The sequence below is a fragment of the Acidimicrobiales bacterium genome (assembly GCA_016716005.1).
Classification (GTDB): domain Bacteria; phylum Actinomycetota; class Acidimicrobiia; order Acidimicrobiales; family JADJXE01; genus JADJXE01.
Genome location: JADJXE010000001.1, coordinates 1,641,356 through 1,698,192, shown reverse-complemented (window position 1 = coordinate 1,698,192; position 56,837 = coordinate 1,641,356). Strand labels below are relative to the sequence as shown.

The 56,837-nt window shown below is 73.6% G+C and carries 53 protein-coding genes, 1 tRNA gene and 7 pseudogenes (2 of these 61 running past the window's edge); 42 read left to right on the top strand and 19 right to left on the bottom strand.

The genetic code is table 11. The annotated features are described in order from the left end of the window. Window positions 1–112, bottom strand: the 5' end (the start) of a protein-coding gene (locus tag IPM45_08215) for a hypothetical protein (GenBank protein ID MBK9179547.1). The gene continues 269 nt to the left of window position 1, outside the view; only the first 112 of its 381 coding nucleotides appear in the window; its start codon is at window positions 110–112; its stop codon lies off the left edge, out of view. 1,018 nt (window positions 113–1,130) lie between these two features. Here IPM45_08215 and IPM45_08210 point away from each other — a divergent pair. From IPM45_08210 to IPM45_08200, 3 genes and pseudogenes are all read left to right on the top strand, one after another. Continuing rightward, window positions 1,131–1,427 (top strand): isoamylase early set domain-containing protein, encoded by a 297-nt coding sequence (locus IPM45_08210; GenBank protein ID MBK9179546.1) that lies wholly within the window; start codon window positions 1,131–1,133, stop codon window positions 1,425–1,427. 126 nt (window positions 1,428–1,553) lie between these two features. Then, window positions 1,554–1,941, top strand: a pseudogene (locus tag IPM45_08205) (hypothetical protein). A gap of 1,385 nt (window positions 1,942–3,326) precedes the next feature. Continuing rightward, a pseudogene (locus IPM45_08200) lies at window positions 3,327–4,380 on the top strand (VTT domain-containing protein). Window positions 4,381–4,514: 134 nt separating this feature from the next. Here the strand turns inward: IPM45_08200 and IPM45_08195 are convergent. The 7 genes and pseudogenes from IPM45_08195 to IPM45_08165 all read right to left on the bottom strand — a co-directional run bounded on the left by IPM45_08195 (window position 4,515) and on the right by IPM45_08165 (window position 10,550). Next, complete coding sequence (locus tag IPM45_08195) at window positions 4,515–5,417, bottom strand: sodium/proton-translocating pyrophosphatase (protein MBK9179545.1); 903 nt, start codon at window positions 5,415–5,417, stop codon at window positions 4,515–4,517. A gap of 124 nt (window positions 5,418–5,541) precedes the next feature. Beyond that, window positions 5,542–5,847: a sodium/proton-translocating pyrophosphatase gene (locus tag IPM45_08190; GenBank protein MBK9179544.1), complete on the bottom strand. Its 306-nt coding sequence runs from the start codon at window positions 5,845–5,847 to the stop codon at window positions 5,542–5,544. 141 nt (window positions 5,848–5,988) lie between these two features. Beyond that, window positions 5,989–6,904: pseudogene (locus tag IPM45_08185) on the bottom strand (sodium/proton-translocating pyrophosphatase). A gap of 227 nt (window positions 6,905–7,131) precedes the next feature. Beyond that, window positions 7,132–7,883: pseudogene (locus IPM45_08180) on the bottom strand (succinate dehydrogenase iron-sulfur subunit). Beyond that, window positions 7,883–9,628: pseudogene (locus IPM45_08175) on the bottom strand (succinate dehydrogenase flavoprotein subunit). Before IPM45_08175 ends, IPM45_08180 begins: the two co-directional pseudogenes overlap by 1 nt. Next, window positions 9,625–9,891 carry a hypothetical protein gene (locus tag IPM45_08170; GenBank protein MBK9179543.1) on the bottom strand — a complete coding sequence of 89 codons (267 nt, stop codon included), beginning with the start codon at window positions 9,889–9,891 and terminating at the stop codon, window positions 9,625–9,627. The pseudogene IPM45_08175 and the gene IPM45_08170 overlap by 4 nt, the downstream one beginning before the upstream one ends. After that, window positions 9,888–10,550: a hypothetical protein gene (locus tag IPM45_08165; protein MBK9179542.1), complete on the bottom strand. Its 663-nt coding sequence runs from the start codon at window positions 10,548–10,550 to the stop codon at window positions 9,888–9,890. The genes IPM45_08170 and IPM45_08165 overlap by 4 nt, the downstream gene beginning before the upstream one ends. Before the next feature lie 590 nt (window positions 10,551–11,140). Between IPM45_08165 and IPM45_08160 the strand changes: the two genes are divergently transcribed. Next, window positions 11,141–11,830 carry a hypothetical protein gene (locus IPM45_08160; GenBank protein ID MBK9179541.1) on the top strand — a complete coding sequence of 230 codons (690 nt, stop codon included), beginning with the start codon at window positions 11,141–11,143 and terminating at the stop codon, window positions 11,828–11,830. A 9-nt stretch (window positions 11,831–11,839) separates the two neighbouring features. Beyond that, window positions 11,840–13,201, top strand: a pseudogene (locus IPM45_08155) (magnesium chelatase). Between the two features lie 41 nt (window positions 13,202–13,242). Here the strand turns inward: IPM45_08155 and IPM45_08150 are convergent. After that, complete coding sequence (locus IPM45_08150) at window positions 13,243–13,512, bottom strand: hypothetical protein (GenBank protein ID MBK9179540.1); 270 nt, start codon at window positions 13,510–13,512, stop codon at window positions 13,243–13,245. Between the two features lie 832 nt (window positions 13,513–14,344). Then, a complete protein-coding gene (locus IPM45_08145) occupies window positions 14,345–16,141 on the bottom strand; it encodes a family 1 glycosylhydrolase (protein ID MBK9179539.1) in 1,797 nt (598 codons plus the stop codon). Window positions 16,142–16,299: 158 nt separating this feature from the next. Between IPM45_08145 and IPM45_08140 the strand changes: the two are divergent. Continuing rightward, window positions 16,300–18,314 (top strand): annotated as a pseudogene (locus tag IPM45_08140) (hypothetical protein). Window positions 18,315–18,328: 14 nt separating this feature from the next. Here IPM45_08140 and IPM45_08135 read toward each other — a convergent pair. Continuing rightward, complete coding sequence (locus IPM45_08135; protein MBK9179538.1) at window positions 18,329–18,847, bottom strand: macro domain-containing protein; 519 nt, start codon at window positions 18,845–18,847, stop codon at window positions 18,329–18,331. Between the two features lie 203 nt (window positions 18,848–19,050). On the opposite strand from IPM45_08135, the gene IPM45_08130 reads away from it, so the two are divergent. Beyond that, window positions 19,051–19,326 (top strand): WhiB family transcriptional regulator, encoded by a 276-nt coding sequence (locus IPM45_08130; protein MBK9179537.1) that lies wholly within the window; start codon window positions 19,051–19,053, stop codon window positions 19,324–19,326. Between the two features lie 17 nt (window positions 19,327–19,343). On the opposite strand, the gene IPM45_08125 is transcribed toward IPM45_08130, so the two are convergent. Further along, on the bottom strand, window positions 19,344–20,252 hold the full coding sequence (locus IPM45_08125; protein MBK9179536.1) for a glutamate formiminotransferase: 909 nt from the start codon (window positions 20,250–20,252) through the stop codon (window positions 19,344–19,346). Between IPM45_08125 and tatA the strand changes: the two genes are divergently transcribed. From tatA to IPM45_08110, 3 genes are all read left to right on the top strand, one after another. Continuing rightward, window positions 20,224–20,391 carry a twin-arginine translocase TatA/TatE family subunit gene (tatA, locus tag IPM45_08120; GenBank protein ID MBK9179535.1) on the top strand — a complete coding sequence of 56 codons (168 nt, stop codon included), beginning with the start codon at window positions 20,224–20,226 and terminating at the stop codon, window positions 20,389–20,391. The two genes, IPM45_08125 and tatA, sit on opposite strands and share 29 nt — an antisense overlap. A gap of 190 nt (window positions 20,392–20,581) precedes the next feature. Then, a complete protein-coding gene (locus tag IPM45_08115; protein ID MBK9179534.1) occupies window positions 20,582–21,049 on the top strand; it encodes a sigma-70 family RNA polymerase sigma factor in 468 nt (155 codons plus the stop codon). Further along, a complete protein-coding gene (locus IPM45_08110; GenBank protein ID MBK9179533.1) occupies window positions 21,046–21,876 on the top strand; it encodes a zf-HC2 domain-containing protein in 831 nt (276 codons plus the stop codon). Before IPM45_08115 ends, IPM45_08110 begins: the two co-directional genes overlap by 4 nt. A gap of 121 nt (window positions 21,877–21,997) precedes the next feature. On the opposite strand, the gene IPM45_08105 is transcribed toward IPM45_08110, so the two are convergent. Next, window positions 21,998–22,222 (bottom strand): WhiB family transcriptional regulator, encoded by a 225-nt coding sequence (locus IPM45_08105; GenBank protein ID MBK9179532.1) that lies wholly within the window; start codon window positions 22,220–22,222, stop codon window positions 21,998–22,000. 244 nt (window positions 22,223–22,466) lie between these two features. On the opposite strand from IPM45_08105, the gene IPM45_08100 reads away from it, so the two are divergent. The 15 genes from IPM45_08100 to IPM45_08030 all read left to right on the top strand — a co-directional run bounded on the left by IPM45_08100 (window position 22,467) and on the right by IPM45_08030 (window position 38,494). Further along, complete coding sequence (locus tag IPM45_08100) at window positions 22,467–23,930, top strand: trypsin-like peptidase domain-containing protein (GenBank protein ID MBK9179531.1); 1,464 nt, start codon at window positions 22,467–22,469, stop codon at window positions 23,928–23,930. Between the two features lie 124 nt (window positions 23,931–24,054). Further along, entirely contained in the window at window positions 24,055–24,336 is a 282-nt protein-coding gene (locus tag IPM45_08095) for a hypothetical protein (protein ID MBK9179530.1), read from the top strand. A 53-nt stretch (window positions 24,337–24,389) separates the two neighbouring features. Next, window positions 24,390–26,495: an RNA degradosome polyphosphate kinase gene (locus tag IPM45_08090; protein ID MBK9179529.1), complete on the top strand. Its 2,106-nt coding sequence runs from the start codon at window positions 24,390–24,392 to the stop codon at window positions 26,493–26,495. A 43-nt stretch (window positions 26,496–26,538) separates the two neighbouring features. Further along, window positions 26,539–28,077 (top strand): CYTH and CHAD domain-containing protein, encoded by a 1,539-nt coding sequence (locus IPM45_08085; protein MBK9179528.1) that lies wholly within the window; start codon window positions 26,539–26,541, stop codon window positions 28,075–28,077. Window positions 28,078–28,154: 77 nt separating this feature from the next. After that, window positions 28,155–28,538, top strand: coding sequence for an NUDIX hydrolase (locus tag IPM45_08080; GenBank protein MBK9179527.1), 384 nt, complete (start codon window positions 28,155–28,157; stop codon window positions 28,536–28,538). Window positions 28,539–28,652: 114 nt separating this feature from the next. Next, window positions 28,653–29,738 carry a substrate-binding domain-containing protein gene (locus IPM45_08075; protein MBK9179526.1) on the top strand — a complete coding sequence of 362 codons (1,086 nt, stop codon included), beginning with the start codon at window positions 28,653–28,655 and terminating at the stop codon, window positions 29,736–29,738. 115 nt (window positions 29,739–29,853) lie between these two features. Continuing rightward, on the top strand, window positions 29,854–30,804 hold the full coding sequence (gene pstC, locus IPM45_08070) for a phosphate ABC transporter permease subunit PstC (protein MBK9179525.1): 951 nt from the start codon (window positions 29,854–29,856) through the stop codon (window positions 30,802–30,804). 7 nt (window positions 30,805–30,811) lie between these two features. Next, window positions 30,812–31,756, top strand: coding sequence for a phosphate ABC transporter permease PstA (gene pstA / locus IPM45_08065; GenBank protein MBK9179524.1), 945 nt, complete (start codon window positions 30,812–30,814; stop codon window positions 31,754–31,756). After that, the gene (gene pstB, locus IPM45_08060) at window positions 31,753–32,616 is read left to right on the top strand and encodes a phosphate ABC transporter ATP-binding protein (protein MBK9179523.1); all 864 of its coding nucleotides are present in this window, start codon (window positions 31,753–31,755) and stop codon (window positions 32,614–32,616) included. The genes pstA and pstB overlap by 4 nt, the downstream gene beginning before the upstream one ends. 7 nt (window positions 32,617–32,623) lie before the next feature. Then, a complete protein-coding gene (phoU, locus tag IPM45_08055; protein ID MBK9179522.1) occupies window positions 32,624–33,298 on the top strand; it encodes a phosphate signaling complex protein PhoU in 675 nt (224 codons plus the stop codon). Window positions 33,299–33,354: 56 nt separating this feature from the next. Next, a complete protein-coding gene (phoU, locus tag IPM45_08050; protein MBK9179521.1) occupies window positions 33,355–34,188 on the top strand; it encodes a phosphate signaling complex protein PhoU in 834 nt (277 codons plus the stop codon). A 5-nt stretch (window positions 34,189–34,193) separates the two neighbouring features. After that, window positions 34,194–34,967 (top strand): 5'/3'-nucleotidase SurE, encoded by a 774-nt coding sequence (locus IPM45_08045; protein MBK9179520.1) that lies wholly within the window; start codon window positions 34,194–34,196, stop codon window positions 34,965–34,967. A 4-nt stretch (window positions 34,968–34,971) separates the two neighbouring features. Then, window positions 34,972–36,162, top strand: coding sequence for a two-component sensor histidine kinase (locus IPM45_08040; protein ID MBK9179519.1), 1,191 nt, complete (start codon window positions 34,972–34,974; stop codon window positions 36,160–36,162). 36 nt (window positions 36,163–36,198) lie between these two features. Then, window positions 36,199–36,906 (top strand): response regulator transcription factor, encoded by a 708-nt coding sequence (locus tag IPM45_08035; protein ID MBK9179518.1) that lies wholly within the window; start codon window positions 36,199–36,201, stop codon window positions 36,904–36,906. A gap of 55 nt (window positions 36,907–36,961) precedes the next feature. After that, on the top strand, window positions 36,962–38,494 hold the full coding sequence (locus IPM45_08030; GenBank protein ID MBK9179517.1) for an MFS transporter: 1,533 nt from the start codon (window positions 36,962–36,964) through the stop codon (window positions 38,492–38,494). Window positions 38,495–38,518: 24 nt separating this feature from the next. Here IPM45_08030 and IPM45_08025 read toward each other — a convergent pair whose 3' ends face one another. Then, window positions 38,519–39,721 carry a zinc-dependent metalloprotease gene (locus tag IPM45_08025; GenBank protein MBK9179516.1) on the bottom strand — a complete coding sequence of 401 codons (1,203 nt, stop codon included), beginning with the start codon at window positions 39,719–39,721 and terminating at the stop codon, window positions 38,519–38,521. A 49-nt stretch (window positions 39,722–39,770) separates the two neighbouring features. Here IPM45_08025 and IPM45_08020 point away from each other — a divergent pair, with 49 nt between their 5' ends. Further along, window positions 39,771–40,829, top strand: coding sequence for an NAD-dependent epimerase/dehydratase family protein (locus IPM45_08020; protein MBK9179515.1), 1,059 nt, complete (start codon window positions 39,771–39,773; stop codon window positions 40,827–40,829). 34 nt (window positions 40,830–40,863) lie between these two features. Here the strand turns inward: IPM45_08020 and IPM45_08015 are convergent, their stop codons facing one another. Then, window positions 40,864–41,970 (bottom strand): trypsin-like peptidase domain-containing protein, encoded by a 1,107-nt coding sequence (locus tag IPM45_08015; GenBank protein ID MBK9179514.1) that lies wholly within the window; start codon window positions 41,968–41,970, stop codon window positions 40,864–40,866. A gap of 50 nt (window positions 41,971–42,020) precedes the next feature. Here IPM45_08015 and IPM45_08010 point away from each other — a divergent pair, with 50 nt between their 5' ends. Genes IPM45_08010 through IPM45_08000 form a run of 3 tightly spaced genes read left to right on the top strand, consistent with a single transcriptional unit; the run spans window position 42,021 to window position 43,972 of the window. After that, a complete protein-coding gene (locus IPM45_08010) occupies window positions 42,021–42,719 on the top strand; it encodes a molybdenum cofactor biosynthesis protein MoaE (GenBank protein ID MBK9179513.1) in 699 nt (232 codons plus the stop codon). Next, a complete protein-coding gene (locus IPM45_08005; GenBank protein ID MBK9179512.1) occupies window positions 42,716–42,964 on the top strand; it encodes a hypothetical protein in 249 nt (82 codons plus the stop codon). Before IPM45_08010 ends, IPM45_08005 begins: the two co-directional genes overlap by 4 nt. A gap of 3 nt (window positions 42,965–42,967) precedes the next feature. Continuing rightward, complete coding sequence (locus tag IPM45_08000) at window positions 42,968–43,972, top strand: rod shape-determining protein (GenBank protein ID MBK9179511.1); 1,005 nt, start codon at window positions 42,968–42,970, stop codon at window positions 43,970–43,972. 43 nt (window positions 43,973–44,015) lie between these two features. Here IPM45_08000 and IPM45_07995 read toward each other — a convergent pair whose 3' ends face one another. Continuing rightward, window positions 44,016–44,618: a HEAT repeat domain-containing protein gene (locus IPM45_07995; protein ID MBK9179510.1), complete on the bottom strand. Its 603-nt coding sequence runs from the start codon at window positions 44,616–44,618 to the stop codon at window positions 44,016–44,018. Between the two features lie 34 nt (window positions 44,619–44,652). Further along, complete coding sequence (locus IPM45_07990) at window positions 44,653–44,976, bottom strand: hypothetical protein (protein ID MBK9179509.1); 324 nt, start codon at window positions 44,974–44,976, stop codon at window positions 44,653–44,655. Between IPM45_07990 and IPM45_07985 the strand changes: the two genes are divergently transcribed. The 8 genes from IPM45_07985 (at window position 44,969) to IPM45_07950 (ending at window position 53,359) form a co-directional block, all read left to right on the top strand. Then, window positions 44,969–46,075 carry a PDZ domain-containing protein gene (locus IPM45_07985; GenBank protein ID MBK9179508.1) on the top strand — a complete coding sequence of 369 codons (1,107 nt, stop codon included), beginning with the start codon at window positions 44,969–44,971 and terminating at the stop codon, window positions 46,073–46,075. The two genes, IPM45_07990 and IPM45_07985, sit on opposite strands and share 8 nt — an antisense overlap. An 88-nt stretch (window positions 46,076–46,163) precedes the next feature. Continuing rightward, window positions 46,164–47,162 carry a DivIVA domain-containing protein gene (locus IPM45_07980; GenBank protein MBK9179507.1) on the top strand — a complete coding sequence of 333 codons (999 nt, stop codon included), beginning with the start codon at window positions 46,164–46,166 and terminating at the stop codon, window positions 47,160–47,162. Beyond that, window positions 47,120–48,352, top strand: a complete 1,233-nt coding sequence (locus tag IPM45_07975) for a hypothetical protein (protein ID MBK9179506.1) — start codon at window positions 47,120–47,122, stop codon at window positions 48,350–48,352. The genes IPM45_07980 and IPM45_07975 overlap by 43 nt, the downstream gene beginning before the upstream one ends. Before the next feature lie 83 nt (window positions 48,353–48,435). Further along, window positions 48,436–51,543 carry a UPF0182 family protein gene (locus tag IPM45_07970; protein MBK9179505.1) on the top strand — a complete coding sequence of 1,036 codons (3,108 nt, stop codon included), beginning with the start codon at window positions 48,436–48,438 and terminating at the stop codon, window positions 51,541–51,543. Between the two features lie 317 nt (window positions 51,544–51,860). Next, window positions 51,861–52,451 (top strand): TIGR03086 family protein, encoded by a 591-nt coding sequence (locus tag IPM45_07965; protein ID MBK9179504.1) that lies wholly within the window; start codon window positions 51,861–51,863, stop codon window positions 52,449–52,451. A 20-nt stretch (window positions 52,452–52,471) separates the two neighbouring features. Further along, the gene (locus IPM45_07960) at window positions 52,472–52,756 is read left to right on the top strand and encodes a hypothetical protein (protein ID MBK9179503.1); all 285 of its coding nucleotides are present in this window, start codon (window positions 52,472–52,474) and stop codon (window positions 52,754–52,756) included. Continuing rightward, complete coding sequence (locus tag IPM45_07955) at window positions 52,753–53,235, top strand: 4-phosphopantetheinyl transferase family protein (GenBank protein MBK9179502.1); 483 nt, start codon at window positions 52,753–52,755, stop codon at window positions 53,233–53,235. The genes IPM45_07960 and IPM45_07955 overlap by 4 nt, the downstream gene beginning before the upstream one ends. Window positions 53,236–53,285: 50 nt before the next feature. Next, window positions 53,286–53,359 (top strand) — tRNA-Met (locus tag IPM45_07950). 131 nt (window positions 53,360–53,490) lie between these two features. Here the strand turns inward: IPM45_07950 and IPM45_07945 are convergent. Continuing rightward, window positions 53,491–53,940: a site-specific integrase gene (locus IPM45_07945; protein ID MBK9179501.1), complete on the bottom strand. Its 450-nt coding sequence runs from the start codon at window positions 53,938–53,940 to the stop codon at window positions 53,491–53,493. 37 nt (window positions 53,941–53,977) lie between these two features. On the opposite strand from IPM45_07945, the gene IPM45_07940 reads away from it, so the two are divergent. The 3 genes from IPM45_07940 to IPM45_07930 all read left to right on the top strand — a co-directional run bounded on the left by IPM45_07940 (window position 53,978) and on the right by IPM45_07930 (window position 55,377). Further along, a complete protein-coding gene (locus IPM45_07940; GenBank protein ID MBK9179500.1) occupies window positions 53,978–54,379 on the top strand; it encodes a transposase in 402 nt (133 codons plus the stop codon). A 360-nt stretch (window positions 54,380–54,739) separates the two neighbouring features. Further along, window positions 54,740–55,036 carry a DUF433 domain-containing protein gene (locus IPM45_07935; GenBank protein ID MBK9179499.1) on the top strand — a complete coding sequence of 99 codons (297 nt, stop codon included), beginning with the start codon at window positions 54,740–54,742 and terminating at the stop codon, window positions 55,034–55,036. Continuing rightward, window positions 55,033–55,377 (top strand): DUF5615 family PIN-like protein, encoded by a 345-nt coding sequence (locus IPM45_07930; protein MBK9179498.1) that lies wholly within the window; start codon window positions 55,033–55,035, stop codon window positions 55,375–55,377. Before IPM45_07935 ends, IPM45_07930 begins: the two co-directional genes overlap by 4 nt. A 123-nt stretch (window positions 55,378–55,500) precedes the next feature. Here the strand turns inward: IPM45_07930 and IPM45_07925 are convergent, their stop codons facing one another. Further along, window positions 55,501–55,683, bottom strand: coding sequence for a hypothetical protein (locus IPM45_07925; GenBank protein MBK9179497.1), 183 nt, complete (start codon window positions 55,681–55,683; stop codon window positions 55,501–55,503). A 217-nt stretch (window positions 55,684–55,900) separates the two neighbouring features. Between IPM45_07925 and IPM45_07920 the strand changes: the two genes are divergently transcribed. Together IPM45_07920 and IPM45_07915 are read left to right on the top strand one after the other, a co-directional pair. Beyond that, a complete protein-coding gene (locus IPM45_07920) occupies window positions 55,901–56,434 on the top strand; it encodes a hypothetical protein (protein MBK9179496.1) in 534 nt (177 codons plus the stop codon). 107 nt (window positions 56,435–56,541) lie between these two features. Then, a protein-coding gene (locus IPM45_07915) for a hypothetical protein (GenBank protein MBK9179495.1) crosses the window boundary here: on the top strand, window positions 56,542–56,837 show its beginning. It continues 1,657 nt past the right edge of the window; 296 of the gene's 1,953 nt are visible here — the first part of the coding sequence; its start codon is at window positions 56,542–56,544; its stop codon lies beyond the right edge, outside the window.

Here is a 56,837-nt window from a genome sequence, read left to right as displayed (position 1 = left end):
TGGCCGTCGGGGCGAACGGCGACAGGCGTGCCCGCCAGCACACCTCGTTGGCCAGGCGGCGCCCCAGCCCGGCGAGGATCCGCTGGTCGCGCAGCCAGCCGTGCAGGCGCATGGGGTGGGCGCGGAGCAGCCCCAGCAGCTCGTCGGGGCCGACGGCGTCGGCCTCGGGGCCGAAAACCCGTCGAGGGGCGGTTGGCCCGACGGATCGCCGGCGAGCACCCACACCCCGGCCCGGTGCTCGGTGCCGGCCTCGGTGAGGAGGAGGGCCCGGCCGTCGGCGAACGTCCAGCGGGCCAGCCCGCCCCGCGGTCGGCGGGACCGGCCGGGGTCGGGGCGGAGACGCCCGCCCTGCATGAGGTGCACGACGAAGGTCAGGTCGTCGAAGGCGAGCAGCAGGTGCTTCCCCGCCGGGACACCCGGTCGAGGGCGCCCGACGGCGGCCGACGGAGGCGGGACCGCCGTCTTGAGTGCCGTGATCGACAGCGGGGTGAAGGCCGCCAGCACCGCCCCGGCGTCGGCGTCGGTGAGGCGCTCGGCGTGGGCCTGCAGCTCCGGCAGCTCGGGCACGGGTGCTCAGGCGGCGCCGGGCGCGCCGCGCCGCGCTCGTCGGGCCGGGGGAAGGTGGTGCGGGCCGCACCCCGCGAGGGCCTCGTCGATGTCGGCGAGGATCTCCGGGCGGCCAGGATCCGCTTCAGGTCGCCGCCGACGCGGAGCCGGCCGGAGCACGGCCATGGTCGCCCCGAGCCGGCCGAGGCCACGCCGACGGCGGTGTCGTGGTCCTCGGAGAACCACACGTCGGCCGACGGGGCCGGACCGGCGTGCAGCCTGGCCCCAGGTCCCCGATCTCGAGGTGCCACACGCGGTCGCCGTCGGGCCCCCGGTGACGGTGTGCTGGATGACCAGGCGATCGCCGGGCCCGAGCCCCGGGGCCGCGGCGCCGCGGCCAGCGCCTCGTCCACGTCGGCCAGCCACGCATCGGTGAGGAACGGCGCCACGTGGCCAGGCTACGGTTCGTGGCGCCGTTCCGAGAGCCTGGTGGGTGCACCCGGCCGCGACGGCCGGCCGGGTGCCTCACCCGCAGGCGGGGCCTGACCTATCCTCGGCACGGCACGGCGCCCGGGAGGCGATCCATGATCGAACGGCAGCGGGAGGGCGACGTCGTGCGGGTGACGTTCGCCCTGCCGGCCGACGAGGTCCACGAGCAGGTCTTCGTCGTCGGGGACTTCAACGGCTGGGATCGTGGCTCGCACCCGCTCGCGCCCGACGAGCACGGGCGGGTGTCGGTGTCGGTCGCGCTGGCCCCCGATCGGGAGTGGGCCTTCCGGTACTGCACCGCCGGCGGCACCTGGTTCAACGACCCGGGTGCCGACACCTACGAGCCCAACGAGTACGGCGGTTTCAACGGGGTCGTGTCGACCGGGTCCTGAGGGGCGGCGCCCCGCCTAGGCTGCGCCGCCGTGCGTGAGATCGGACAGGGTACGAAGGTGTTCGACGCCGAGCCCGTGCGGGGGCGCTTCGTGGCGGTCGAGGGGCCCGACGAGGTGCTCGCCCTGATGGACACCGGGGCCGGGGGGGTGGTCGCGCTGGTGCGCGACGCCGGGGCGACGTTCCTGGCGCCGATCTACCCACGAGCTCACCGCCGTGCTGTGCACCAGCGGCACGCCCCGGAGCCACATCGGCATCGTGAGCCGAGAGTTCCGGGTGCCCTGCGTGATGGGCTGCACCTTCGCCGGGGCGAGCCTGCCGACGGGACCGAGGTCGAGGTCGACTGCTCGGGCGCGCAGGGTGTGGTGCGCGGGGTCGAGGCCGGCTGATGCCCGGTGGTGCGGGCCGGCCGGGACCGGACGCGATGAGGCCCGAGGCCAACCGGATCATCGCCTACCACTCACCCATCTCACGTGCGCTCACCGACGAGCGCACCGCTTTGGAGTCCAAAGCTGATCCCGGTGTCGGCCTACGTGATCGTGTCGTGCATCGAGGCCTTCTACCGGTACCCGGAGATGATGGCCGTGATCGACGCGTCGTGCCGGCCGAGGGAGATCGGCCGGGCCGGCCGCCGGCCCGGCAGCCGGTCAACAGCGTGCACCTGTGGTCGATCGCCAACCTCTACCTGCTCGGTCGCAAGGCGATGACGGCCTTCGACCTCGCTCGACCTGGTGGAGCCCACCTGGCGGGTGCTCGACTTCTGGGAGCGGGCGGCGAAGGGGCTTCCGTGCCGACGGCACCCGCCAGGCGTGGGACACGGGCACCGCGACCCCGTACGCACCCGAGGTGATCGACACGCTGGTCGGTGGCGTCACCCCCGTCGACGATCCCGACCTCCGGGCCGCGGTCGTGCGCTTCAACGCCACGCTGGTGAGCTACCTGTTCCTGCTCTACTTCGACACCCGCGTCGGCACCGGCGACACCGGTCCGTACCTGCTGCCCGACGGCCGGGTGCTGCTCGTGCGCGACTTACTACCGCCTCGGCCGGACCGACTTCTGGTGGTCCGACGTGGCCCGCGACGTCCCCTACCAGAACCTCACCGCTGCGCTGGTGCTCGACGGCGTGGGCTTCCGCGTCACCGACTTCGGGAGCAGCTACCACGAGCCCGAGGACTACCTCGACCACCTCGTGGGTTCTCGCTGTTCACCACCGACACCCCGGACGGCTCGCTGCGGCCCGTGCCGCTCGACGGCTCGACGGCATCGTGGGCGCCGTGCGGACGGCCCAGTCCGCGCACTACCGGAACATCGCGACCATGAGCCGCGACGAGAAGATCCGCTGCGGCGCGTACGTGTACTTCACGTTCCTGCGGCCCTTCGCCGACGTCGCCGGCGTGGCCGACCGCCTGGACTGGACGGTGCCGGACACCCCACCTGCGCTCTACGACCTCTTCTCCCCAGTACGAGGGGGGCCAACGCGGCGTCGAGGGCGACGAGGACTACTACGCGCCCATCCCCTGACGCCGAGCGGGCCCACCGTCCGGGTCCGACCCGGGCTGGGAGGAGTGGTGGGGCTTCGAGCTGGTCGCCGCGGGTGACGGCGGCGCTGGTCGGTGCCTACGCCCGCGTCGCCCTCCGGCCCGGCCGAGCGCACGGCCTGGTACTGGGCCGCGCTGGTCGGTGACGGCCGCCCCCTCGTGACGGTGGTGGAGACGCAGATCCAGCTCCCCAGGCCGGGCAGCCTCGAGATCCGGGCCGAGGGGCTCTGGGCCGACCACATCTGCGAGGCGCCCTTCGAGCACTGGACGGTCGGCCTCGAGGCCATGGGCCTCGGCCTCGAGGATCCGCAGGACGCGCTGGGCTCCCGGCGGGCGACATCGTCCCCTCGGCTTCGATCTCGAATGGGAGGACGCCGGCCCGCCCCGGCCGCAGCCGCCCCTGCGCCCAGCGGTCACGGCGCGCTGGCGGGAGCCGTGTGTCCCGACCCGGCCCGCGAGGCCGCGGCGGCGTGTGCGGGCTACCACGTGGACTGCCGGGTGCACGGCGAGGTGCTCGTGGGCGCCGACCGGATCCACATCGACGGTCGGGGCGCGGAGCAGCACGGCTGGGGACCGCTGCCCTGGTGGGACGCTGCCTGGGAGCGGGGTCCGACGGCGACGTGCTCGTCCGGGCGCCCGTGCTGGTCGAGTCGCGCGACGGCCGCCGGGCCCACTGCGAGCGGGCGCTGGTGCGGCCGCCCACCGGCGACGTGGCCTGGTGCGAGCGCCACCGGCCCGATCGCGCCCCGACGGGCCGGTGAGGGGCCGGTGAGGGGCCGCCGGTACTGTGGGTCCCCGTGCTGGCTGCTCGTCCCTGTGCTCGGGGCCCTGTCGCTCGACCCCGAGGAGCTGATCGCCACCTTCGGCACGATCGGCCTCTTCGCCATCATCTTCGCCGAGTCGGGGTTGCTGTTCGGCTTCTTCCTGCCCGGCGACTCGCTGCTGTTCACGGCCGGGCTGCTGGCCTCGCAGGGCAAGCTCAACTTCCCGGTGATCGTGGTCGGCTGCTTCGTGGCCGCAGTCGTCGGCGACCAGGTGGGCTACGTGTTCGGGCGCAAAGGTGGGGCCCGCGCTGTTCCGCAAGCCCGACTCGCGCCTGTTCAAGCACGAGAACGTGGAGAGGGCGCAGCACTTCTTCGACCGCCACGGCTCCAAGACCATCGTGCTGGCGCGCTTCGTCCCCGTCGTGCGGACCTTCGCACCGATCGTGGCGGGCGTGAGCCACATGCACTACCGCACGTTCGTGGCGTTCAACGTGCTGGGCGGGCTGCTGTGGGCCGTCGGCGTCATCACCCTCGGCTACGTGCTCGGCGAGACGATCCCGAGCATCGACAAGTACCTGCTCCCGGTCATCGGCGTGATCATCCTGGTCTCGGTGCTCCCGGTGGCGTTCGAGGTGCTCCGCTCGCGGCGCCGCCAGGACGCGGTCGCGGTGCCGGCGGAGGATGCTGACACCCCAGTCCTGACGGCCGGCCAGGCCCGCCGGTGCCGGACGCGCCGGGGCCCGCCCCTCGCAGGGCGGGCCCGTGCACGGCCGGTGGGGGAGCGGGCTCAGCCGGTGTCGGAGGTGGTCCCGGCGTCGAGGGAGTCCCGGACCTCGAGGAGCTTCGACTTGACCTCCTGGTCGGCCTCGTCGTGGCCGAGGTCGAACATCCAGCGGTCGATGGCCGCCTTGAGGGTCGCCTTGGGGTCGTCGAAGTCGGGAGCGGCGCCGGAGGTGGCCGCCAGCGCCGCCTCGGTCTCGTTCTCGGCCATCGACTGGGCCTTGCGCTTCGAGAAGGCGATCGCCCCGAGCACCACCACCAGGGCGGCGCCGGCGATGCTGAATCGGGCCACGTCGTTGTCGCCCAGCTCGATCACCACGGGGAGCAGGAGCAGCGACACCAGGTTCATGACCTTGATGAGCGGGTTGAGGGCCGGGCCGGCGGTGTCCTTGAACGGGTCGCCCACGGTGTCGCCGATGACCGCGGCCTTGTGGGCGTCCGAGCCCTTGCCGCCCTCGTGGCCGTCCTCGATGTACTTCTTGGCGTTGTCCCAGGCGCCGCCGGCGTTGTCGACAGGTAGTTGGCCATGAGCTGGCCCGCCAGGATCACCGCTGGCGAGGAACGCCCCAGGGCGTACTCGTTGAGGCCGAAGCCGATGATGACCGGGGCGAGCACGGCGATGATGGCCGGGGTGGCCAGCTCGCGCAGCGAGGCGGCGGTGCAGATGTCGATGGCGGGGCCGTAGTCGGGCTTCTTCTCGCCGCTCATGATCTTGCCGTCGGCGAACTGGCGACGGACCTCCTGCACCACCACGCCGGCGGTGCGCCCCACCGCCTTGATGGCCGAGACCGGAGAAGAGGAAGGCACGGCGCCGCCGATGAGCAGGCCGATGAACACCTTGGGGTCGGCCACGTTGATGAAGATGCCTCGAAGACGGAGCCGCCGCCCGCGAGCCGGTCGAGGCTTCGATGCCGACGTCTCGGGCCGATGATCTCGATGAAGCTGGCGAACAGGGCGACGGGCCGCGATCACGGCCGAGCCGATGGCGAAGCCCTTGGTGACGGCCTTGGTGGTGTTGCCCACCGCGTCGAGGCTCACCATGATGCGCTCGGGCTCGCCCTCGAAGTTGCCCGACATCTCGGCGATGCCGGCCGCGTTGTCGGCCACGGGCCCGAAGGTGTCCTCGGACACGACCACGCCGGTGGTGCTGAGCATGCCCATGCCGGCGAGGGCCACCAGGTAGACGAGAGCTGGATGTTGCCGCCCCCGAGGCCGATCGCCGCGCCGATGGCGACGGCGATGGCGATGATGGCCCACACCGTGCTCTCCAGGCCGATCGACGTGCCCGACAGCACGGTGGTGGCCGGGCCGGTGCGGGCCGACTCGGCGATCTCCTTCACCGGTGAGGTGGGGTCGAGGTGAAGTAGTCGGTGATCTCGGGCCGCGACCTGGCGAGCACCAGGCCCACCACCACCGCGCCGAACATCGCGCCAGCCGACCGTCGTCGACGCTGCCGACGGGGTTCCCCACGTAGCCGAGGGTCAGGGCGAGGGTGCCGGCACGGTGAGGAACCCGGCGATGGCGATGCCGCGGTTGATGTGGCGTCGTGGCCGAGCGGTCGCCCTCGCGGGCCCGCACGGCGAAGACGCCCACGATGGAGGCGAAGCAGGCCGATGGCCAGGGCGGCCAGCGGGAAGACCAGGCGCCGATGGCCCCCAGCTCGGGTTGTCGGGGAAGATCGACCGGAAGGCGGGCACGCCCAGGATGATCGAGGCGACGAGCGTGACCTCGTAGCTCTCGAACAGGTCGGACGCCATGCCGGCGCAGTCGCCCACGTTGTCGCCCACGTTGTCGGCGATGGTGGCCGGGTTGCGAGGGTCGTCCTCGGGGATGCCGGCCTCCACCTTGCCCACCAGGTCGGCGCCCACGTCGGCCGCCTTGGTGAAGATGCCGCCGCCGACGCGGAGGAACAGGGCGAGAGCGAACCGCCGAAGCCGAACCCGATGAGGATCGCCGAGGCGGAGTTCTGGAAGATCAGCATGATCACGGTGGCGCCGAACAGGCCGAGGCCCACGCAGAACATGCCGGCGATGCCACCGGTCTGGAACGCCACCTGCAGGGCCGGTGGCATGCCCCCGTCCTCGCGGCGCGGCCGTGCGCACGTTGCCCCGGGTCGCGAGGGTCATGCCGACGAACCCGGTGAGGCCCGACATGAGGCAGCCGGCGAGAAGGCCAGCGTCCGGAACAGCCCGGACTGGGCGAAGCTCAGTACCTCGTCGCCGTTCGGCTTCACCACGGCCACGGAGGTGATGAACACGATGACCGCCACCGGGATGAGGATGAAGCCGATCGTGCGGAACTGCTGCCGTTTGAGGTACGCCGAGGCGCCCTCCTGGATCGCCTTGGCGATCTCGATCATCTTCGAGTGCCCTGGTCCTTCGCCAGGACGATCCGCATGAGGAGGAATCCGACGCCGAGGGCGACGAGAGCGGTGATGGCCGATCCGATCAGGATGAACCACTCGCCGCCGGCCAGTGTGAACTGCTGGTAGCCGCCTTCGGCGGCCAGTACCTGGGTCACCACTCCGGTCCTGTGGGACGCGCCACGCTGAGCGTGACGGCGGGCACGTAGGTCGGCCGGATTCTGGGAAGCCTCGGCGGGGTCGTGCGAAACGGCCCCGCGGCTCAGACCCGATCGAACAGGATGGCCCGCTTCACCTCTTCGATCGCCTGGGTGACCTTGATGTCCCGGGGGCAGGCCTCCGGTGCAGTTGAAGGCCGTGCGGCAGCGGAACACGCCCGACTTGGCGTTGAGGATGTCCATGCGCTGCTCGGCGGCCTGGTCGCGGCTGTCGAAGATGAAGCGATGGGCGTTCACGATCGCCGCAGGCCCCACGTACGACGACGAGCCCCAGTACACGGGGCAGCTGGTGGAGCAGCAGGCGCACAGGGATGCACTTGGTCGTGTCGTCGAACCGCTCGCGGTCCTCGCTCGACTGGTACCGCTCCTTGTAGCCCGGGTCGTCGTGGTTGACCAGGTACGGCACCACCGAGCGGTACTGGGCGAAGAACGGCTCCATGTCGACCACGAGGTCGCGGATCACCGGCAGCCCCCGGATGGGCTCCAGGGTGATGTCGGTGCCGGTCCGCTCGATCAGCTGGCCGCAGGCCAGGCCGTTGATGCCGTTGATCACCATGGCGTCGGACCCGCACACGCCGTGCGCGCAGGAGCGCCGGAACGTGAGGGTGCCGTCCTGGTGCCACTTGATCTCGTGCAGCGCGTCGAGGAGCCGGTCGGTCTCGAAGACCTCGACCTCGTACTCCTGCCACCACGGCTTGCGGTCGGTCGCCGGGTCGTAGCGCTTGATGGTGAGGTGGACCGTGACCTTCGCGGCCGCCTCGGGCTGGTCGATCGGCGTCGCCTCGGTGACGGCCATCAGTACTTGCGCTCCATCGGGATGTGCTTGCCTCCCTCGACCGGCCTGTAGTCGAGACGGATCGAACCGTCGTCCTCCAGCCAGGCGAACGTGTGCTTCATCCAGTTGGCATCGTCGCGGAGCGGGTGGTCCTCCCGCCAGTGGGCGCCGCGGCTCTCGGTCCGGGCCCGGCCGGACACCACCAGGCACTCGGCCAGCTCGATCAGGTAGCCGAGCTCCAAGGCCTCGGTGAGGTCGTAGTTGAACACCTCGCCCTTGTCCTGGATCGACACCTGCCGGTAGCGGGCCTTCAGCTCGTCGAGGGTCCCGAGCACGGCGGACAGGCTCTCCTCGGTGCGGAACACGGAGGCCTTGTCCATCATCTCCTCCTGCAGCTCGGTGCGGATCGTCGCGACCGACTCGGTGCCGCTGGACTCCTTCATCCGCTCGATCCGCTCGCGGGTGTCGGCCTCGGCGCCCACCGGCGGCTCTCGGCATGTCGGCGGTCTTCACGAACTCGGCCATGGCCTTGCCGCCCCGCCGGCCGAACACCACGATGTCGAGCAGCGAGTTGGTGCCGAGCCGGTTGGCGCCGTGCACCGACACGCAGGCGCACTCGCCGGCGGCGTACAGGCCCGGGATCACGGTGCCCTCGGTGTCGCACACCACCTCGCCGTCGACGTTGGTGGGGATCCCGCCCATGGCGTAGTGGGCGGTCGGCTGGATCGGGATCGGCTCCTTCTTGGGCTCGATGCCCAGGTAGGTGCGCACGAACTCGGTGATGTCGGGGAGCTTGGCGTCGATCTGCTCGGGCGGCAGGTGGGTGAGGTCGAGGAGGATGTAGTCCTTGTGCGGCCCGGCGCCCCGGCCCTCGCGGATCTCGAGCAGCTCGGCCCGGCTCACCATGTCGCGGGGCCAGGTCCTTCACGGTGGGGCGTAGCGCTCCATGAACCGCTCGCCGTCGGCGTTGCGGAGGATGCCGCCTCGCCCCGGGCCGCCTCCGACAGCAGGATCCCATCTTGTAGATGCCGGTGGGGTGGAACTGGAAGAACTCCATGTCTTCCATGGGGATGCCCCGCCGGTAGAGCAGGCCGGGCCGTCGCCGGTGAGCGAGTGGGCGTTGGAGCTCACCTTGAACATCTTCCCGAAGCCGCCCGGAGGCGAACAGGGCGGCCTTGGTGTGGAACACGTGCAGGTCGCCGGTGGCCACGTCGTAGGCGACCACGCCCGACACCCGCCGGTCGGCGCCCCTCGCCCTCGAAGGTGATGTCGAGCACCTGGTACTCGTTGAAGAAGTTGACGTTGCGGGCCACGCACTGCTGATACAGCGTCTGCAGGATCATGTGGCCGGTGCGGTCGGCCGAGTAGCAGGCCCGCGGACCGGCGCCTCGCCGTGGTTGCGGGTGTGGCCACCGAAGCGGCGCTGGTCGATCATGCCCTCGGGCGTGCGGTTGAACGGCCGCCCGAAGTGCTCCAGCTCGATCACGGCGTCGATGGCCTCGCGGCACATGATCTCGGCGGCCGACTGGTCGACGAGGTAGTCGCCACCCTTGACGGTGTCGAAGGTGTGCCACTCCCACGAGTCCTCCTCGACGTTGGCGAGGGCCGCGCACATGCCGCCCTGGGCCGCGCCGGTGTGGGACCGCGTCGGGTACAGCTTGGTGATGACGGCCGTGCGGCACTTGCCGGCGACCTCGATGGCCGCGGAGGCCGGCGCCACCGGCACCGACGATCACCGCGTCGTAGCTGTGCTGGATGACGTTCACGGTCGAATCCTCCCATCGGGCCGTGGGCTGGACGAAATCATGGCCCGGTAGCCGTTGGTCGCGGCGAGCCCGCCCGGCCCGCGCAGCTCGAGGAGGAGCTCGAGCGGGCCCTCGGTGTGGGGCACCAGCGCCTGGAGCGTGCCGGCCCGGACGCAGGCGTCGGCGGGGACGTCGCCACCCAACCGCCACGTGTGGGCGCCCCCCGGCCAGGCCAGCCGGGCCACCACGACGCACCCGTCGAGCGGCTCCCGCAGGTCGCTCACCACGTGCACGTCGAGGGCGAGGGGTCGCCGGGCCGCACCACCGGCGGCAGCCAGTCGGCCACGACGATCACCGGGCGGCACGCGGCCGCCAGGGCGTGGTAGCCGAGCTTCGGGGCCCGCTCGTGGTCGAGCACCGACCAGGTCACGCCGGGGTGGCCGTCGGCGAAGCAGAACTGGGCGAACCCGCCCGTCGGGCGGTACTTGAGGCGGCGCAGGGTCTCGACGTGGAGCTTGATCACCTCGGCCTGGTAGCGCTGGGTGGCGTGGCGCCACGCCTCGAAGGTCGCGTGCTCGGCCGGCGGCACGTAGCGGTCGAAGCGATCCTTCTGCAGGGCGTGGTGGCGGCCGAGCCGCTCCCAGTCGAGGTCGGGCCAGCGGTCGGGGTCGCAGAAGGCGGCGTGCTCGGGCACGGCCTGCGCGCCGAACTCGCTCACGAACCGGGCCAGCCGGGGGATGGTGGCGAGGAGGCGGGGGAACCCCGACGTCTCCCCGTGGTACCAGCCGAAGTACACGTGCGTGTCGGTGCCGTCGAGCTGGGGGAGGTGGGGCAGCACGCCGCTGTGGGCGATGACCGGTCGGGACGTGTCGGCCTTCTCGAGGGCTCGCTTGATGGAGCGGTCGAGCACCGTCCTGTTCCAGGTCGGCAGCTCCTGACCCATCGCGAACCGGGTGGCCAGCCGGGCCGAGTGGACGGTGCCGGGCTCCGCCTCGAGGGCGATGGGCTCGTTGTGGGCCGCACCAGACGGCGATCGACGGGTGGTGACCGAGCACGTCGACGGCCCGCGCCGCCTGGCGGATCGCCTGCTTGCGCACGCTGCGCGTAGCCCCACTGCAGGGAGGTCCTGCCAGAGCAGGAGCCCGGCGTCGTCGGCGGCCTCGTACAGCTCCGGCCGGCTGACGTGGCCGTGGAGCGCGCAGCAGGTCGAGGCCGGCCGCCGTGGCCAGGGCCACGTCGCCGGCGAGCTCCTCCGGGGCGGCCTCGCCCAGCGCCATGCGGGTCGGGCCCTGGTTCGAGCCCTTCACGAACAGCCGCTCGCCGTTCACCGACAGGATCCAGTTCCGCAGCGACAGCCGGCGGAGCTTGGTGCGCCGTTCCAGGCGGTGGCTCACGGCGCCGCCGGTCACGACCTCGACGCCGACGTCGTGGCGCGGCTGGTCGCCGAGGGTGTGCGGCCACCAGAGCTCCGGCTCGTCCGCGGACGGTCCAGCGCACCTTGTTGGTCCCTGCGGCGAGCGTGCGCTCCTCGTGGTGCTCGGCCGCGAGGGATCCGTGGCGCGACACGGTGGTGCGGAGCTCGACGGCGTCCGGCGCCGCCGCGTCGAGGTCGACGTCGAGGGCGAGCAGGGCTCGCTCCTCGTCGGCCTCACGGCAGAGAAGTCGGAGGCGGGTGATCCGCACCGGGCCGGTGCGCTCGACTCGGACCGGCCGCCACAGGCCGCCCGGGTTCCAGTCGGGGTCGAGGCAGTCCCAGTGCTGGAACACGCCGGTCAGCGAGCGCTTCGCGGTGAGGTCGGTGGGCCGGGGGCACGCCACCTCGACCGCGAGCACGTGCTCGTCACGGGCACGGGCGGCGTCGGTCACGTCGAGCTCGTGGGCGCAGTAGCCCTCGGTGTCGCCCACGTACTCGCCGTCCAGCCACACGTCGCCCTGGTAGAACAGCCCGTCGAGCACCAGCCAGTCGCGCTCGTCGTCGGCCGGCGGGTCGGCCCGGAACCGCCGCCGGTACAGCAGCGGGCCGTCGCTCTCGGCGAACGCCGGCGTGGAGCGCCAGTGGCCCGGCACCGGCAGTTGCTCCCACCCGGTGTCGTCGAACCCGGGCTCGAGCGCGGCCCGGCGGAGGGCGTCGTCGGCCTCGGCGGCGAGCCACGTGCCCGAGAGGTCCATCGGGCGGGCGACGCTAGCCGGTCTTCCCCCACCGAACGCTGGTGGCCCAGGTAGGTTGGCCGCATGTCTCGCCCTGCCACCCTCGGCCAGCTCCGCGAATCGGGCTGGGTGTCCGTGCCGGTCAAGGAGGAGATCCGCCGCAACGCCATCGCCCGGATCGCCGGCGGGGAGCGGCTGTTCCCGGGGTGATGGGCTACGACGACACGGTGCTCCCGCAGCTCGAGAACGCCCTCCTCGCCGGGCACGACATCATCTTCCTGGGCGAGCGGGGGCAGGCCAAGACCCGCATGATCCGCTCGCTGCTGGGCCTGCTCGACGAGTGGATGCCGACCGTGGCCGGGTCGGAGATCAACGACGATCCCTACCACCCGGTGTCGAAGCACGCCCGCGACCTCATCCACGAGCGGGGCGAGGACACCCCGATCGAGTGGGTCCATCGCGACGCCCGCTACGGCGAGAAGCTGGCGACGCCCGACACGTCGATCGCCGACCTGATCGGCGAGGTCGACCCGATCAAGGTGGCCGAGGGCGCTACCTGTCGGACGAGCTCACGCTCCACTACGGCCTCGTCCGCGCACGAACCGCAGGGTGTTCGCCATCAACGAGCTCCCCGATCTCGCCGAGCGCATCCAGGTGGGCCTGCTCAACGTGCTCGAGGAGCGCGACGTGCAGATCCGCGGCTTCAAGGTGCGCCTGCCGCTCGACGTGCTCCTCTTCGCATCGGCCAACCCCGAGGACTACACCAATCGCAGCCGCATCATCACCCCGCTGAAGGACCGCTTCGGCAGTCAGATCCGGACGCACTACCCGCTCGAGGTGGCGACCGAGATGGCGATCGCCGTCCAGGAGGCCCGTCCGCTCGACGGTGACGGCATCACCGTGACGATGCCCGACTACATGGCCGAGATCGTCACCCAGCTGAGCCACCTGGCCCGCCAGAGCCCGCACATCAACCAGCGCTCGGGGTGTCGGTGCGCCTCACGGTCGCCAACTACGAGACGCTGGTCGCCAACGCCACCCGCCGGGCGCTGCGCCACGGCGAGCGCGAGGTGGTCCCCGGGTGAGCGATCTGTCCGCGCTGGCGGCCAGCACCGCCGGCAAGGTCGAGATCGAGACCCTCGAGGAGGGCCGCGACGAGGCGATCGTCGAGGGCCTGGTGAAGGCGGCGGTGCTCACGGTGTTCAGGAGCGCCAGGCCGCCGACCGGCTGCGCGGGGTGATCAGCGCGTTCGACGAGGGGCTCGTCGCGCACGTGGGCGAAGACGTCTCGTCGGCCGACGAGGCCGCCCTGGTGGGCCAGATCCCCGGGCTCCCGGAGGCGGTCCGGTCCCTGGCTGCGTGCGAGGGCCCAGCCGCCGAGGCCAGCGCCGTCGAGTTCGTGCTCGAGGGGCTCCACCTGTCGAAGCGGCTCAACAAGGACGCGGTCGGCTCCCGAGGCGACGTATCGCGGCCGCTCCTAGCGTCCGGTCAGCCGGGGCTGGCCGCACCCACGTTCGGGAGCACCGCCAGCCGGCCCACCAGCGCCCGCGTCACCGCGTCGCGGTCGGCGGCCACCACCGGCACGACGGGGCTGGCGAAAACGAAGGCGAGCACCGCCCGGTCGAGCCGCACCACGGCCGCGTCCATCACGATCTCCCGCTCGCCCTCGCCCTCGTCGTGGATCGCACGCACCCGGAAGGCGTGGAGGGCGTCGCCCAGCGGGGGCTGGTCGAGCGGCTCGGTGCCGAGCACCCGCACGGGCGTGCCCTCGTCGCTGTCGGCGGTGCGGCGGCCGATGCAGTCCGCAGGCGGGGGTCGAGGCCCGTTGCACCAGGCCGTCGGCGGCGGCCGGCGACGTGGTGACGAGGGTGGCGGACAGCGCGAACGCGCCGTCGAAGCGCACGAAGCGGGGCGAGACGGCCTCCGTGCTCACCACTTCCGGGGGCATCGGGCCGCCCACCTCCTCGAAGCAGGCCCGCAGGGGCAGCGCGCGTACGGCGGTTCGGCGGCGATCGGCCCGTCCGGCAGGAGGTGGTGGCCCCCGCATCGCGGGCGGCTGCCGCTGCCTCGTCGACCGGGCCGCGGTGCTCCACCCACTCGTCGCCCAGGTCCACCCGGTAGAAGATGGCCCGCAGCGCCCACGCGGTGTCCTCCAGGTCCTGCTGGGCGCCGGCCAGGTCTGACGCCAGCGCCGGGATCCCACCGGGGCTGTTCGAGGCGCAGGTTCGACACGGCCGCGGCGACCATCGCCGCTGCCGCGGTGGCTGCGAGGGCCAGGCGGAGCACCCGGAGGGCCGGCATCCCCATGCCTCCCTGATCGGCACGCGCGGGCCCCGCCTTCACCCCTCCGAGGGTCTTCGTCGCGCTGGGCGACGCTGGGGCGGTGTCGGCGCGATCGAGACGGGTGGGGCGCCGTCCTGGTCGGCACGCGGGCCCCGCCTTCACCCCTCCGAGGGTCTTCTTCGCTGGGCGACGCTGGGGCGGTGTCGGCGCGATCGGGACGGGTGGGGTGCTGTCTTCGTCGCGCTGGGCGACGCTGGGGCGGTGTCGGCGCGATCGAGACGGGTGGGCGTCGCCGGGCTCAGGTGGGCTACGCGCCCCTGATCGTGTCGGCGACGAGCTCGGCGCTCTCGCGTGGGCGCCGAGCCCGGTCGAACAGGCCGAACGGCACGTCGAAGCCGTGGCGCCACTCGTAGCTGTCGACGCCCGTCCAGAAGAACACCCGCGGACGTCGATCCCGTCGGCGAGGGCCCGCTGGACCTCCGTGAGGGTCGCGGAGCACGTCGACGCGCCAGGCGTCGTCGGTGGTGCCGACGCCGAGCTCGGCCACGACCAGCGGCAGGTCGGGCAGCTCCTCGGCCAGGCGGTGGAGCACGACCCCGAGGCCCTCGGCCCAGGGGCGTAGCCGAGCGGGCCCACGCGGGCGCCGGCCGGGTAGGTCCCCCGGCTCCCGTCCGGGCCGACGGCGATCGCGTGGTAGTACGAGAACCCCACCAGGTCGCACGAGCCCGCCAGGTCGGGGACCTCCTCCTCGGCCCGGCCGGGCACGGCCAGGATCCCCTCCCGCAGCGCCCGCAGCACGACCTGCCAGACGACCTCGTCGACCTCGTCGGCGGCTCGCCGGGCCCTCGGGGGAGCGGTCGGCCGCATGCACCGGCGACAGGTTGAGCACGGTGCACACCGGGAGCCCCCCGCCGCGCAGCTCCCGCCACGCGTCCCGCCAGGCCAGGTGGACGGCGCGGAGAGCGTCGCCGAAGAGCCGGGGATCCTCCCGCCACGGGGGGAGCTCGCCGGTCAGGTGGCTGCCCGCCGCCCAGGCGACGGGCTCGTTGATCGGCGTCCAGCCGGCGACCAGGTCGCCGAAGGTCTGGGCGCACACGTCGACGAACCGCGGCCAGTAGTACGAGCGGGCCCGGTCGTCGAGCAGCCCGCCCTCGTCGACGAACCACCCGGGCAGCGTGAAGTGGTGGAGGCAGGCCCACACTGCCACGCCGGCCGCGCCGGCAGCTTCCAGCACCCGGCGGTCGTGCTCCACGCGCTGGCCGTCGATCTTCCCGGGTCGGGGCTCGATCCGGGCCCAGTCGAGCGAGAGGCGATGGTGGCGGAGCCCGTACGACGCCAGCAGCGCGAAGTCGTCGGCGTAGGCGCTGGCGAAGCCGTTGCCGTCGCCCGAGGGCGGCACCCGCCCGCGCTCCTCCCACAACCGCCAGTCGCTGCCGGGAGCGGCCCCCTCGGCCTGGGTGGCCGAGGCCGCGGTGCCCCACCAGAAGCCGTCCGGGTACGTCACGGTCGATCGCCCGTCCGGTCGGCGGTGGGCCCAGCCGCCGGTGCCGCCGGCCCGGGCGTACCGCTGCCCCACTGCTGGGCGCAGCTCCTCGAGCAGAACGGCATGGGGCCGTTCGGGCCGGGCCGGGTGGCCACCACGGCGCCGGGGGCCAGGGCCAGGCCGCACACGGGGTCGACGACCGCGTCGGGCCCCGGCGGGGGCGATCCAGAGGTCGACCAGCTCGATCGGAGCGGGTGAGCCCTTCGGCTGGCGGTGCTGGACGGGACCCACGTGGACCCAGGGGGGTGCGCCGGCGGCCACCTCGGTGGTGGCCAGCACCTCGCTGGGCCGGGCCTCCTCGCACAGGCGGGCGGCCAGGTTGACGGCGGTCCCCACGTAGTCGTCGCCCTCGAACAGCAGGGCCTCCCCGGAGGCGATCCCCACCCGCAGGCCGAGCGGCGCGCAGGCGTCGCCCACCCGCCAGGCCAGCTCGACGGCTGTGGCCACGGCATCCTCCGGCTCGACCGCCACGAGCATGGCGCCGTCGCCGAGCCACTTGTCGACGCGCACCCCCCGGCGGGAGGCGACCCACCGGACGATCGAGCGGAACACGTGCAGCACGCCGGCGGCCGCGGCGTCGCCCTCGACGGCGGTGAAGGCGGTGAACCCCGACAGGTCGACGAAGACGAAGGCGCGGGGCGCGCACGCACGTCGACTTTAGTCCCCGGGCGGACGGGGCACGCCGGGCCCGGGCCAGCGCAGGCCGGTAGCCTTCCCCCATGGGGACGGGCTTCCGCTACTCGCGCTGGGACGGCACGCAGACGGGGTTCGATCTCGACGCCGAGGGGATCCTGTCGGAGATCACCGACGACCTCCTCTACCACGGGGACCTCAACGCGGCGCTGCGCCGCATGCTCCAGTCGGGCTTCCGCGACAACAACGGCGAGCGCCTCCAGGGTCTGCGCGACATCCTCGAGCAGCTCCGTCGCCGCCGGCGCGACGAGCTCGAGCGCCACGACCTCGGCGGGGTCTACGACGACATCGCCGAGCAGCTGCGCGAGGTGGTCGACGAGGAGCGAGAGGCGCTCGACGAGCTCGCCCGGCAGGCTCGCGAGTCGGGGGACCAGCGCCGTCAGGAGCTCACCGAGCAGGCCGCCGCCGAGCGTCGGACGCGGCTCGATCTCCTGCCTCCCGACCTTGCCGGCCAGGTGCGCGAGCTGCAGCAGTACGACTTCACGTCGGCCGAGGCCCAGCAGCGGTTCGAGGAGCTCCTCGACCGGCTCCGCCAGCAGCTGATGCAGCGCTACGTCGACCAGATGGCCGGGGCCATGAGCAACGTGGGCCCCGAGCAGATGCAGCGCATGAAGGACATGCTCGCCGAGCTCAACCGCATGCTCGACCAGCGGGCCGAGGGCGAGGAGCCCGACTTCGAGTCCTTCATGGAGCGCTTCGGCGACTTCTTCCCGGAGAACCCCCAGACCCTCGACGAGCTGCTCGAGGTGATGGCCCAGCGCATGGCGGCCATGCAGGCGATGCTCAACTCGATGACGCCCGAGCAGCGCGCCCAGCTGCAGGGGCTGGCCGAGCAGCTCCTGGACGACATGGATCTGCGGTGGCAGGTCGACCAGCTGTCGTCGCACCTGCAGCAGCTGTTCCCCCAGGCCGGCTGGGACCGCTCGTACCAGTTCCGGGGCCAGGACCCGCTCGGGTTCGCGGACGCCGCCCAGCTCATGGAGCAGCTCGGCGACCTCGACCAGCTCGAGAACCTCCTGCGGTCGGCGACGAGCCCGGGTGCGCTGGCCGAGGTCGACCTCGACCGGGCCCGCGAGCTGCTGGGCGACGACGCCGCCCGCAGCCTGGAGAAGCTGGCCGAGCTGTCCCGGCTCCTCGAGCAGGCGGGCCTCATCGAGCAGAAGGAGGGGCGCTACGAGCTGACCCCTCGTGGCATCCGGCGGATCGGCAACAACGCGCTCTCCGACCTGTTCCGCAAGCTGCAGCGGGACAAGATCGGCAAGCACGAGATCGAGCGGGTGGGCGCCGGCCACGAGCGGTCCTACGAGACCAAGCCCTACGAGTTCGGCGATCCGTTCAACCTCGACATCGAGCGCACGATCCGCAACGCCATCCGCCGCACCGGCGGCGGCACGCCGGTCACCCTGTCGCCCGACGACTTCGAGGTGGAGCGCACCGAGCACCTGGTCCGGTCGAGCACCGTGCTGATGCTCGACCTGTCGTTGTCGATGCCGATGCGCGACAACTTCCTCGCGGCGAAGAAGGTCGCGATGGCGCTCCACGCCCTCATCTCCAGCCAGTTCCCCCGCGACTTCCTGGGGATCGTGGGCTTCAGCGAGGGTGGCGCGAGCTCAGGCCCGAGCAGCTGCCCGAGGTGTCGTGGGACTTCGTCTACGGCACGAACATGCAGCACGCGCTCCTGCTGAGCCGACGCATGCTGGCCCGCCAGGCCGGGACGAAGCAGATCATCATGATCACCGACGGCGAGCCCACCGCCCATCTCCTCCCCGACGGCGAGGTGTTCTTCAACTACCCGCCGGTGCGTGAGACGGTCGACGCCACGCTGCGCGAGGTGGCGCGGTGCACCCGGGAGGGCATCAGGATCAACACCTTCATGCTCGACGCCAACGGGTACCTGCGCGCCTTCGTGGAGAAGCTCACCCAGCTGAACCAGGGCCGCGCCTTCTTCACGACGCCCGAGACCCTGGGCGACTACGTGCTCGTCGACTTCATCGAGCAGAAGCGGGCGCTGCGCTCGGGGCGGGCCCGCCGGGGCGCCTGACGGCTTCGACGCCCTCAGCCGCCCTCGGCGAGCAGGCGCACGTAGCGGTCGTAGGTGGCGCGGTCGAAGGCGCACAGCACCACTCGGGAGACGACCTCGGTGGGCGTCGACCGGATGGCCTCCACGGCGATGCCGGCCGCCCGGTCGGGCGGGAAGGCGAACACGCCGGTGCTGACGGCCGGGAAGGCCACGGACCGGGCGCCGGCGGCGTCGGCGACCTCGAGGGCGCGGCGGTACGTGGATGCGAGCAGCGCGTCCTCGTCGCTCGCTCCGCCGCGCCAGACCGGGCCGACGGCGTGGATCACGAGCCTGGCCGGGAGGGCGAAGCCCGGTGTCGCCACGGCGTCGCCGGTCGCGACCCGCCCGTGCGCGGCGACCAGCTCGTCGCAGGCGTCCTGCAGGGGGCGGTGGCCGGCGGCCGCGAAGATCGCCCCGCACACCCCGGACCCGGCCTGCAGCGCGCCGTTGGCCGCGTTGACGATGGCGTCGACCGGCAGCGTCGTGATGTCGGCCTGCACCGCTTCGATGAGCATGCCGGCAGTGTGCCGCAGCCCTCCGCCGGACGGGCGCGCGATACCTCAGTCCCGCGCCCGAGTGGTGGATTCCCTCTTGCGTTTGTCCCTCGGAGAGGCGAAGATCACACCCATGTAATTACAGGGCTGTGCCGCGCTGGTCGGATGGCTGGCGGGCCAGCCTCCGAGCGCCCGGCCATCGCCCTGGCGGAGGGGGGACATCGATGCGGATGCCAGTGGGGAACGACGATCCGGACGACCGTGGCTGGCAGGACTACGCCAACTGCCTCGGCGTCGATCCCGACCTGTTCTTCCCCGAGCGCGGGGCGTCCACCCGGGAGGCCAAGGAGGTGTGCCGGGGCTGCGTGGTGCGGGAGGACTGCCTCGAGTACGCGCTGGCCAACGGCGAGAAGTTCGGGATCTGGGGGGGCATGAGCGAGCGGGAGCGCCGTCGCGTCCGCCGCCAGCGAGCCCTCGCCCGCCGGTCGGCGTCGGCCTGACGTTCGGCGGGCGTCCCTCACCGGGGCGTGCGCCGGGCCGCGATCCTGGCTTCGATGGTGCGGCTGGGGTCGAGGTCGAGCTGGTCCCAGCGCCGGCGGGGGATCGCGGCCAGCACCGCCGCGGGCACCAGGCCCACCAGCTCGGCCCGGGCCACCGGGGCCCGCGCCGCCACCGCGTCGTAGACCGCCGCCGGCCCAACCTCGAGCGGGGCCACGAGGTTGCACGACACCTGCACCTCGCGGCCCACCACCAGGCCGAGGGCCCGCACCGCCGGGCCCCGCAGGTCGCGGGCGATGGCACGGGCTCTCGACGCGTCCGGTTCGGCCAGCCACAGGTTGTAGGCCACGAGGACGGCCCGGGCGCCCACGGCGCAGGCCCCGGCGGTGGGGTGCGGGTGCGCCGGCCCCGTGTCCGGAGCCAGCTCCGCGAAGGCGTGCCGGCGCACGTCGGGCAGGCTCCGCTCGGGGCCGTAGAGGAAGCAGGGGAGCTGCAGCTCGCTCCCGGCCCACCGGGCGAAGCGATCGCGCGCCGACAGGGCCTCGGCGAGGTCGTCGGGGCCGAGGGGCACGAAGGGGACCACGTCGAGCACGCCGATGCGCGGGTGGGCGCCCTGGTGCTCGCCCAGATCGAGCAGGTCGAGGCTGGCCCGGGCCACGGAGCGAACGGCGCCCTCGCCGAGGAGGGTGAGCACCGTCCGGTGGTGGTCGGGGTCGGTGTGCACGTCGAGCAGGTCGCGCCCGGCGGCGCCGGCGATGGCCCGTACCACCTGCGGGCGGCGGCCCTCGCTCACGTTCACGACGCACTCGAGCACGCGGGCCAGCCTGGCACGGCGAGGCGAGCGCGCCGACCGGGTGACGCGACCGGTGCCCGCCGGGGGGCGCTGGTACGCTCGCACCGTGAACCTCGGTGCTCCCGAACTGCTCATCGTCTTGCTCATCATCCTCCTGGTGTTCGGCGGGACGAAGCTCCCCAAGCTGGCCCGCTCGCTCGGCCAGGCCCAGAAGGAGTTCAAGCAGGGCGTGTCCGAGGGAGCGAAGGCCGACGAGGAGCGCAAGGACGCCTGACCGGCGTCGCTGAGGCGGGCGGGAACCATCTCGCCCGCTGCGTCGTTCTCATGGCGAGTCGCTCCCGACGCTCGCTCCGCCACCCGTCCGGCTCATGAGCCGGAGGAGGCGTCGCGAGGCTGGGGCCTCCGCTGTTGTCGAACCGCCTGGTGCGGCCGACGACCGGGGCGGGGTTCCCACGTGGGAGGAGGTGGCCCGGGATCACGGGCGCTTCCTCTACACGGTGTCGTACCGGCTCACCGGCAACCACGACGACGCGGAGGATCTGGTGCAGGAGGTGCTGGTGCGGGTGCAGCGCGGGCTGGACACGTACCGTCCCGGCACCTTGCACGGCTGGTTGAGCCGCATCGCCACCAACGCCTTCCTCGACGAGGCGAGGCGCAAGAAGCGCCGGCCTCTCCACGTGGTGCCCGACGTGCCCGAGCGGTTGCTGCCCGGCGCGGCCGAGCCCGAGGCGGAGCTGGCCGCGTCGACCCTGCCCGACGACGTGCAGGCCGCGCTGCTCGCCCTCCCCGGCGACTACCGGGCGGCGGTGGTGCTCTGCGACGTGGTGGGGATGGGCTACCAGGAGATCGCCGATGCCCTCGAGGTGCCGGTCGGCACGGTGCGCAGCCGCATCCATCGTGGGCGGGCCCTGCTGCGGGAGTCGCTGTCGTGACCGTCGATCGCTCCGGCGCCGGTGACGCGCATCCGGGCGACGAGCTCAGCGCCCTGCTCGACGGCGAGCTCACAGCCGATCGTGCCGTCGAGGTCCGCCAGCACCTCGAGGCCTGCCCGTCGTGTCGGGCCGAGCTGGCGCACGTCGAGGGGGCCCGCTCGGTGGTCCGGGCCCTGGCGATGGTCGAGCCGCCCGAGGGGCTGTTCGACCGTCTGACCCGGGGCCGAGCCCGGCTGACCCGATCGGTGCGTGGCTGGGGCGTCGCCGCCAACCTGGTGGCCACCGCCGCAGCGTGGCTGCTGGTGCTCGCGGTCACCAGCGGGGTCACCCCGCTGTCGGCCCAGCCGCCCGTGAGCCGCTTCGTCGACGAGCACGCGGCCGCCGGTCTGCCCCTCCCCACCGGGTCCCCACCCGAGCCGGCCGCGCCGCCGGCCGAGGCGGGGGGCCGCTTCCGGGTGCCGGTGCGCCTCGGCGGCCACGTCCTCGGCTCGGCATCGGTCGACGGCGACCTGCTGCAGGCCCGGTACACCGACGGGCTCACGGTCGTGTCGCTGTTCGAGCAGCCGGGCCGGCTCGACTGGAGCACCCTCCCTCCCGGCCAGCGGGTGAGCGTCGACGGTCACGACTCGTGGGTCGCCCGTGTCGGCCAGTCGTTCGTGGTGATCACCGAGCGCGGCGACCTCACGTTGGCGCTCGTCGGGCCGGGCCCGGCCGAGCGGCTGCTGGCCCTGGTGCCGGCCCTGCCCGAGCCCCCGCCACCGTCGCTCGGCGACCGCCTGCGGGCCGTGGGACACGACCTGGTCGACACGTTCTCGTTCGGCGGCTGAGGCGCTCGTTCGGCGGCTGACGCGCTCGGTCGGGGCTGCGCCGCGCGAGACCGACCGGCCCCGGAGCGCGCTGCGGGCCGCACCCGTGGGTGCGGCCCGCAGGGCTGGGTCTCGTCGAGGATCAGGCGGAGGCGGCCGCCAGCCGTCGCCGCTTGAGGATGCGGCGGCGCTCCCGTTCGGACGCACCGCCCCACACCCCGTGGTCGATGCGCTGGGTGAGCGCGAACTCGAGGCACGGACCCTGGACCGGGCAGGTCGCGCAGATCCTGCGGGCCACCTCGACGCCAACACCGTCGCTCGGGAAGAAGACCGAGGGGTGGTGCTCGCGGCAGTTGCCCCTGTCCATCCAGTCGCTGTCCATCACGCCTCCTGCTCTGTTCAAGTATGTACGGCGTCCGGCTCGATTTGGTTCCCGGACGGGCGTGAACGTGACGAACGTCATGCTCGCCACCGGGTCGACCAGCCGTTCCTGAGAGCCCGCCGAGATCTGCCGATCCGGGAACCACAGGGCGAGGCGCGTCGTTGGCACGACTGAGACCGACCGACCGCCCGTGGTCGGATGCACCCGAGCGGATCCACCGGAGGCGACGATGAGCGACACCACACCGACCGAGCGACGCGACGAGGCCGAGGCCACCGGCGCGGTCGCCACCGAGGGCCGGGTCGAGCCCCCCGAGGGCGATCCGCCCCGCTGGGAGTGGGTGCTCGACCACCCGGCCACCCCCACCGAGGGCGGTGACGCCGTCCCACGCGCCGATGACACCGCCCACCTCGCCACCGAGGCGCCGCTGGCCGAGCCCTCGGGCCGGGCGCCCGCGCAACCGCCGGGCTTCCCGCCGGGCCGGCCCGAGGCGGCCGACGTGCCGCCGGCCCCGCCTGCCGCCCCGCCGCCCCTTCCCCCCGCCCCACCCGCCGGCCCCCAGGCGCAGCCGGGCCCGTCGAGGCCCTCCGGCTGGCGCCCGGGGCTGATCGGCGGGCTCGCGGGTGCGCTGGTCGGGGCGCTGGTGGCCGGCGGGCTGGTGGCCGTGGCCGAGCGGGACACCACCGACCCGTCACCCCGGCCGGTCGAGGTGTCGGCCGGCCAGCCCGACCCCGCCGCGAGCCAGCTGGCCGGTGAGCCGCTCGACATCCGGGGTGTCCTCGAGAGGGTGCAGCCCTCGGTGGTGTCGATCGAGACCGGCCAGGCCCGCGGCGGCGGCCTGTACGGCGCCGGCGCCGGATCGGGCGTGATCATCTCCGCCGACGGCCTGGTGCTCACCAACGCCCACGTCATCGAAGGGGCCGATGCCATCCAGGTGAAGCTGTTCGACGGCACGAGCCTCCAGGCCGACCTCGTGGGCAGCTCGCCAGCCGACGACGTGGCCCTGATCCGGGTGCGGGGCGGCGAGAGCCTCCAGCCCGCCGATCTGGGCAGCTCCGACGCGCTGCAGGTGGGTGACGAGGTCGTCGCCATCGGCAACGCCCTCAACCTGGAGGGCACGCCCACGGTGACGACCGGCATCGTGTCGGCCACCGGCCGCAGCATCGGCACCGACGGCGCCTCGCTGCAGAACCTCATCCAGACCGACGCCGCCATCAACCCGGGCAACTCGGGCGGCGCGCTGGTGAACGTCGCCGGCGAGGTGGTCGGCATCAACACCGCCATCATCGGCGACGCCCAGAACATCGGGTTCGCCATCGCCATCGACCCGATCCGCTCGCTCATCGAGGAGCTGCGCCAGGGCAGCGGCCAGACGCGCGCCTCGGCGTTCCTCGGCGTGTCGACGGTGCCGCTCGACTCGGTCGATCCCTCGGTGCTCGACAACTTCGGGATCACCACCGACCAGGGCGCGCTGGTGGCCGAGGTGGTGCCGAACAGCGCCGCCGACGAGGCCGGTCTGCAGCCCGGCGACGTCATCACGGCGGTCGACGGCGAGGAGATCACCGCGAACTCCCAGGTCGGCGACATCGTCCGGGCCAAGGAGCCGGGTGAGTCGATCACCATCGAGTTCGAGCGCCAGGGCGACACCCAGACCACCACGGCCGAGCTCGGGTCGCGCCAGACGGCCAACTGAGCCCGCCTTCGCGCACCTCCCCCGACAACACGGCGAACGAGGCCCGGGCCGGCCGGTCCGGGCCTCGTCGCGCCCGGTAGGCTCGCGGTTCGTCCCCGACGCCCCGAGGAGCATCCCGATGTCGATGGCACCCGACGAGACCGAGGCCCCGCAGCCGCCCCGCGGCCACGTGCGGGTCGTCTACCTCGGCCCGGTGGCGCCCCACTGGGAGGTGCAGTCCGACTTCGGTGACCGCTCCGTGATCGACGACTTCCGCTCGCGCGTGATGGCCCGGTTGCTCCTCCTGCCACCCCACGACCCCCAGTTCCGGCGCAACCGGGAGCGGGTGGTGCGTGACGCCGAGCGGGAGAACCTGCTGCTCGACTGGGATCTCGGCCTCCCCGAGACCGACGAGGCCACCGCCTGACCGGAGCCGCTCGTCCCGCTGGCCACCTGTAGGCTGCGGCGGTGGCGTCGGGGCTGGGGGGAACGGCGGGCGGGTTGGCGATCACCGACACCCCGGCCAGCCGGTTCCTCAACCGGGAGCTGAGCTGGCTCGACTTCAACGCCCGCGTGCTCGCCCTGGCCGAGGATCCGGCCGTCCCCCTGCTGGAGCGGGCCAAGTTCCTCGCCATCTTCAGCTCGAACCTCGACGAGTTCTTCCAGGTCCGGGTGGCCGCCCTCAAGGACCAGCAGGCGGCGCACCTGGGGTCCACCACGCCCGACGGCCGCACCCCCGGGGAGCAGCTGCGGGAGATCGCCGACGAGGTGGCCGAGCTCGTCGGGCGCCAGGAGCGCATCTTCCTCGACCAGGTCGCGCCGGCCCTCGCCGACCAGGGCATCCACTTCTCGGCGTGGGACACCCTGGACGACGACGACCGCAAGTACCTCGTCGATGTGTTCGAGCACCGGATCTTCCCCGTGCTCACGCCCCTGGCGGTCGATCCCGGGCACCCGTTCCCCTACATCTCCAACCTGTCGCTCAACCTGGCCGTGCTGGTGCGGGATCCGTCGGGTCCCGGCATGCGGTTCGCCCGGGTGAAGGTGCCACCGCTGCTGCCGCGCTTCGTGGTGATGCCCGACGGCGAGCGCTTCGTGCCGCTGGAGCAGGTGATCGCCGCGCACCTGCCCACGCTGTTCCCGGGCATGGAGGTCGTCGACCACGTGCCCTTCCGGGTCACCCGCAACGCCGACCTCACCCTCGAGGAGGAGGAGGCCGACGACCTGCTGGCGGCGGTCGAGATGGAGCTGCGCCGCCGGCGTTTCGGCCGCGCCGTGCGCCTCGAGGTGGACCGCAAGATGTCCCCGGAGATCTGCGAGCTGCTCGTGCGCGAGCTCGACCTCGACGACGACGACGTCTTCGAGCACGACGCGCCGCTCGACCTCTCGGGCCTGTGGGCGCTGCACGCCCTCGGCCGCGCGGACCTGAAGGACGAGCCGTGGGCACCCGTGGTCCCGGCCCGGTTCGCCACCGCGCTCGACCGCGGCCGCAGCCTGTTCTCGGTGATCCGCGAGCACGACGTGCTCGTGCACCACCCCTACGACTCGTTCACGGACACCGTGGGCGAGTTCATCCGGCAGGCTTCGCTCGACCCCGGCGTCCTCGCCATCAAGATGACGCTCTACCGCACGTCGGGCGACAGCCCCATCGTGAAGTCGCTCATCCGGGCGGCCGAGCGGGGCAAGCAGGTGGCTGCCCTGGTGGAGCTGAAGGCCCGCTTCGACGAGCAGGCCAACATCGCCTGGGCCCGAGCGCTCGAAGAGGCGGGCGTGCACGTGGTGTACGGCCTGGTCGGGCTCAAGACCCACACCAAGACGGCGCTGGTGATCCGCGAAGAGGACGACGGCATCCGCCGCTACTGCCACATCGGCACGGGCAACTACCACCCCAAGACCGCCGGCCTCTACGAGGACCTCGGTCTGCTCACCGCCGACCCCGAGATCGGCACCGACCTCACGAACCTCTTCAACTACCTCACCGGGTACAGCCGCGAGGTGCGGTTCCGCAAGCTGCTGGTGGCCCCGCGCACCCTGCGGCCCCGCATGCAGGACCTGATCCGAAACGAGGCGGCCGCCGGGCCCGACGGCCGGATCATCATGAAGATGAACAGCCTGGTCGACGCCGCGCTGATCGGTGAGCTGTACGGGGCCTCGCAGGCCGGCGTCGACGTCGACCTGATCGTACGGGGCATCTGCTGCCTCCGGCCGGGCGTCCCCGGTCTCTCCGACCGGATCCGCGTGCGGTCGATCGTGGGGCGCTTCCTCGAGCACTCCCGCATCTACCACTTCGCCAACGGCGCCGGCCCGGGACGGCCCGCCTACTACATCGGCTCGGCCGACCTGATGCCCCGCAACCTCGACAAGCGCGTCGAGGCGGTCACCCCGATCGACCACCCCGACCTGCAGGCCGAGCTGTGGGAGATCCTCCAGGTCAACCTGGCCGACGACGCCCTGTCGTGGGAGCTCGACGCCGCCGGGCACTGGCACAAGGTGACGCCCCGGGGCGACCTCGACACGCACCAGCAGCTGCAGGCGCTGGCCCTGGCGCGAGCGCCGCGCAGCCTCAAGATCCCCCGCCGGGCGTGACGGGCGGGGCCGCCGTGCCGCCCGGCGGCGCGACACTGACGACGTGACCGCACCCCGACCCACCCGCCCGGCACCCGCGCTCGAGCGCGAGACGAAGCTGGCGGCCTGGGTGGGCTTCGCCCTGCCCGACCTGAACGGCGTGGCCGACGAGGTGGTGGCCCGGCCGTTGGAGCCGCTGGAGCTCGACGCCACCTACTGGGACACGACCGACCTGCGGCTGGCCCGGTCGGGGGTCACCGTGCGGCACCGCACCGGCGACGGCGAGCCCAGGTGGACGGTGAAGTTGCCGGCCGGCGAGGGAACCCACACCCTGGTGCGCACCGAGCACGACGTCGCCGGGCCGGCCGAGGCCCCGCCGGCCCCGGCGGTCGGACTGGTGCGCGCCCTCGCCCGCACCGCGCCGCTGGTGCCGGTGGCCCGGCTGCGGACGCACCGGGGCCGGGTGATGCTCGTCGCGCCGTCCGGGGACGTGCTGGCCGAGGTCGACGACGACGAGGTGTCGGTGCTCGACGGCGAGCGCGTGGCCGCCCGCTTCCGCGAGGTGGAGGTCGAGCTGGCCCCCGGCGACGTCGACGGCTTGGCCGAGGCCGTCATCGACCGGCTCCGGGCGGCCGGCGCGGGCGACCCCGACCCCACCCCCAAGCTCGTGCGCTCGCTCGGCCCCCGGGCGTCGGCGCCCCCCGACCTCGACGAGGTCGTGCTGCCGGACGCGCCCAGCGCGGCCGAGGTGATCCGGGCCGGTGTCACCGCAGCCGTGCTGCGGGTGATCCGCCACGACCCGGTGGTGCGCCTCGACGCCGACATCGAGGGCGTCCACCAGGCCCGGGTGGGCACCCGCCGCCTCCGCTCCGACCTTCGGACGTTCCGGCCGCTGCTCGACACCGCCTGGTCGGAGCCGCTGCGCGACGAGCTCTCGTGGCTGGCCGGCGCCCTCGGCGCGGTGCGCGATGCCGACGTGCTGCTCGCCCGCCTGCGCCGGGACGCCGGGGCGCTCCCCGAGCCCGACCGACCGCACGCGGCCACCCTGCTGCGCCGGTTGGAGCGCGAGCGGGGTTCGGCCCTGTCGGACCTGCTCGTGGCGCTCGACTCCGACCGCTACGCCGAGCTCCTCGACCGCCTCGTCGACGGGGCCCGCGCGCCGGGCCTGCTCCCGGCGGCCGAGGGGCCCGCGACCGAGGTGCTCCCCCCGCTGGTGCGGGGCCCGTGGAAGAAGCTCCGCAAGGCGGTGGCCGGCCTCGAGCCCGTTCCCACCGACGCCGAGCTGCACGCGGTGCGCATCGCGGCCAAGCGGGCCCGCTACGCCGCCGACGTGATCGCCCCGGTGGCCGGCGACCGGGCCCGGGCCCACGCCAAGGCCCTGGCCGCCGTGCAGGACGTGCTGGGCGACCACAACGACGCCGCGGTGGCCGAGGCGTGGCTGCGGCGGGCCGTCGCGGCCGGCGTGAGCCGGAGCCAGGCCGTGGCCGCGGGCGAGCTCATCGCGCTCCAGCGGGCCGAGGCGGCGACGCTGCGCCAGGCCTGGCCCGGCGCGTGGGCGGCCGCGTCCTCCCGCAAGCTGCGGTCCTGGATCGACCGACCCTGAGGGAGCCGGTGGTGTCTGCGCGCGGCAACGACGCCCGGGGCGGGATCGGCCAGGGAGGCGTCGACGGCGACGGCGTGGTGCGGGCCGCCGGCGGCGTGGTGGTCCGGCCGGCGCACGGTGCCGGGGTGGAGGTGCTGGTGGTCCACCGCCCCAAGTACGACGACTGGAGCCTGCCCAAGGGCAAGCTCGACCCGGGGGAGACCGAGGCCGCCTGCGCGCGCCGCGAGGTGTGGGAGGAGACCGGGCTGCGGTGCTCCCTCGGCCGCGAGCTGGCCACCGTCGAGTACCACGACCGCTTCGGCCGGCCGAAGACGGTCCGCTACTGGGAGATGCAGGTGGAGGGCGGCACGTTCGAGCCCAACCGCGAGGTGGACGAGATCCGCTGGCTGCCGCCCGACGAGGCCGCGTCGCTGCTGACGTACCCCCGGGACGGCGAGGTCGTGGCCGCCGCGCTGGGCTGAGGGCGAACGTTCGCCGTCCGTTCACTGTCCGTTCACCCTGGCGGTGGCCCGCCGCCACCGCGGCTCCCTACCGTCCTCGCGGTAACCGACATCGCCCGATCAGGAGGGGCATCAGTGTTCCGTTCCAAGCGCCGCATCGCGACCCTCGTCGCCGTGCTCCTGTCGCTCTCGCTGGTCGCCGCCGCCTGCGGTGACGACGACGACGACTCCACCTCGGACACCACCGAGGCCACCACCGCCACGACCGGCGGCTCCGAGACCACCTCGGGCGGCGGGGCGCCGACCGGCGTGTCGGGGTCGGTCGTGGTGACCGGCTCGTCGACGGTCGAGCCCATCTCGGCGGCCGTCGCCCAGGCCTTGTCCGACGCCAACCCGGACCTGTCGATCGAGGTGTCGGGCCCCGGCACGGGCGACGGTATGGAGATCTTCTGCTCCGGTGGCGCCGACGTCACCGGCGCCTCCCGCGCCATCAAGGACGAGGAGGCGGCCGCGTGCGCCGAGGCCGGCGTGGAGTTCGTCGAGCTGAAGGTCGGCGACGACGGCATCACGGTGGCCACCAGCCCGAACAACGAGGCCGTCACCTGCCTCGACTTCGGCGCCCTGTACGCCCTGGTCGGCCCCGAGTCGACCGGCTTCAGCAGCTGGAGCGACGCCAACGAGCTGGCTGCCACGGTCGGCTCGGCCTTCACCGACCTGCCCGACGCGCCCCTGGCCATCACCGGGCCCGGTGAGGAGTCGGGCACGTACGACTTCTTCGTGGAGACGGTGATCGCGCCGATCGCCGAGACCCAGGGCCTCCCCGAGGAGGAGTGGCAGACCCGCCCCGACTACACCGCCTCGCCCAACGACAACGTGATCGTCGAGGGCATCGAGGGGTCGGACACCTCGCTCGGCTGGGTCGGCTTCGCCTTCTACCAGGAGGAGCAGGGCCGGATGAAGGCCATCGAGGTCGACGGCGGCGACGGCTGCGTCGGTCCGACGCCGGAGACGATCGCCGATGGCACGTACCCGATCTCCCGGCCGCTGTTCATCTACGTGGACGTGGCCAAGGCGCAGGACAACCCGGCGGTGGCCGCGTTCGTCGACTACTACCTGTCCGACGAGGGCATCGCCAACGTCACCGACGTGGGGTACGTGGCCGAGCCGGCCGCCGACCTCGAGGCCGCCCGGTCGGCCTGGTCGTCGGCCGTGGGCGGCTGATCGCCCTGGACCGCCGGCGGATCGCGGGGCCGGGCCCTGAGCCCGGCCCCGCCCGCCGCAGTACCGTGATCTCCGTCCGTCCCCCCTCGCCCGGCCCAGCTCGGAGGTGCTCCCCGTGGCCGTGATCGCCGACGCGCTGCCCCCGCCCCGGGTGCTCACCGTCCACGACTTCCGCTACTCGGCCAGGCGTCGGCGCAAGGAGTCGATCGTCCGCGGGCTCGTGGGCGCGGCCGCCGTGCTCTCGATCGTGATCAGCGTGCTGATCGTGCTGTCGCTGATCGGGGAGGCCTGGCGGTTCTTCAGCACCGTGCCCCTCGCCGACCTGTGGACGATCGGCTGGTTCCCGCGGCGCGGGCTGTTCGACGTGAAGACGATCTTCGTCGGCAGCCTCATCGTCACGGGCATCGCCATGATCGTGGCCGCTCCGCTCGGCCTCGGGACCGCCATCTACCTGGCCGAGTACGCCCACCCGCAGGTGCGCAAGTGGCTCAAGCCGGCCCTCGAGGTGCTGGCCGGCATCCCCAGCGTGGTGCTGGGCTTCTTCGCCCTCACCTTCATCTCGCCCGAGCTCGTCCAGAAGATCTTCAGCGGGGCGAACCTGTTCAACTTCCTGGCCGCCGGCATCGGCGTGGGGATCCTCACCATCCCCCTGGTGGCGTCGATCTCCGAGGACGCGCTCCGGTCGGTGCCGAGCTCGCTGCGCGAAGCCAGCTACGGGGTGGGCGCCCGCAAGATCACCACCACCCTCCGCGTCGTGGTGCCCGCCGCCGTCTCCGGCCTGGTGGCCGCCTTCATCGTCGCCGTGTCGCGTGCCATCGGCGAGACCATGGTGGTGGCCATCGCGGCCGGCGCGACCGGGGGCTCGCTGTTCAGCACCGACCCGCTCCAGCCCGGCCAGACGATGACCGCGGCCATGGCCTCGCTCGCCGCCGGCACCGACCAGCTCAAGGGCGGCAGCATCGCCTACCAGAGCCTCTTCTTCGTGGGGCTGCTGCTGTTCCTGATCACGCTCGTGCTCAACGTCGTCGCGACCCGCTTCGTCGAGCGGGTCCGCCAGAAGTACTGAGGTACCGATGGCCATCGCATCCCCGCCGCGTCCCTCGGGCACCACCGAGGCGGTCCGCAAGGCGATCACCGGTCACCGGGGCAGCGCCGCGGGCTACGTGTTCCAAGTGCTCCTGCTGGTGGCGCTGCTCGGCTCGCTCGTGATCCTGATCGTGCTGATGGTCGACGTGATCAGCGGCTCCCTGGCCACCTTCGCGGACCGGGGCTGGAGCTTCGTCACCTCGCCCCTCTCGCCCGACCCCGAGCGGGCCGGCGTGTGGCAGGCCATCTACGGCTCGTTCATCGTGGGGCTGTTCGTGGTGATCCTCACCTTCCCGATCGGCATCGGGGCGGCCATCTACCTCGAGGAGTACGCCAAGGAGAGCTGGTTCACGCGGATCGTGAGCGTGAACATCCGGAACCTCGCGGGCGTGCCCTCGGTGGTCTACGGCCTGCTCGGGCTGTCGATCTTCGTGGGCGCCCTGAAGGGGTTCACCGGGGGCCGCTCCATCATCTCGGCCGGGCTCACCATCGCCATCCTCGTGCTGCCGATCGTGATCATCACCGCCGCCGAGGCGCTGCGGGCGGTGCCCCAGTCGATCCGCGAGGCGGGCTTCGGCGTGGGTGCCACCCGCTGGGAGGTCACCCGCAGCCACGTGCTGCCGTACGCCGCGCCCGGGATCCTGACCGGCACGGTGCTGTCGCTGGCGCGGGCGCTGGGCGAGGCCGCGCCGCTCATCCTGATCGGGGCGGCCACGTTCTACTCGACGGCCGCGAACGTCTCGCTCTACGAGAAGCTCCAGGGCCCCTTCACGGCGCTGCCCTACGTGGTGTTCAACTGGGCCCGCCAGCCGAGCCAGGAGTTCCGCGAGCTCACCTCGGCCGCCATCGTGGTGATGCTCGTCGTGCTGCTCACGGCCAACGCCGCGGCGATCCTGCTCCGCAACCGCTACGAGAAGAAGAGGACGGCATGAGCCCCGACGAGATCACGCTCGACCTGCCGGCGGAGGAGACCGGCGTGGCCGCGGAGCCGACGCCCGCCCCCAGCTCCGCCGACATCGTGTTCGACGTGCGCGACCTCAGCGTGTTCTACGGCGCGTTCCGGGCGGTGCGCGACGCCAACATGGCGATCAGCAAGCACGAGATCACGGCCTTCATCGGGCCGTCGGGGTGCGGCAAGACCACGATGCTGCGGTGCTTCAACCGCATGAACGACCTGGTCGAGACGGCCAGGGTCGAGGGTCAGGTGCTGTATCACGGGGTGAACCTCTACGACCCCGCGGTGGAGCCGGTCGAGGTGCGGCGTCGCATCGGCATGGTGTTCCAGAAGCCGAACCCCTTCCCCAAGTCGATCTACGACAACATCGCCTTCGGGCCGAGGATCAACGGGGCCAAGAAGGGCGAGCTCGACGACATCGTCGAGCGGTCGCTCCGCCAGGCGGCCCTGTGGGACGAGGTGAAGGACCGGCTCAAGGCGTCGGCCATGGGCCTGTCGGGCGGCCAGCAGCAGCGGCTCTGCATCGCCCGCGCCATCGCCGTCGACCCCGAGGTGGTGCTGATGGACGAGCCCTGCTCGGCCCTCGACCCCATCGCCACCGCCCGCATCGAGGATCTCATGCAGGAGATCAAGAGCGAGTACACGATCGTGATCGTCACCCACAACATGCAGCAGGCGGCCCGGGTGAGCGACATGACGGCCTTCTTCACCGCCGAGGTCAACCCGGCCAGCGACACCCGCACGGGGGTGCTCGTCGAGTACGACCGGACCGAGAAGATCTTCTCCAACCCGTCGGACGAGCGCACCGAGAACTACGTCACCGGCCGGTTCGGCTGAGGATCCCGTGGCCGACCAGCCCCTACGCGTCGCGTTCGCCGAGCAGCTCGACCAGCTCCGCCTGCAGGTCGAGCTGATGGCCGTGCGGGTCGACCAGAACCTGGAGCGCATGCGCACCGTGCTCGAGACCGGCGACCTGGTCGAGGCCGAGCGTGCCGTCAACGCCGACGACGACGTCGACGCCATGCTGGTGTCGCTCACGGAGCGCTGCTACGACCTGCTGTGCCTCGAGGCACCGATGGCGTCGGATCTGCGGCTGGTTGTGTCGGTGCTGCGGGTGCTGAGCGAGCTCGAGCGCATCGGCGACCTGGCGCTGCGCGTGATCAAGCTGGCGCCCGACCAGCCCCTGCTCGCCGCCCACTCGGGGGTGTTCGACATCCTCCTGTCGATGGCCGCCGAGGCGATCGAGCTGTACCGGGTGTCGCTGCGGGCCTGGTCGGCCCGCGACCTCGACCTGGCCACCGGCCTGGCCCGGCGCGACAACGTGATGGACGCCCACTTCGCCCGGCTGATGGGCGAGATCTTCCGGCTCGAGGGCGTGGACGCGGTGGAGGTGGCCGTGAAGGCGCTCACCGCCGGGCGCTCGCTCGAGCGCATCGCGGATCACACCGTGATCATCGGGGCGCGGGTGCGCTACCTGCTCACCGGCGACCCGGCCCACCTGTCGGTCGAGGTGCGCTAGGTGGGTGGCCGGCGGCGGTGTGCCCCACGCGCGTCGGGTGAGGGAGGCTTGCGGCCATGAGCCCCGAGATGCGCAAGTCGTTCCACCACCACCTCGAAGAGGTGGGCGCCGAGCTCGTGAAGCTGGGCGCCATGGTGACCGAGACGCTGCCGAGGGCGACCGAGGTGCTGCTCGAGGGCGACCTCGAGGCGGCCGAGGAGATCGTGCAGGGCGACGACGCCGTGAACGAGCTGGCCCTCGAGGTGGAGGAGAGCTGCTTCCAGCTGCTGGCGCTGCAGCAGCCGATGGCCAGCGACCTGCGGGCGATCGTGACCGCCATCCGCATGTGCGGCGAGATCGAGCGCTCGGGCGACCTGGTCGTGAACATCGTGAAGGCGGCCCGGCGCATCTACGGCGTGCCCCTCGACCCCCGCCTGCGGGGCCTCATCGCCCACATGAGCGAGGAGGCGGTCACCCTGTTCCGGCACGCCATCGACGCCTACGTCGAGCGTGACGCCCCGCTGGCCGCGGCCCTCGACGACATCGACGACCGCCTCGACGACCTCCACGGGCAGTTCATCGAGGCCATCTTCCAGTGCTTCTCGGGCGGTGCCGTCGACCTCCAGGTGGCGGTGCAGCTGGCGATGATCGCCCGCTTCTACGAGCGCATCGGCGACCACGCCGTGAACATCGGCGAGCGGGTGGAGTACATGGTGACCGGGTGGCTGCCCGAGCACGAGGCCGCGGCCCGCAAGGCGGCCCGCCAGCGGGTCGAGGGCCGGGCCGCGGCCACCGACATGGCCGACCGCACGGCCGCCGACATGGCCGACCGCACGGCCGACCGCACGGCCGACCGCACGGCCGCCGACGCCGACCGCACGGCCGCCGACGCCGGGTCGCCGGGGGGCTGACGGGCGTGCGGGTGCTCGTCACGAACGACGACGGCATCCGTGCCGCCGGGCTCCACGCCTTGGCCCGGGCACTTGCCGGGGCGGGCCTCGACGTCATCGTGGCCGCGCCCCTCGCGGACATGAGCGGCAGCGGTGCCGCCATCGGCCGGCTCCACGCCGACGAGCACGTCGAGGTGGAGCAGGTGGAGCTGCCGGGGCTGGCCGGCGTGCCCGCCTACGGGGTCGACGGGCCGCCCGCCCTCTGCGTGATCGCGGCCCGGCTGGGTGGGTTCGGCGACCCGCCGGGGCTGGTGGTGTCGGGGATCAACCCGGGGAACAACACCGGCCGGTCCACCCTGCACTCGGGCACCGTGGGCGCGGCGCTCACCGCCGCCAACTTCGGGGTGGCGGGCGTGGCCGTGAGCATCGACGACGGCGACGCCCACCACTGGGACACCGCCGGCGCGCTCGCCGTCGCCGCGGTCGAGTGGGTGCGGTCCGCCGAGGACCGCACGGTGCTGAACGTGAACGTCCCGAACCTGCCGCTGGCCGAGGTGCGCGGGGTGCGCTGGGCCCGGCTCGCCCCCTTCGGCACGGTGCGGGCGGCCATCGCCGAGGCCACCGACGGCCGGCTGCAGATGGAGCTGCGGGCCACCGGGGCCGAGCTGCCGGCCGACACCGACACCGCTCTGGTGGGTGCCGGCTTCGTGGCCGTCACGTCCATCACCGGCATCCGGTCGACCGAGCCGACCGACGTGGCCGCCCGCATCGAGCGGTCGGTCCTGCGCCGGTCCGCGTGACGCCGTGGCCGTCGCCCTGATCGCGGCCGCCATCGCCGTCGCCGGCCTGACCGTCGCGTTGGTGCTGGTGCGGCGGCAGGCCGTCGTGGCGCAGCGGCACGTCGCCCGGCTCGAGCGGACCACCGGTGACACCCGGGCCCGCGCCGCCGAGCAGGAGGCCATCGCCCACCAGCTGGCCGTGGGCCTCGACGCCATCCACCAGGGCGTCGTGCTGTGCGACGCCGCCGGGAACGTGGTGGTACGCAACCGGGTGGCCGCCGAGGTGGAGGGCGGCCGCCACGGCGACGCGCTGCTGGCCAAGACCACCGAGGATCTCCTCGAGACGGCCCTGACCGGCCGGGCGGGCAGGCGCTCCCTGGAGCTGTTCGGGCCGCCGCGGCGGACGGTGGTGATCACGGCCGAGCCGCTGGCGGCGCGCGATCGGATCAACGGCGCGCTGGCCGTCATCGAGGACATCACCGAGCGCCGGCGGGTCGACACCGTGCGGCGCGACTTCGTGGCCAACATCAGCCACGAGCTGAAGACGCCGGTGGGCGCGCTGGCCCTGCTGGCCGAGACCCTCGCCGCCGAGGACGACCCCGAGGTCTCGCGCCGGCTCACCGCTCGCATGCTCCACGAGTCGGAGCGGGTGGCCCGGATCATCGACGACCTGCTCGAGCTCTCGCGCATCGAGGCCGACGAGACCCCCGTGCGAGAGCCGGTGCCCGTGCACCTGCTGGTCGCCGAGGCCGTCGGGCGGGTGCGCTCGGCAGCGGACGCGCGCGACATCGCGATCCACGTCGACGAGCCCAGCCACCGCCTGTCCGTGGTGGGCGAGCGGCGCCAGCTGGTGTCGGCGCTCGCCAACCTGCTCGACAACGCCGTGAAGTACAGCGACGGGGGGTCCGTGGTCGAGGTCCGCACCGGCACCGACGGCTCGCTGGTGGAGCTGCAGGTGGTGGATCACGGGGCCGGGATCCCCGCGCGCGACCTCGAGCGGGTCTTCGAGCGGTTCTACCGGGTCGACCGGGCGCGCAGCCGGGAGACGGGCGGCACCGGGCTCGGCCTGGCCATCGTCCGGCACGTCATGAACAACCACGACGGCGAGGTCGCGGTGGTCTCGCACGAGGGCGAGGGATCCACCTTCACCCTGCGGCTGCCGGCCGGGCCCGGACCGGTCGCCGTCCGGCGGCCCGACGTGGCCGAGGCCGGCTGAGGCCGTGCCCGGCCCATCCCCCAGGAGGAGCACGCGATGACGCCGCCCGACACCACGGTCCTGATCGTGGAGGACGAGGACTCCTTCGTCGACGCCCTCACCGTGGGCCTCCGGCGCGAGGGCTTTCGCGTGCAGGTGGCCACCGACGGCGCGCAGGCGCTCGAGCTGTTCGACGTGGTGCGCCCCGACCTGGTGCTGCTCGACGTGATGCTCCCGAAGGTCTCCGGCATCGACGTCTGCCGTCAGCTGCGGGCCCGGTCGCGGGTGCCGATCATCATGGTGACGGCCAAGGCCTCCGAGATCGATACCGTCGTCGGCCTCGAGGTGGGTGCCGACGACTACGTGACCAAGCCCTACCGGCTGCACGAGCTCGTCGCCCGGATGCGGGCCGTGCTCCGCCGCGCGCCGGCGGGTGCCTCCGAGGAGCGCGGCGGCGAGGTGCTCGAGGTCGGCGACGTCCGCCTCGACCCCGAGCGCCACGAGGTGGTGATCCGCGGCGCCGACGCGAAGCTGCCGCTCAAGGAGTTCGAGCTGCTCGCCCTCCTCCTCGAGAACGCCGGCCGCGTGCTCACCCGCGACACCCTGATCGACCGCGTCTGGGGGGCCGACTACGTCGGGGACACCAAGACGCTCGACGTGCACGTCAAGCGGTTGCGCGCCAAGGTCGAGGACGACCCGACGGCGCCCACTCGGATCGTCACCATCCGGGGCCTCGGCTACAAGTACGAGGTGCCGAAGGGCTGACGGGGCGGCCGACCTCGCGACCGGGATCAGGGGCGGCCACTCCTACGATGGGCCCGTGAGCGATCCCCGGGGCTGGCGTCCGCTGACCCCGTCGACCGGACGGCCGGGCGAGGCCTTCGAGGCCTCCCCGTTCACCCGGCTGGCCCGGGCGCACGCCCTCACCGTGGCCGGCGACACGCTCGTCACGCTGGCCCTGGCCAACTCGCTGTTCTTCAACATTGAGCCCGACGCCGCGCGCTGGCGGGTGGCGCTCTACCTGCTGCTCACCATGGCGCCGTTCTCGGTGGTGTCGCCCCTGATCGGCCCGGCCATCGACCGGGCCCGCGGTGGTCGGCGGCTGATGGTGGTGGGCTCGGCGGCGCTGCGGGCGGTGATCTGCGCGCTCATGATCGGCGCCCTCGACAACTTGCTGCTCTTCCCGCTGGCGTTCCTGGTGCTGGTGCTGGCCAAGGGTTACCACGTGGCCAAGAGCGCGCTGGTCCCCACGACCGTGAGCAACGACGCCGAGCTGGTGGAGGCCAACTCGAAGCTGTCGGTGATCAGCGGGCTCATGGGGTTCGTGGCCGCGGTGCCCGGTCTGCTCCTGCTGTGGCTGGCCGGCTCGGAGTGGCTGCTGGGCCTGGCCGCCCTCGTGTTCGGCGCGGCGACGATCGTGGCCCTGCAGCTGCCCCGCACCCGGGTGGCCGAGCAGCCCGCGGGCGAGGCCGAGCGGGTCGAGCTGCGCGGTGCGAGCATCGTGCTGGCCTCGACCGCGATGGCGCTGCTGCGCGGCATCGTGGGCTTCCTCACGTTCCTGATCGCGTTCTCGTTCCGCAACGGCGACGCCCCCACGTGGTGGTTCGGGGCGGCCGTGGCCGCCAGCGCGGTGGGGTCGCTCCTCGGCGCGCTGGTGGCCCCCCGGGCCCGGCGGCTGGCCCGCGAGGAGGTCATCCTGATCGGCGGGCTCACGGCCACGATGGTGACGGGGCTGGTGATGAGCCTGGGCGACGGCCTGGGCGCGGCCTGTGCCACGGCGCTGGCGGTGGGCCTGGCCGCGGCGACGGGCAAGCTCGCCTTCGACGCCATCGTGCAGCGCGACGCCCCCGACGCCAACCGGGGGCGGGCCTTCGCCCGGTTCGAGACCCGCTTCCAGGTCTCGTGGGTGATCGGGGCCTTCCTTCCCGTGGTGATCCCCATCCCGGCCCCGCTCGGCTACCTGCTGATCGCCGTGGTCGCGGCCGCCGCGGGCGGGACGTACCTGGCGAGCCTGCGGCGCATCCGCCACCTCAGCGCGGCCGAGGCCGACGAGCTCCTGCGGACCCGCGCCGCGGCGCGCCGCGACCGCCTGGCGCAGGGCCGCAGCGCCCTGGCCCGCTACCGGGGCCGGGGCCGGGGCCGTGCCCGGGCCGAGGTCCGGGAGCCCGCCGGCGAGGCCGGCCCGCCCGAGCCCGTGCCCGAGGCGCCCCGGCTGTTCGAGACCGGCCCGGCACCCGTGCCCGACCCCGCCGCCGACCCGCCGCCGCCCGGCCGGGCCGGGGGCGGGGCCGACGACACCACCGTGCAGCTCGGCCTGCCCTTCGAGGAGCCCCCCTCGGCCCGGTCGCGCTGAGCCGGCCCCGGACGGGCCGGCGAATCAGTCGGGAAGGTCGATGCGGGCCAGCCACAGGCCCGGCGCGTCGACCTCGGCCGGGGTGGGCAGCTCGCGCTCCGAGCGCCACAGGCGGGTGAGCCCGTCGTCGCCGGCCCGCTCGATCACCCCGGCCACGAAGGCCTCGCCCCGGTCGTACTGCGCCTGGTCGAGGGTGAGGCCGAGCAGCCGGTCGACGAGGCGCTGCGACGGCCCCTCCTCCACCCGCCGCCGGCGGAACGCCTCGGTGAGGCGGGGGTACGAGGCGATCAGGCGGCCACCGACCCGGTCGAGCACGTGGTCGACGTAGCCCTCGATGGCGGCGGTGAGGGCGGCCAGGTGGGGGAGCAGGGCCTGCTGCCCGGGCGACTGCACCGCCCCGAGCAACACCTCGGGGTCGCCGAAGGCCTGCTGGAGCGAGGCCAGGCCCTGGGTGGGGTCGCTGGCCTCGAGCCCCTCGAGCCGCTGCTGCAGCGCGGTGGGGTCGGCCGTGAAGCCGGCCGCGTAGTCGTGGAGGAGGCTGGTCAGCCGGGCCCGCACGTGGGGCACCGACAGCACCGCCTGGTGCGCCAGCTCGTGCACGCAGATCCACAGGCGCACGTCGTCGGGCGGCAGGCTCCACGCCTCCGCGAACTCGTCGACGGTGGCGCTGACCACCAGCAGCTCGTGGGACGGGGGCCGAGGCACCGGCAGGTCGTACTGGCCGAACGAGCGTCGGGCCAGGTGGCCGAGCATGCTGCCGGCGGCCATGCCGAGCAGCATCGGGGTGAGCAGCTGCAGCAGCCCCCCGAGGAAGGCCTCGGGCCCGGCGTCGGTGCTGTCGCCCGGGGCCGAGGCCCCGGCGTCGGCGTCGGCGTCCCGCAGGGCGGTGGCCATGGCCTCGAACAGCGGGCGGTAGGTGTCGATGCTGCGCTGCACCCACACGCCGCGGTTGACCGGCACGATCGACGGAGCCCGCCCGCCGACGGCCGTCTCGAGGCCGGTCACCTCCCGTACGTGCAGGTCGGCGACCCGGCCGAGATCCTCGAGGTGGATGCGGTCGAGCGGCTCGACGTTGGGCTCCACCGCCCCGCCCGACGCGACCGACGCCGCGAACTGCCGGGCCGCGTCCCAGTTGACCGGGCCCTGCTGCTGGAGCATGCGGGCCAGGTCGCCGAGGAACGGCAGCCCGTCGAAGGGATCGGGACCGGTTGGCTCTTGGCCGCTCACAAGGGCATGGTAGGCGGGTGCACCCGCCTCCCCACATCGCCCGCCGGCCGTGAGCACCGTGGCGGTGACCGGTGCCGCCGGTCGGGTCGGGCGGCGGCTCATCAGCCGTCTCGTGGACGATCCCGAGGTGGTGCGGCTGGTCGCCCTCGACGTCGGCCCGGTGCCCGACCCGCCTGCGGGCATCGAGCAGCACGTGGCCGACGTGACCGTCGCCGACCTGGTCCCCCTGCTCGACGGCGTCGACACGCTGATCCACCTGGCCTCGGTGGCCGGGCCCGACGTGGGCGACGACGTGTCGGAGCGGGTGATCCTCGACGGCACGCGCCGGGTGCTGGCCGCGGCGTCGGACGCGGGGGTGCGCCACGTGGTGGCCGTGAGCGGCGCGGTCGTCTACGGGGCGTGGCCGAACAACCCGGTGCCGCTCACCGAGGACGCACCGCTGCGCCCGAACCCGGGGTTCGGGCTCGCGGTGCAGCTGGCGCAGGTGGAGCGGGTGCTGGCCGACTGGGCCGACGATCACCCCGGCGCCACGGTCGCCGTCCTGCGGCCGGCGCCGGTGGTCGACACCGACGGTCCGGGCTGGCTGGCTCGGGCCCTGCGGGCCGGGGTCGGGCTCCTGGGTGACGACGAGCCGCCGGCCCAGTTCCTCCACGTCGACGACCTGGTCGCCGCCATCGACACGGCCCGGCGCGGCCGCCTCGACGGCCCGCTCAACGCCGCGCCCGACGGCTGGGTCGACGCCGAGACCCTCCGGTCGCTCGAGGGGGTCGCGCCCCGGCTGCGGCTGCCCGACCGGGTGGCCCGCCAGGTGGCGTCGTGGGGGTGGCAGCTGGGCGAGGGCACCGCGCCCGCGGGGTTGGTGCCGTACACCCGCCAGCCCTGGGTGATCGCGAACGACCGGCTGCGGGCCGCCGGCTGGGTGCCGGCCCACACCAACGAGGAGGCCTTCGTGGTGTCCCACGAGGGCACCTGGTGGCAGCACGTGAGCCCGAGGCGCCGCCAGGAGCTGGCCCTGGGGGCCGCCGGCGCGCTGCTGCTGGCGTCGACGGTGGGGGTGGTCTGGCTGGCCCGCCGGGCCCGGCGCGCCGCCCGGGCGTCGGCCGGGTAGACGCCGGTCGGCGCGGCGCGGCCGTCGGCGCGGGCTACGAGGCGCCGGTGGGCCGCTCGCCCAGCACCACGGCCAGGTTGAGGGCGTCGCTGCCTCGGCGCAGGGTCACGTCGACCGTGACGCCGGGGCGGTGGTGGCGCAGCGCGGCGACGAGCTCGCCCATGGTGCGCACCGGGTCGGTGGCGATGCCCACGATCACGTCACCGACCAGGAGCCCGGCCGCCTCGGCCGGCCCGCCGGCCGTGATCTCCTCGATGGCGACCCCGCCCGGCGTCTGCAGGGCCGCGGCCCGCTCGGCCGTCAGGTCGGTGCCGCCGATGCCGAGCCACACGTGGTGGGCCCGGCCGCTGGCGATCAGGTCGTCGGCCACGGTGCGGGCCACGTCGATCGGGGTGGCGAACCCGAAGGCCTCGACGCCGGCGTCGGCGACCGCCACCGCGGTGGTGATGCCGATCACGGCGCCCGTGCCGTCGAGCAGGGCCCCGCCCGACGAGCCGGGGGCGATGGGGGCGTCGGTCTGGATCATGTCGTAGAAGGTGGGGCCCACCGTGGTCGCGACCCGCCGGCCCAGGGCGCTGACCACGCCGACGGTGACCGAGGGTCCCCCCGCCAACCCGAGCGGCGAGCCGATGGCGATGGCCGTCTCGCCCACCTCGAGGCCGTCGGCGCTGCCGAGCGGGGCGGTGACCAGCCCCTCGGCGTCGACCTTGACGACGGCCACGTCGGTGAGGGCATCGCTGCCCACCACCGAGCCGGGCAGCTCGCGACCGTCGGCGAGCACGACCGTGATGGCGACGGCGCCGTCGACCACGTGGCCGTTGGTGAGCAGGTACCCGTTGTCGCGGAACACGATCCCCGACCCGCGGCCGGCGCCGGCGGGGGCCTCGACGTCGAGGCGCACCACGGCGGGAGCGACCGCGTCGGCGATCTGCACCACACCGTCGGCGCGGCCGAGCGGGTTGGTGGCGGCGGCCACCGGCTGGACGGCCTGCCGCTCGATCACCTGGCGCTCGACGACGCGGGTGGCGAACCCACCGGTGGTGGCCACGACGGCGGCCACGACGAGCGCACCGGTGAGGCCGGCCGCCAGCGCCACGCCCCAGACCCGGCGGCTGCCCGCTGCGGGCGGCGCCGGCGGCACGGGCGGGGGCTGCGGGGACGCCGCGGCGATGGGGCCGAGCGGGGCGGTCGATGCCAGCTCCGAGGGGTGCCGCCAGAGCCGGTCGTCGGGTGGGAGGGGCGAGCGGAACGGCAGGCCGTCGGCGTCGTCGTCGTCGTCCCACTCCACGGCCCCGAAGGCTACCGGTCGGGGTTCGGCAGGGGACCGCGCCCCGGCCGGCGGTTGCCGTGGGGCGGGCCCGGGTGCTCCCGGGGCCCGGCGCGCCCGGGGCGCGTAGCATGGGCCGCATGGCCCGAGCGATCGAGCCGCCCCCGTCCGGAGACACGTGGGTGGGGCTCACGGCGGCGCCACTGCCCGTGGGCGTCGCCCACGACTGGGCGGCGCGCCCCGACTGCGGAGCGGTCGTGCTGTTCAGCGGCACGGTCCGCGACCACGCCGCGGGCCGGCCGGGCGTCGACCGGCTGGAGTACGAGGCCTACGACGAGCAGGTGGGGCCCCGGCTCCTGGCCATCGCCGGCGAGGCCCGGGCCCGCTGGCCCCGGGTCGGCCGGCTGGTGCTGGTCCACCGGGTCGGGGTGCTCGGGGTCGGCGAGCCGTCGGTGGTGGTCGTGGCGTCGGCGCCCCACCGGCCCGACGCCTTCGCGGCCGCCCGGTTCTGCATCGACGCCCTCAAGGCCACCGTGCCCATCTGGAAGCGGGAGCGGTGGGAGGGCGGCGAGGCCTGGGGCCTCGATGCGTCCGAGATCGCCGAGGTGGCCGACCTCCGATGAGCTCGGTGGCCTTCCTGCTGATCGCCGTGTGCGTGAGCCTGGTGGGGATCGTCGTGCTCGTGCTGCGCAGCCGCCAGCCCCGCAGCATCGACTCGGGGATCCGCGACTTCGAGCGGGAGATGCGGGCGCTGTCGCCCGAGACCCGGCCCGGGCGCTTCCGGCAGAACCGGTCGCACGAGCCGCGGACGCCGCCCATCCGACCCTCCGAGGGCCGCCCCCCCGGCCCCGAGCAGAGCTCGGAGTAGGCGCTGGCCCGCGACCTCGCGATCGACCTGGGCACCGCCAACACCCTGGTGTACGCCAAGGGTCGCGGCATCGTCCTGCGCGAGCCGACGGTGATCGCGCTCAACAGCAACACCGGCGAGGTCCTGGCCATGGGCCAGGAGGCGTGGCAGATGATCGGGCGCACCCCCAGCTACATCGTGGCCGTGCGCCCGCTCCGCAAGGGCGCCATCACCGACTTCGACGTGACCCAGCGGATGATCCGGCTGCTGCTGCAGCGCGCCGGGGTCAGCCGCTTCAACCGGCCGCGCGTGGTCATCTGCGTACCGTCGGCCATCACCGAGGTGGAGCGGCGGGCGGTCACCGAGGCGGCCCGCCGGGCCGGCGCCGCCGACGCCCAGCTCATCGAGCAGCCGCTCGCCGCGGCCATCGGCGCCGGCCTCCCCATCCACGAGCCGGTCGGCAACATGGTGATCGACATGGGGGGCGGCACCACCGAGACCGCGGTCATCTCCCTGGGCGGCATCGTCGCCCTGCAGGCGATCCGGGTCGGCTCGTTCGACATCGACGCCGCCATCCAGAACTACCTGCGCCGCGAGTACGGGGTGGCCATCGGCGAGCGCACCGCCGAGGAGGTCAAGATCGCGATCGGCTCGGCGGCGCCGGTGGCCGACGACGTGCGGGCCGAGGTGCGGGGCCGCGACCTCACCACCGGGCTCCCGAAGGCGGTCGTGCTGCACCCCGTGGAGATCCGCGAGGCCATCGAGGAGCCGGTGCGCTCGATCGTCGACTCCGTGGTGTCGTGCCTGGCCCAGGCGCCGCCGGAGCTCTCGCACGACTTCCTCACCGACGGCATCTGGCTGGTGGGCGGGGGCGGGCTGCTGCGCGGCCTGGAGGTGCGCCTGGCCCGGGAGACCGAGGTGCCGGTGCACCGGGTCGACACGCCGCTCGAGTGCGTGGTGCTCGGCGCCGGCCACTGCATCGAGAGCTACGACGCCCTCCGCGTGATGTTCATGGGCGCCCGGGGCTGACCGCCGCGGCCGACGCCTGCCCATGCCGGGCTGACGCCGCCGGTCAGCCCTCGTCCACCAGGTCCTCGGCGGCCTGGCGCACCTGCCAGTCGCGGTCGGCCCGGGCCCGCTCGAGGGCGGCGTCGACCTCGGGCCCCTCGAAGGGTGCGAGGGCGATCACGGCCCGGCGCCGCACCGTGGCCCGGTCGCGGGTGGCCGCCAGGACGGCGGGCAGGCCGTCGGGGTCGCCGATGGCGCCCAGGGCGGCCACCGCCGCCTCCCGCACCAAGGCGTCGTCGTGGCCCGTGGCCAGGGCGCCCAGCCGGGGAACCGTGCCCGGCTCGACCGGCCGGCGCTCGCCGCAGGCCCAGGCGGCCGCCTCCACCACCGTGGGGTCGGGGTCGTCGAGCAGGGCCACCAGCGAACCGCCCCGGTGGGTGGTCGCCACCCGGGCGGCACGCCGCCGCACGGCCGGGTGGGGGTCGGCCAGGGCGGCGGCCAGGTGGGCCTCGCGCAGGGCGCCGAGCCGGGCCAGGGCCGCCAGCGCGGTGGCCCGCACGCCGGGGTCGGGGTCGTCGAGAAGGGCCTCGGCGTCGGCCGGCGGCCCGCGGTGGCCGGCCCGGGCCGCCCGACGGCGACGCGCGAGCCGCCCGTCGCCGTCGGTCACGCCGGCCGGCGCCCGCGACCCGGCGATGCGTCCGTCACGAGACGGCGTCGCGGAGCACCAGGTACGCCACGGCGACGACGATGCCGATCGCCAGGGCCACGCCCAGGCCGATCAGCGCGAGCAGCACACCCAGGCTCAGCCCCGACCGCAGCCGCTGCCACCAGCGGACCCGGTCGGCCTCGACCAGCGGGGTCCAGCCCTCGTCGGGCACCGGCCCGGGCGGGCCCGTGCCGGCCGGGCGGGCGCGGTCGCTCCGGCGCCCGGGCGTGGCAGGCTGGCCCCTGCCGAGCAGCACCACGCCCAGCACGGCGACGACCACGACCCCGACGGATACGGCGCTGACGACCCGAGTGGACACCCAGGACGTGATGGTACCGGCCGGCGGCGAGCCGGCTCCGGAGCGCCCACCGCACCGCCGCTGGAGGGGGTGGGGTTGGTGGCTCCTGGGTGCGATCGTGCTCGCCGGCCTGGTGGGTTCGGCCTTCGTGCGCCTGCCCTACTACGCCCTCTCGCCGGGCCGGGCGACCGCCACCCAGGATCTGGTGGAGGTGCCCGACGATCTGCGCAACGCCGACGAGGGCGAGGTGCTCTACCTGACGGTCTCGCTGCGCCGGGTGACGCCCCTGCGGGCCCTGACCGGGTGGCTCGATCCCGACGTGGAGATCGTGCCCGAGGAGCGCATCCTCGGCTCGCGGACCCCGAGCGAGAACCGCGAGTACAACCTGGAGCTGATGGACATCTCCAAGCAGGTGGCCATCTACGTGGCCCTCGAGCACCTCGGCTACGACGTGGTGGTCGACGGCGGAGGCGCGCTGGTGCAGGAGATCGACCCCAGCGTGCCCGCCGCCGAGGTGCTCGAGCCTGGTGACGTGATCGTGTCGGCCGCCGGGGAGCCGGTGGTGTTCTCGGAGGATCTCCGGGAGATCGTCGTGGGCTTCGCGCCCGGCGACCGCATGGTGCTCGGCATCGAGCGGGGCGACGAGGGGGAGCGCGACGTGGAGGTGGCGCTGGCCGACCGGGGCGACGGCACGCCCATGATCGGCGTGGCCACCGTGACCCGCACCCCGGTCGGCTTCGACTTCCCGATCGACGTCGACATCGACTCGGGCCGGGTCGGCGGCCCGTCGGCCGGCCTGGCCTTCGCCCTGGGCGTGCTCGACGTGCTGACGCCCGGTGACCTCACCGGCGGCGGCGCCGTGGCCGTCACGGGCACCATCGATCCCGGCGGCGAGGTCGGACCGGTCGGCGGCGTGGCCCAGAAGGCGGCCGCCGCCCGGTCGGCCGGCGCCGAGCTGATGCTGGTGCCCGAGGACGAGGCGGACGAGGCCCGCGCCCACGCCGGCGGTCTGCGCGTGGAGGGGGTGGAGACCCTCGACGAGGCCCTCGCGGCGCTGGCCGAGCTGGGTGGCAACGCCCTCGCCCTCGGCCAGCCGGGGGCCGAGGTGCCGGCGGCCTGATCCGGCCGGGAGCGAGCGGCGGCGGGGTCGGCGGGCCCGGCGCGAGCAACCACCGCTGGCGGCGGGGCCCGCCGTACAGTTGGGCGCAATGCCCGCCGAGCGGCCGCCCGATGCCCCGCTGCACCCCGACGTGGTGGCGCGCAAGACGTTCAGCACGTCGTTCCGCGGCTTCGACCAGCTGGAGGTGCGCGCCTACCTCGGGTTGCTGGCCAGCGAGCTGCGCAGCGTCCGCGAGCGTGACGACCGGCTGAGCCAGCAGCTCGCGGAGGCCGAGCGGCGCGCCGCCCGGGTGGCCGAGCTCGACGACGAGCTCCTGACCCAGCGTCTGGGTGAGGAGGCCGTCCGGGTGCTGAGCGCGGCCCGCGAGGCCGGCGAGCAGATCCGGGCCCGCGCCGAGGCCAACGTGGAGCGGATGCTGCGCGAGGCCCAGGCCGAGGCCGCCCAGCGGCGCCAGCACGCCGACCAGCTGGTCGCCGAGGCCAGGGCCCAGGCCGAAGCCCTGCGCGAGCAGGCCAGCGGCCAGGCTGCGGCCGAGGTCGAGGCCGCCCGGGCGCGGGGTCGCGACATGTTGGGCGAGGCCCAGGCCCTGCGCGAGCGGGTGCTCGAAGACCTGGCCCGGCGGCGCCGGCTGGTGCGGGCCCAGGTGGAGCAGTTCCGTGCCGCCCGCCAGCGGCTGCTCGACGCCTACGACGTGGTCCGCCAGACGCTCGAGCAGGCGGTGGGCGAGCTCACCCTGGCGCTGCCCGAGGCCCGGGCGGCGGCCGAGGCTGCGGCCCGGCGGCTGGCCGAGGAGGAGCCCTCGGGCGAGCTGGAGGCGGTGGAGGCCGAGCTGGCCGACTACCTGGCCGAGCTGCCGGTTGCCGCCGCGCCGGCGGCGCAGGCCGAGGCGCCGGCGTCGTCGCCCCCGGCCGAGGCGCACGACCAGGCCGCGCCGGCCGGCCGCGAGCCCGTCGCGCCGGGGGGCCCGGCCGAGGCGCCCTCGGGGGGGGGGCGGCGCCGCGCCGCGAGCGCAGCCGGCGCCGGGTGCGGAACCGCCAGGAGGCCGTGCCCGCACCGCCCGACACCGACGAGCTCGAGGGCGTTCTGATGCTGGGCCGGCTCCAGGGCGCCCCCGAGGGCGAGCCGGCCCCGGTCGAGGCGGCGAGGCCGGGCGGCGAGGAGGCGGCCGAGCAGGGCCAGGACGACGAGGCGGAGCCGGCCGAGGCGGTCCCCTCGGAGCGGGCGGAGGAGGCCCTGCCGGGCGAGGACGAGGCGGCGGAGCCGGGCCAGGAGGTCCCGCCGGGGCAGGTCGAGGCGACCGCTGGCTCGTCGGTCGACGTGCTGTTCGCCCGCATCCGGGCCGACCGGGCCGACGCCGTGGCCCGCGCCGAGCGGGTGCTCGCCGACGCCGGCGACGAGGGGGCCGGCGCGCCGGGCGACCTCGTCGCGGAGGCCACCCCCGGCGAGGGGCCCGAGCCGGCGGTCGTGGTCGACGAGCGCGGCAGTGCGCCCGAGCCGGCGGTCGTGGTCGACGAGCGCGGCAGTGCGCCCGAGCCGGCGGTCGTGGTCGACGAGCGCGGCAGTGCGCCCGAGCCGCCGGCCGTCGAGCCGGAGGCCTCCGGCGAGGTGGCACCGTCGCCGGCGGCCACGCTCGTGGCCGAGCGCGACGCTGCGGTGGCGCCCCTCGAGCGGGCCCTGTCCCGCAAGCTGAAGCGGGCGCTCGACGACGAGCAGAACGAGGTGCTCGAGCGGCTGCGCCGCGACGGCCCGTCCGGAGCGCTGGCCCTGCTGGCCGGGGCGCAGCGCGCCGAGCGGCTCCGCGCCTCGGCCCTGGCCGTGCTGCGCGACTCGGTCGCGGCCGGTGTGGGCTCGGTGCCGGCGCCCGGCGGCCGCGTCCACACCGACGCCGCGGTCGCCGACTCGCTCGAGGGGCTGCTCGCCGAGCTCGGCCTGCCGCTGCGCGAGCGGGTGGAGGCCGCCATCGACGAGGGGCCCGACGACCCCGAGGACGTGCTCGCCGACCGGATCCGCTCCTGCTACCGCGAGTGGAAGACGCGCCGCGTCGACGAGGTGGCGGCCAACGCCGTGCTCGGCGCGTTCGGCACCGGGGCCTTCGAGGCCCTGCCCAGGGGCACCAGGGTCCGCTGGGTCGTCGACCCCGGCGGCCAACCCTGCCCGGACGCCGACGACAACGCCCTGGCCGGGGCTCTCCCGAAGGGTGAGGTGTTCCCCACCGGGCACCGGCACGCGCCCGCCCACCCGGGCTGTCGCTGCCTGGTCGTCGCCGATCCCGGCTGAGCCGCCCCCGCCTCCTCCGAGGTGGGGCCACCGCCCCCGCCTCCGATGCCTCCTGGCGGCCGATCGTCGGTAGTGTGCGGCCCATGCGGAGCCCTACCGACATGCCGGGTCGCGCACCGCGGCGTCGCAGCGGGCTCTCCCGGGGCCGGGTGCTGCTCATCGTGCTCGCCGTGGCCCTGTTCGTCCTGGTCACGTCGCTCCGCGGGCTGGCCGGCTTCTACACCGACTACCTGTGGTTCGACTCCCTCGGGTTCGCGGGCGTGTGGGGCGGGGTGCTGGGCGCCAAGATCGCCCTGACCGTGATCTTCACCGGGCTGTTCTTCGTGCTGCTCTGGGTGAACCTGCTCATCGCCGACAGGATCGCCCCGAAGTTCCGCCCCCCGGGCCCGGAGGAGGACTTCGTCGAGCGCTACCGGGAGCTGGTCGGCCGGCGCACGGGAGCGGTGCGGGCGGCGGTGGCGCTGGTGTTCGCCCTGATCGCCGGGCTGGGCGTGTCGGGCCAGTGGAACGACTGGATCCTGTTCACGAACTACCAGAGCTTCGGGGTGAAGGACCCGCTGTTCAACACCGACGTCGGCTTCTACGTGTTCCGCCTGCCGTTCCTGTCGTTCGTGGTGAGCTGGCTGTTCGCGGCGTTCGTCATCATCATCATCGTCACCGCGGTGGCCCACTACCTCAACGGCGGCATCCGGTTCCAGACCCCGATCGAGCGCGTGACCCCGCAGGTGAAGGCCCACCTGTCGGTGCTGCTGGGCGTGCTGGCCCTGCTCCGCGCCGCCGGCTACTGGCTCGACCGGTACAAGCTCACGTACTCCACGCGTGGCACGGTCGACGGCGCCACCTACACCGACGTGAAGGCGCAGCTCCCGGCCATCAACCTGCTCATCCTCATCTCGCTGTTCGCCTTCGTCCTGCTGCTGGTCAACATCCGCCGCCGGGGCTGGGTGCTGCCGGTGATCGCGGTGGGCCTGTGGGCGTTCGTGGCGGTGGTGGCCGGCGCGATCTACCCGGCGTTCATCCAGCGCTTCCAGGTGGAGCCCGACGAGTCCACGAAGGAGAAGCCGTACATCGCCCGCAACATCGAGGCCACCCGGGCGGCGCTGAACCTCGACGAGGTCGAGGTCGACGACTTCGCTTACCAGGACGACCTCACGGTCCAGGACCTGCGGGACAACGCCCAGACGCTCCGCAACGTCCGCCTGCTCGACCCGGCCATCGTGGAGCCCACCTTCCAGCGCCTCCAGGGGATCCGCGCCTTCTACCGGTTCAACGACCTCGACGTCGACCGCTACCAGCTCAGCGACGAGACCACCCAGGTGCTGCTGTCGGCCCGCGAGCTCGACACCGCCGAGGTGCCCCAGCAGTCGTGGGAGGGCCGCCACCTCGCCTACACCCACGGCTACGCGGTGGCCATGGCCCCGTCGAACAGGGTGTCGGCGTCGGGTCGGCCCGACTTCAACATCCGCGACCTGCCGCCCGTCGGCCTGCCCCAGCTCACCCGGCCCGAGATCTACTTCGGCGAGAACCTGGGCAGCTACGCCATCGTCGACACCAACCGCGACGAGGTGAACTACGTCCGCGCCGACGGCACCACCGAGGTGACCCGCTACTCCGGCGAGGGCGGCGTGGGCATCGGGTCGTTCTTCCGCCGGGCCGCCTTCGCCCTCCGCTTCGGCGACATCAACCCGCTGATCTCCGACTTCATCACCGGCGACTCGCGCATCCTGTTCATCCGTGACGTGAGGGAGCGGGTGCAGACGGTGGCGCCGTTCCTGCGCTACGACGCCGACCCCTACCCGGTCGTGCTCGACGGCGAGCTGGTGTGGGTGCTCGACGCCTACACCGTCACCGACCAGTATCCCTACGCCCAGCGGGCCGTGACCGGTCAGCTGCCGCCGGGGAGCGGCCTCGACACCCGCTTCAACTACGTGCGCAACTCGGTGAAGGCGGTGGTCGACGCCTACGACGGCACGGTCACCTTCTACATCTTCGACGAGCAGGACCCCATCGCCGAGGCGTACCGGCAGGCGTTCCCCGAGCTGTTCAAGAGCCGTGACGAGCTCCCCGAGGGCCTCGAGGACCACCTGCGCTTCCCCGAGGACCTGTTCCGCACCCAGACCACCATGTGGGGGCGCTACCACCTCGAGGACGCAGCCGAGTTCTACGCGCAGACCGACTCGTGGAGCGTGGCCCAGAGCCCGGGCACGATCGTGGGGGCGCCCACCCAGGAGACGGCGACGACCAACGCCCAGGGCGAGCTGGGACCGGCCCGCGAGCGCCGCATCGACCCGTACTACCTGCTCATGCAGCTGCCCGACTCCGAGGGCCAGGAGTTCGTGCTGCTGCGGCCCTTCGTGCCGTTCTCCGAGAACGACAGCCGCAAGGAGCTCGTGGCGTTCATGGTGGCGCGGAGCGACCCGGAGAACTACGGGAAGCTCCAGTCGTACGTGATGCCCCGCAACCGGCTACCCGACGGGCCCGCGATCGTCGACGCCACCATCAACTCCCAGGAGGAGATCTCCCGCGAGATCACGCTGCTCGACCAGCGGGGCTCCACGGTGCTGCAGGGCAACCTGCTCCTGATCCCGGTGGAGGACTCGCTGATCTACGTCCGGCCCCTGTACGTGCAGGCCTCCGGGGCCACCGCCGTGCCCGAGCTCAAGAAGGTGATCGTGAGCTACGCGGGGCGTGCGTTCATGCGCGACACGCTGCCCGAGGCGCTGCTGGCCATCTTCAGCGTCGACATCCCGGCCGACCAGCTGGCCGCCACCCTCGAGGAGATCTTCGGCACGCCGGTCGAGCCCGGTGCCGGTGGCGACACCGGGGACACGGGTGGCGGCACGGGCGGCGAGGTCACGCCCCCGCCCGAGGGTGCCACCGTGAGCGAGCTGCTGGCGCAGGCGGCGACCGCCTTCGCCGAAGCCGACGCCGCCCTGCGGGCCGGCGACCTGGCCACCTACCAGGCGAAGGTGGAGCAGGCCCGGGCCCTGGTGGTGCAGGCCGCCACCCTGGCCGGCGTGGAGGTGCCCACCACCCTGCCGCCCGACACCTCGACCAGCGAGACCACGCCGCCCGACACGTCCACGATCGGCCCGCCCGACGAGAGCACGTCGACGACGGCTCCCGAGGACACCACGACCACCGGGGGCGAGCAGGCCCTGGCTCGCGCCGGCCCCCTCGCCGTCCGCTGACCCCCGCGGGCCCGCGTCGCCTGCACCGGTCTCCATCGCGCCGGCCGTCCGCCGGTCTCCGCCGGCCGTCCGCCGGTCTCCATCGCGCCGGGCACCCGTGAGCGTCGTCCTTCGCGTTCGAGACGTGGGTGCCGGCTCTTGGCGCGCGCTCGGCCCTTGTGGGTGTCGTTTGGCGCGATGAAGACCGGGGTGGTCGTGTCGGGCGGAGGCGGCGGTGGGCCCCCGGCCGGTCCCGGCGCCCAGTGCCGGGTGCGGGGCGCCGGGTGTCGGGTGGTTGGCGCGCGGTGCGTCCCGGCTGCGGGATGGGGTTGACTGGGGTGACGCAGATCGAGGAGGTCGCCGTGGCCGAGCCCACGCTGTACCAGTTGGTGGATCGGGCCCTCGCCGATGTCGACGGCATCGTCGCGGCGGTCTCGCCCGGCGACTTCGGCCGGCCGACGCCGTGCGCCGAGTTCGACGTGCGGGCTCTCCTCGGCCACTTCGTGGGCGGCCTGCGGTCGTTCGCCGAGCTGGGCGAGGGCGGCGAGATGCGCTTCGACCTCGATCCCGACCTCGACCGCGAGAGCGCCGTCGACGAGTACCGGGCGGCGGCGGCCCGCATCCGGGCGGCTTGGGCCGACCCGGCCATGGCCGGCCGGATGTTCGCGGCGCCGTGGGGCGAGTCGCCCGGCTCCCAGATCCTGGGGTTCATGCTCCTCGAGGTGGTCACCCACGGGTGGGACCTGGCGCACGCCCTGCTGCTGGAGCGCACCGTCGACGCCGAGCTGGCCGAGGCGGCCCTGGCCGGAGCGCAGGCCTCGATGGACGAGTCGGCCCGCGTGCCCGGCCTCTTCGGCCCCGAGGTGGCCATCGCCGCCGACGCCCCCGCCCCCGACCGGCTGGCCGCCTTCCTCGGCCGCACGCCCTGAGCGGCGACGAGCCCGCCGCGGTGGCGGGCGGGCCGGCGTGGCTGGCGGCCGGCGAACACGAGGTGGCCGCGGCCCCTGCGGGCTGGCTCTCCCCCGAGGAGCTGGCCGTACAGGAGGGGCTGCGGTTCGCCAAGCGCCGCCTCGAGTGGACGCTGGCCCGGTGGACGGCCAAGCAGGCGCTGGCCCGGGCGCTGGGGCTGCCCCTCGACGGGCCCGACCTGGCGTCGATCGTGCTGCGCCGGGCCCCCGACGGTGCCCCCGCCCCTTCGTGGGGGATGGCCCGGCGCCCGCCTCGCTGTCGATGACCGACCGGGCCGGGTGGGCGGTCTGCCTGGTGGGGCCGCCGGGCGTCGGCCTGGGGGTCGACCTGGAGCTGGTGGAGGAGCGCAGCAGCGCCTTCGTGGGCGACTTCCTCACGCCGGCCGAGCGGCGGGTGGTCGACGGGGCGGCCGATGGCGACGAGCGCGCCCTGCTGGCCAACCTCATCTGGTCGGCCAAGGAGAGCGCCCTCAAGGTGCTGCGCACGGGCCTGCGCCGCAGCACGCACAGCGTGGAGGTGCGGCTGGACGCTGAGCCCGGCGCCGCGCCCGAGGGCGGGTGGCGCCCCCTCGAGGTGCGAGCCGAGGAGGGTGCGGTGTTCCCGGGCTGGTGGGTGCGCTTCGGGGCCTTCGTGCTGACCGCAGCGGCCACGGCCGAGGTGGCGCCGCCGACGTCGATGGTGGAGCCGCCGGCCCTGGCTGCGGCCACGCCCAGCCACTCCTGGCTCGACGCGCCGCTGGCCTGACGTCCCGGGTTGGAGCGTCGCGCCGCCCCTGCTACCCTCGTCTCTCGCGACGCGGGGTGGAGCAGTCTGGTAGCTCGTCGGGCTCATAACCCGAAGGTCGTAGGTTCAAATCCTACCCCCGCCACTCGATGAACGCCCAGGTCACATGACCTGGGCGTTCGCCGTTGTCGGGAGCGCGTCACCGGCGGCGTCTACCGGCTCCGCGACGTGCGAGTCGTTGACCTGGGGTTACGCGGCAAGCTGGCCGGTAGACGTCTACCGGCTGGCGGTGGCGACGAGCGTGGCGAACCGCTCCGCAGCGGCGCCGCTCATGCCCGGCAGCAGGTGCTGGTAGGTGTGCATCGTGAACGCGGGGTGGGCGCGACCGAGGCGCTCGGACACGACTTCGATCGCGGTGCCGTCGGCGACGAGCAGCGACGCGTGGGTGTGGCGCAGGTCGTGGAACCGAACCCGGGGCAGCCCGCTGCGCTGCACGATGCGGTCGAACAGTGGGCTGATCGATTCGGGGTTGAGGAACCGGCCGGTGGTGTTGCAGAACATCCAGTCGTCAGGCCCGCACGGCAACCCATCGTGCCCGAGCTGTCGTCGCCACCGTCGAAGCTCGTCCAGGGTGGCGCGGTCGATCTCGACGCTTCGGCGGCTGGTGCGCGTCTTGGGTGCGAACTCGACGGGGCGGCCGCCGACGTTCTGCAGGGTGCGTGACACCGACAGGCGGGAGTGGGGGACGCCGAGGTCGGACCATGTGAGCCCGACGCTGCGGGAGATCTACACCGCGCCCAGCGAGACAGCCGCCCGGGCCCGCTTTGACGAGTTCGCCGCCACCTGGGGCGACCGCTACCCGGCCATGATCGGGACCTGGAACACCGCGTGGAGCGAGTTCGTGCCGTTCCTCGAGTTCCCCGTCGAGCTCCGCACCATCGTGTACACCACGAACGCGATCGAGAGCTTGAACGCCCGGTTCCGCAACGCCGTCCGCCACCGATCCCACTTCCCCAATGAGCAAGCCGCCATGAAGGTCCTCTACCTCGTGGCCACCGAGAAACGGCCCGGCCGGTCCAACCCGACCGGGAGGATCAACAGCTGGAAGCCCATCCTCAACGCCCTGACCATCCACTACGGCGACCGCCTCCAGGCCGCCCAATGACCATGACCACCACGCCCGGTTACACAGACAACCGGACAGTCCCGTCTCGCGGCCAGTCGGGTTGTGGGGCGATCATGCCGCGTTGACTGCCGGTGTGTTGAGTCGTTCGTGGTCCGCGGGCGGCGCCGTCTCCTCGCACTCGGCGGTGGACGAGCCTCCATGCTGCCGGCCGTCGTCGAAGACGGATCGCTTCATCCGGGTCCGCACGCACGACTCGTTCGTCGCCGTGGCTGACAGCGTCGACGACGACCGTCGCGCCCTCGACGCCCGCTTCCGACCCGCCCGCGGATGAGGTGCATGCGTGCTCGACCGCGCCGTTCGAACTGTCGGTGGCGCTGAGAACAGTGCTTATGCCTCCAGATGGACGTCGTTGCTGACGACGAGGAGTGCTGGCTTCGTTCGAGCCGGTACGCGCCTGGTGGAGGTACGGTTGGGGCGGTGGATGTGACGTCGGTGATCGAGACCCGTCCGGGGGTGCGCAGCGGCAAGCCGTGCTTCGTGGGTACGCGGATCACGGTGTACGACGTGTTGGAGTACTTGGCGTCGGGGATGACGGCGGAGGAGATCGTGGCGGACTTCCCCGAGTTGTCCGGGGAGCACGTCCGTGCCGCCCTCGAGTTCGCGGCGTTGCGTGAGCGGCGTCTCGCCACGGCGTGAAGCTGCTGTTCGACCAGAACCTGTCAAGGCATCTGGTCGGCCACCTGCGCGACGTGTTCCCGGAAAGCGAGCACGTCACCGGCCTGGGCCTGGAGACCGCCACGGACCGGGAGATCTGGGAGTTCGCCCGCGCACACGACTACGTCATCGTGTCGAAGGACTCGGACTTCCGTCAGCTCGCCTTCCTGTTCGGCTCGCCGCCCAAGGTGGTGTGGCTCCGCGTGGGCAACGCTTCGACGGCGACGGTCCTGCAGGTCATCCTCGACCGCGTGGACGTCATCGAGGTCTTCGCGGGCAGCGAGGACGAGGCGTTCCTCGTGGTGCCCGGGCTGTCGCCCTGAGACCGCTGACGAGCGACACTCGATCTGTCCGCATTCCCGTAGGTCACCTGACCATCACTTCGTCGGCCGGTCCAGCGTTGCGATGCATCGTCGAACACGCTGCGCTGCCGCGCTCGTTAGTGGCTACACCACGGCCCGTACCCGCTTGTTCTCGGCGGCAGCCAGCTTCGCGGCGAGCTTCTCCGCCTTGGCCCGGTCGGTGCCAGCCGAATGCCACCGGCGAACCTCCTTGCCGGTCACCGGGTCGCGTCCCTCGTAGATGACCGCGTAGAACCGGCCTCGGCGTTGTGCGACGTATCCCTTCATGGTGTGCCTCCTTCAGGCGCGATCCCGGTGGTCGGGACCTCGGAGGAACAATCGGTAGAACACTCGATCTCCCGCTGATGAGTCGACGCGCCGCGGGATCGGATCGTCGAGGGGTCGAAGTTCCAGGGCAGGAACCGTGTGGCCGATCGCGTGGACCGAGCGCAGATCTCCCGGGTCTGGCGGGAACCCGGTCCCTTCCGCTCGGGAAGCGGCATGGGTGACGATCGGCGTCATGAGATCGACTCGTTCCCTCCTTGCTGTTCTTGCTGTCTCGTTCCTGGTCGTCACCGGTTGCGGCGACGACGGCGACGGCTCTTCGACCACAAGCAGCACCTCGGGTGCTCCGAGCACCTCGGGTGCCTCGAGCAGTTCTGGTACCTCACCGGCAGGCTCCGAGGCGGCGTTCGTTGATGAGGTCAATGCCATCTGCGTGGAGTCCGGCTCCGCCATGGGGGAGATCTTCGGGCCGTTGGCGAGCAGCGGCGGAGCGCCGTCGCCGGCGCTGTTGCAGTCGACCTACGACGCCCTGCTCGCTCAGCTGCGGGGCGAGCAGGCAGACCTCGAGGCGCTGACTCCGCCGGCCGATCTGCAAGAGGATTGGGATGCGTTGGTGGCGGCGCATGCCGACGCCGTGGAAGTGGTGGAGGAACAGGGCTTGGGCTACTTCGACGACCAGTCGAATCCCTTCGCCAGTGTTGAGGCGATGGCGACCGAGATGGGCTTCGAAGCCTGTGGGAGCGGGCAGGGGTAGCGGTCGACCGTCGTGGTCGGCTGTGTCACCTTTGGAGCGGTGGGTCAGACGGCAGGTCGGCGTTGATGAGGGCTCGGGTTTCGCGGAGCATCACTGTCGCGCTGCTCGTGCCCACTGCGCTGGTGCTCGCCGCCGGGGTGTGGCTTGACGCCCTGCACGTCGGCATCGACTTCGACGGAGCGGTACCTGAGCCGACCGGAGCCTTCGTGTGGGTGCAGGGCGCCGCCGCTGTGGTGTGGTCGGCGGCGGCGATCATCCTGCTGAGGCGTCCTGAGATCGGTTGGTCGTTGCTGAGTGCGGGCGCTGCGCTGTCTCACGCGCTGGCCATGGCTGGGTTTGGGTGGGCGGTCCAGTCAATTGCCGTAGACCCGGCGCTGCCGGGTGCAGACGTCGCGGTGTGGCT

What these genes read in the sequence shown, in the direction of transcription:
- IPM45_08035 (MBK9179518.1), top strand. Translation starts at nt 36,199, where the DNA reads ATGACGCCGCCCGACACCACGGTCCTGATCGTGGAGGACGAGGACTCC.
- IPM45_08095 (MBK9179530.1), top strand. Translation starts at nt 24,055, where the DNA reads ATGGCACCCGACGAGACCGAGGCCCCGCAGCCGCCCCGCGGCCACGTG.
- IPM45_08125 (MBK9179536.1), bottom strand. Translation starts at nt 20,252, where the DNA reads ATGAGCAGTTCGGGAGCACCGAGGTTCACGGTGCGAGCGTACCAGCGC.
- IPM45_08135 (MBK9179538.1), bottom strand. Translation starts at nt 18,847, where the DNA reads ATGCTCATCGAAGCGGTGCAGGCCGACATCACGACGCTGCCGGTCGAC.
- pstA (MBK9179524.1), top strand. Translation starts at nt 30,812, where the DNA reads ATGGCCATCGCATCCCCGCCGCGTCCCTCGGGCACCACCGAGGCGGTC.
- IPM45_08105 (MBK9179532.1), bottom strand. Translation starts at nt 22,222, where the DNA reads ATGGACAGGGGCAACTGCCGCGAGCACCACCCCTCGGTCTTCTTCCCG.
- pstB (MBK9179523.1), top strand. Translation starts at nt 31,753, where the DNA reads ATGAGCCCCGACGAGATCACGCTCGACCTGCCGGCGGAGGAGACCGGC.
- IPM45_08010 (MBK9179513.1), top strand. Translation starts at nt 42,021, where the DNA reads ATGCCAGCTCCGAGGGGTGCCGCCAGAGCCGGTCGTCGGGTGGGAGGG.
- IPM45_08005 (MBK9179512.1), top strand. Translation starts at nt 42,716, where the DNA reads ATGAGCTCGGTGGCCTTCCTGCTGATCGCCGTGTGCGTGAGCCTGGTG.
- IPM45_07970 (MBK9179505.1), top strand. Translation starts at nt 48,436, where the DNA reads ATGCGGAGCCCTACCGACATGCCGGGTCGCGCACCGCGGCGTCGCAGC.
- IPM45_08130 (MBK9179537.1), top strand. Translation starts at nt 19,051, where the DNA reads ATGCGGATGCCAGTGGGGAACGACGATCCGGACGACCGTGGCTGGCAG.
- IPM45_08210 (MBK9179546.1), top strand. Translation starts at nt 1,131, where the DNA reads ATGATCGAACGGCAGCGGGAGGGCGACGTCGTGCGGGTGACGTTCGCC.
- IPM45_08165 (MBK9179542.1), bottom strand. Translation starts at nt 10,550, where the DNA reads ATGGGTCAGGAGCTGCCGACCTGGAACAGGACGGTGCTCGACCGCTCC.
- phoU (MBK9179521.1), top strand. Translation starts at nt 33,355, where the DNA reads ATGAGCCCCGAGATGCGCAAGTCGTTCCACCACCACCTCGAAGAGGTG.
- IPM45_07925 (MBK9179497.1), bottom strand. Translation starts at nt 55,683, where the DNA reads ATGAAGGGATACGTCGCACAACGCCGAGGCCGGTTCTACGCGGTCATC.
- IPM45_08100 (MBK9179531.1), top strand. Translation starts at nt 22,467, where the DNA reads ATGAGCGACACCACACCGACCGAGCGACGCGACGAGGCCGAGGCCACC.
- IPM45_07980 (MBK9179507.1), top strand. Translation starts at nt 46,164, where the DNA reads ATGCCCGCCGAGCGGCCGCCCGATGCCCCGCTGCACCCCGACGTGGTG.
- IPM45_07935 (MBK9179499.1), top strand. Translation starts at nt 54,740, where the DNA reads ATGGACGTCGTTGCTGACGACGAGGAGTGCTGGCTTCGTTCGAGCCGG.
- IPM45_07955 (MBK9179502.1), top strand. Translation starts at nt 52,753, where the DNA reads ATGACCGACCGGGCCGGGTGGGCGGTCTGCCTGGTGGGGCCGCCGGGC.